The sequence below is a fragment of the Klebsiella sp. BIGb0149 genome (assembly GCF_004362605.1).
Lineage (GTDB): Bacteria > Pseudomonadota > Gammaproteobacteria > Enterobacterales > Enterobacteriaceae > Klebsiella > Klebsiella terrigena.
Window position 1 is genome coordinate 1 of record NZ_SNYG01000014.1, and the last position, 45,248, is coordinate 45,248.

The following is a 45,248-nucleotide window of genomic DNA, read 5'->3' on the forward strand; positions in this document are numbered from 1 at the left end:
GGTATTCATTTTTCGTCCGAGGACGTTAAGAATCCATGTCACTTTGAGTGCCCACACAGATTGTCTGATAAATTGTTAAAGAGCAGTGCAACGCGCTTTAGCGCTCTGTCGCGAGGTCCCGTATATTACGTTTTCCTCATTCAGAGTCAAGCGTTTATTTTGCTTTTCTCTGTCGGCTTTCGCGGCTGATATTCAGCGCTGGAGCCTTCTGACCCGGCGGCCTGTAAGCCGTTGTTCCGTGTCAGTGGAGGCGCATTATAGGCGGTAATTCTGAGGTGACAAGTATAAATTCAAAAAAAACAATTCAATCGGTTACTTTTCACACAAAATCACGTTCAGGCTTTAATTCTTGCCTGGTTTTTAAACAAAAACGAGCCCGTCGGGCCCGTTTTTGTCGTTTTGTGATTTACTGCACTGCCACTATCCGGTCATCTTTCACCACCAGCTGCACTTCTTTACCGGGAATAAGTTCGCCGGAAAGGATTTGCTGCGCCAGCGGGTTTTCGATCTGCTGCTGGATGGCTCGTTTTAACGGCCGCGCGCCGTACACCGGATCGTAACCGTTCGCGCTGAGCAGCTTCAGCGCCTCATCGGACATGCGCACTTCATAGCCACGCTCTTCCAGACGTTTATACAGACGCTGCAGCTGAATCTGTGCAATAGAGGCAATGTGTTTTTCACCCAGCGGGTGGAATACCACAACCTCATCTATACGGTTGATGAATTCCGGACGGAAGCTTTGGCTAACAACGCCCATAATCACATCTTTCATATGACTATAATCCAGCTCACCGAACCGCTCCTGAATCAGATCGGAGCCGAGGTTAGAGGTCATAATGACGACCGTATTACGGAAATCGACCGTTCTCCCCTGTCCGTCCGTCAAGCGCCCATCATCCAGCACCTGCAGCAGAATGTTGAACACGTCAGGATGCGCTTTTTCGACCTCATCCAGCAAAATCACTGAATAAGGACGACGGCGTACGGCTTCCGTCAGATAGCCGCCCTCTTCATAACCGACGTATCCCGGAGGCGCACCCACCAGCCGCGAGACGGAGTGTTTCTCCATAAACTCGGACATATCGATACGCACCATCGCGTCATCGCTATCGAACATGAAGTTCGCCAGCGTTTTACACAGTTCGGTTTTACCGACACCGGTCGGCCCAAGGAACAGGAACGAGCCGATAGGACGGTTAGGGTCGGACAAGCCGGCACGGCTACGGCGAATAGCGTTAGAGACCGCTTCAACCGCCTCGTTCTGACCAATCACCCGACTGTGCAGTTCCTGCTCCATGCGCAGCAGCTTTTCACGCTCGCCTTCCATCATTCGCGCGACCGGAATGCCGGTCCAGCGCGCCAGAACTTCGGCAATTTCCGCATCCGTTACTTTATTACGCAACAGACGCATCGTTTTACCTTCAGACTGCGTGGCCGCTGCCAGCTGTTTTTCCAGCTCCGGGATTTTGCCGTACTGCAGCTCTGACATCCGGGCCAGGTCGCCAACGCGTCGCGCCTGCTCGATGGCAATTTTTGCCTGTTCCAGCTCGGCTTTAATCGTCTGAGTTCCGGAGAGGGACGCTTTTTCCGCCTTCCACTCCTCTTCTAATACGGAATACTGACGCTCTTTATCCGCCAGCTCTTCATTCAGCATATCCAGACGCTTCAGGCTTGCCTCATCGGCTTCTTTCTTCAGCGCCTGCTGCTCCAGCTTGAGCTGAATAATACGTCTGTCGAGTCGGTCGAGTTCTTCCGGCTTCGAGTCAATCTGCATACGAATGCTGGAAGCGGCTTCATCGATCAGGTCAATCGCTTTATCCGGCAGCTGGCGGTCGGCAATGTAGCGATGCGACAGAGTTGCGGCAGCGACGATCGCCGGATCGGTGATCTGCACATGGTGATGCAGCTCATAGCGCTCTTTTAAGCCGCGCAGAATCGCAATGGTGTCTTCCACCGAAGGTTCGGCCACGAAGACTTTCTGGAAACGCCGCTCCAGGGCCGCATCTTTTTCAATATATTGCCGATACTCATCGAGGGTAGTCGCACCGACGCAGTGCAGTTCACCGCGCGCCAGCGCGGGCTTCAGCATATTACCGGCATCCATCGCGCCGTCCGCTTTACCCGCGCCCACCATGGTATGCAGCTCATCGATAAACAGAATGACGTTGCCTTCCTGCTTCGAGAGATCGTTCAGCACGCCTTTCAGACGCTCTTCAAACTCGCCGCGATACTTAGCACCTGCCACCAGCGCGCCCATATCCAGCGCCAGTACCCGCCGGCCTTTTAGCCCTTCCGGTACTTCGCCGTTGACGATACGCTGCGCCAGCCCTTCGACGATAGCCGTTTTACCGACGCCAGGTTCACCGATAAGCACCGGGTTGTTTTTAGTGCGCCGCTGCAGTACCTGAATAGTACGGCGAATCTCTTCATCACGACCGATAACCGGATCCAGCTTGCCCTGTTCAGCACGCTCGGTCAGATCGACGGTAAATTTTTTCAATGCCTGACGTTGGTCTTCAGCACCCTGATCGTTCACGCTTTCACCTCCACGCATTTGTTCAATCGCCTGAGTCACATTGGCGGTTGTTGCACCGGCAGATTTCAACAGATCGGTTAGCGTACCGCGTGATTCAAGCGCCGCCAGAACGAACAGTTCCGACGAAATAAAGTTATCCTTCCGCTTTTGCGCCAGCTTGTCGCAAAGGTTCAGAATACGCACCAGATCCTGGGACGGCTGCACGTCGCCGCCGGTGCCTTCCACCTGCGGTAAACGGCTCAAGGCCTGAGTAATACTGGTGCTTAACTCGCCGGCGTTAATGCCCGCAGAAGTTAATAAAGGACGTACAGATCCCCCTTCCTGATTAAGCAAGGCGCTCATTAGATGAAGAGGTTCGATGAATTGGTTGTCGTGCCCTAGCGCGAGCGACTGGGCATCGGCAAGAGCAAGCTGGAATTTATTGGTAAGACGGTCCAGACGCATAACTCCTCCCATAACAGGTCAAATTTGCTACTGGAGATTAAATGAGGTCATCCCTCAATTATTCAAGGTTAAAGACCTGAACTATGCGAAAAATAAGTCTGCCTTCCGGACCGTCTTGATGCACCAGGTTATATCAGCCAGATAAAACTAGCCATACGACCCGTAGTCTTATCACGGCGATAAGAGAAAAAATCGTCCTTTTCGCTTAGCGTACAGCGATCGCCGCCGAAGATTTTCTCCACGCCGACGTTGGCCAGGCGCTGACGAGCCAGCTGATAGATATCGGCAAAGTATTTCTCACCGACCGGACGAAAAGCGCTGTCGGCCTTCGCGTCTTTGCTCATAAAGGCTTCGCGAACTTCCGCGCCGACTTCAAAAGCCTCGGGACCGATAGCCGGCCCGAGCCACGCCAAAATATTCTCCGGCTTATCGGCGAAGCAGGCGACCGTTTCCTCCAGCACACCGTCGCATAGTCCGCGCCAGCCCGCGTGGGCCGCCGCCACTTCGGTACCCGCACGGTTGCAAAAAAGCACCGGCAGGCAATCAGCGGTCATCACGGCGCAAACGGTGCCCGGCGTATTACAGTATGACGCATCCGCGCGTTTTGACGCATACGGCCCGCCGTCGAGTTTCAGCACCGCCGTACCGTGAACCTGTTCGAGCCACACCGGATACGCCGGGAGCCCGCCTGCGGCAAACATCCGCCGGCGGTTCTCTTCAACATCGGGCAGATTGTCTCCGCAATGGGCGCCCAGATTAAGCGAGCCATACGGAGGCAGGCTGACGCCGCCAACGCGCGTGGAGCTACAGGCCGCCACGCTTTCCGGCATTGGCCACTGCGGTACAATCAGTTTAGTCATAGCCAGTCAATACGATCCTTATGCTCTTCATAATCGGCGCGCATGGCATCGATCAGCTCAACCATATCCTGAGGGATCGGCGCATGCCATTCCATCTCAATACCGCTAACCGGGTGATACAGACGCAGCATGGTGGCGTGCAGAGCCTGACGATCGAACTGGCGCAGTGCGGTAATGAACTCCTCTGACGCCCCTTTCGGCGGACGCGGACGGCCGCCGTATACCTGATCGCCGACCAGCGGATGGGTGATATGCGCCATGTGTACGCGGATCTGGTGAGTACGACCGGTTTCCAGACGCAGGCGCAGGCGCGTATGAATACGGAAATGCTCCATAATGCGGTAATGCGTTACCGCCGGTTTCCCCATCGGGTGCACCGCCATATGCGTACGCTTGGTCGGGTGACGACTAATCGGTTCTTCTACCGTGCCGCCAGAGGTCATGTGACCAATCGCTACCGCTTCGTATTCGCGGGTGATTTCGCGCAGCTGCAGCGACTCCACCAGACGCGTTTGCGCCGGGATGGTTTTCGCCACAACCATCAGGCCGGTGGTGTCTTTATCCAGGCGGTGGACAATGCCCGCACGCGGAACATCGGCAATCGACGGACAGTAGTGCAGCAGCGCATTCAGCACAGTACCGTCAGGATTGCCCGCCCCCGGATGGACGACCAGGCCGCGCGGCTTATTGATCACGAGGATGTCGTCATCCTCGTAGACGATATTGAGCGGAATATCCTGCGGTTCGAAGCGCACATCTTCTTCGATTTCAACATCGATAGAGACGCTTTCTCCCCCTAAAACTTTCTCTTTCGGCTTGTCGCTGACAGCGCCGTTTACCAGCACTCGCTGGTCAAGGATCCATTCTTTTATGCGCGAACGCGAATAATCCGGGAACATTTCGGCCAAAGCCTGATCTAAGCGTTGCCCGAGTTGATTTTCGGACACCGTTGCGGTGAGTTGTACTCGTTGTGCCATATACAGCTTCTTCGTTTAACGTTGGGTTTTACGGCTTTGCCGTATAATATAGTGTGCTATTGTAGCTGGTCTTAATCGGGAGCAGGAACAGAGATTCTCCCGCATAAACATTTTGAGGAAGTCAAAACGTCATGACGCGCATGAAATACCTGGTGGCAGCTGCCACACTGAGCCTGGCTTTGGTGGGTTGCTCCGGCTCAAAGGAAGAGGTGCCTGATAATCCGCCGAATGAAATCTACGCGACTGCCCAGCAAAAACTGCAGGACGGTAACTGGAAACAGGCAATAACGCAACTGGAAGCGTTGGATAATCGCTATCCGTTCGGCCCTTATTCCCAACAGGTACAGCTGGACCTGATTTATGCGTACTACAAAAATGCCGATCTGCCGTTAGCTCAGGCGGCCATCGACCGCTTTGTTCGTCTGAACCCGACCCATCCTAACATTGATTACGTCATTTATATGCGTGGTCTGACAAATATGGCTCTGGATGATAGTGCGCTGCAAGGATTCTTCGGGGTCGATCGCTCCGATCGCGACCCCCAGCACGCACGGGATGCCTTCAATGACTTCTCGAAGCTGGTGCGCGGCTATCCGAACAGCCAGTATTCGACCGACGCCTACAAACGTATGGTGTTCCTGAAGGATCGTCTGGCGAAGTACGAACTGTCGGTGGTTGATTACTATACCGACCGCGGCGCGTGGGTTGCCGTCGTAAACCGCGTTGACGGCATGCTGCGTAGCTATCCGGATGCGCAGGCTACCCGCGACGCATTGCCGAAAATGGAAAACGCCTATCGCCAGATGCAAATGAACGCACAGGCAGACAAGGTGGCCAAAATTATCGCGGCTAACGGCAAAAACACCTGATCGCTTTTGAGGTAAGCAAAACGGCAGCCCTGGGGCTGCCGTTTTTTTATTCATCAGAGCTATACGCTGAAGCGTTTTAGCGTCAAGTCATCCCATCAAATATGACGCTCTTTCCCGCGTTCGACAAGTAAAATCTCCCCCGTTCCTGTCCTGCCTCACAAATTGCATTCGTTGACAAAAAGTGACATTAAAATGTGACTTAGATCACGCATTTTGACATTGGGCGAGGTATGCTGAGTTCACCAAGACGGGAAAGACAAGAGGTAAAATTTATGACAATGAACATTACCAGTAAACAAATGGAAATTACTCCGGCTATTCGCCAGCATGTCGCAGACCGTCTCGCCAAATTGGATAAATGGCAAACCCACTTAATCAACCCGCACATCATTCTCTCCAAGGAGCCGCAAGGTTTTGTCGCTGACGCAACCATCAATACGCCAAACGGTCACCTGGTTGCCAGCGCGCGAAGTGAAGATATGTACGCCGCGATCAACGAATTAATCAACAAGCTGGAACGGCAGCTGAACAAAGTGCAACACAAAGGGGAAGCCCGCCGCGCCGCAACATCGGTGAAAGAGGCAGGCTTTGTGGAAGAAGAAGAGTAATCCTGAACTTTACTGTCCTTAACTTAATATTGTGTAACGCCACGCGCCTTCGGGCGCGTTTTTTATTGACAGGATGAAAACAGTCCGGGTACTGTAATCCCAGCTGATTAAAGGAATTTATCTTGAAACTACTGCCGTTCTTCTTCGCATTCTTTTTTACCTTCCCCTAACCGGGAGGCAATTCGTCGTGTGATAAAGAATGCGAAGACGAACTACAAGGCCTCCCACCAGGGAGGCCTTTTTTATTTATGCCCGCTATTTTTCAGGCTGCACGCGCGCTGTCGGTGGCTCGAACGATTTAGGGTATCTAAACCAATAACAAGAAAGGCAACACATATGACCGAGGAAAATCCATTACTGGCCCTGCGCGATAAGATAAGCGCCCTGGATGAGAAGCTGCTCGCGCTGCTGGCAGAGCGTCGCGGGCTGGCTGTCGAAGTCGGCAAGGCCAAGCTGGCATCGCATCGCCCGGTACGCGATATCGACCGCGAGCGTGACCTGCTGGAGCGCCTGATGGCCCTGGGCAAAGCTCACCATCTGGACGCGCACTACATCACCCGCCTGTTCCAGCTGATCATTGAGGATTCCGTGCTCACCCAGCAAACCCTGCTGCAGCAGCACCTGAATAAGATCAACCCGCATTCAGCGCGCGTCGCTTTTCTGGGGCCAAAAGGGTCATATTCGCACCTTGCCGCGCGGCAATATGCGGCCCGCCATTTCGAACAGTTTATCGAAAGCGGCTGCGCCAGGTTTGCGGATATCTTCGACCAGGTTGAAACAGGCCAGGCTGACTACGCGGTAGTGCCGATCGAAAACACCAGCTCTGGCGGGATCAACGACGTCTACGATCTGCTGCAGCACACCACCCTGTCGATCGTTGGTGAACTGACGATCCCTATCGATCACTGCGTCCTGGTTGCCGCCTCTACCGATCCGCAGCAAATTACTACCGTCTACAGCCATCCTCAGCCGTTCCAGCAGTGTAGCCAGTATCTGAGCCGCTATCCGCACTGGAAAATCGAATACACCGAAAGTACCTCGGCGGCAATGGAGAAAGTCGCGCAGGCCAAATCGCCAACCATCGCGGCGCTGGGCAGCGAAGCCGGCGGTGCGCTGTACGGACTGCAGGTGCTTGAACACTGTGAGGCCAACCAGACGCAAAATATCACCCGCTTCCTGGTACTGGCGCGCAAGGCGGTGAACGTCTCCGATCAGGTTCCGGCAAAAACCACCCTGCTCATAGCGACCGGCCAGCAGGCGGGTGCGCTGGTAGAAGCGCTGCTGGTACTGCGCAACCACAACCTGATCATGACCAAGCTGGAGTCGCGCCCAATCTACGGCAACCCGTGGGAAGAGATGTTTTATCTGGATATCCAGGCCAACCTGGAATCCATCCCCATGCGCAAGGCGCTCAAGGAGCTGGCGGAGATCACCCGCTCAATGAAGGTACTGGGCTGCTATCCAGGCGAAAACGTGGTGCCCGTCGAGCCCATCTAACGCTCGATAAACGCCCGCTTCTTCATCCCTGCCACCGCAACCGGCAGGGTGAAGATCGCGCCGGAGAGCGGATATTTCGCCACTTCATCCGCAGCCATGTTTTCCCGGGTGGTGGTGATAAACAGCGTACGCATATCTGCCCCGCCAAAACAGACCATCGTCGGGCAGCGTACCGGCAGACGGTACTCTTCCAGCTGTTCGCCGGTCGGCGAGAAGCGGGCTATACGCCAGCCGTCAAACATCGCGCTCCAGTAGCACCCTTCGACATCGATAGCCGCACCGTCAGGAATACCTTCCCCCGGCTGAAAGCGCCGGAAAACCTCACGCCTGCCCGGCTCGCCCTGTTCATCCAGCGGAGTACGGTAGATAACGGCATTCGGCGTATCGGAGGTATACATCCAGCGCCGGTCCTCGCTAAAGGCGAGGCCGTTAGCGCCGTGGATATCGCACTGGATGACCCGCGGGGTAAGATCGCTGTCAATACGCACCAGAAGCGCGCCGTTATAATCTCCCGGCGCCCAGAAGGTGCCGGCATAAAAGCGCCCGTCGCGATCGGTCCCGCCGTCGTTAAAACGGGCCAGCTGCGGGTTGCTTGGGTTATCGCAGATTTTGCGGCGCAGCAGGCCGCGCGCATCGGTTAACCAGATAGCGCTGCGCAGCGCCACGATAAAGCCGCCCTTCTCGCGCAGCGCAAAGCAGCCGACCTCTTCAGGAAACTGCAGGACCTGATGTTCACCGCTGTGCATCTCGTAACGGTGAATTTCGCCCGCCATAATATCGGCCCAGTATAGAGCTTGCTCAGCCTCATTCCAGGTCGGGCATTCCGGCAGGTGTCCGGCGTAATCAAACAGCGGTTGTGGTTCAGCCATCGTTTTCATCCCTATAAAAAAAGCCAGCGGGTTGCCCCTCTGGCTTTGATTATATACGGTTTTCAGCTACTGCCGATTATCATTCGCCTGGCGCAGCAGCGTACGGCTTTCGCTCTGGAAGCGCTGGGCATAATCGCCAAACCAGTGCTCAACTTTGCGGAAGCTGTCGATAAATGCCTGCTTATCTCCCTGCTCCAGCAGGCCAATCGCCTCGCCAAAACGCTGGTAGTAGCGCTTAATCAATGCCAGGTTACTCTCCGACGACATAATGATGTCGGCGTAGAGCTGCGGATCCTGGGCGAACAGCCGGCCCACCATCGCCAGTTCAAGGCGGTAAATCGGTGACGACAGCGCCAGCAGCTGCTCCAGACGAACGTTCTCTTCCGCCAGGTGCAGGCCATAGGCAAAGGTCGCAAAGTGGCGCAGAGCCTGAATAAAGGCCATGTTCTGATCGTGCTCAACGGCGCTGATGCGATGCAGACGGGCGCCCCAAACCTGAATTTGCTCAAGGAACCACTGATAGGCTTCCGGCTGGCGGCCGTCGCAGTAGACCACAACCTGCTTGGCGAGGCTGCCGCTGTCCGGACCGAACATCGGATGTAAGCCCAGCACCGGGCCATTATGCGCCGCCAGCATCGCCTGCAGCGGCTCCGCTTTAATTGATGCCAGGTCAACCAAAATGCAGTCCGCCGGCAGCGAAGGCAGCCGGGCAATCGTTTCAGCCGTGGTATGAATAGGGACGCTGACGATCACCATCCCGGCGTCGGCAACAATCTCCGTCGCCCGCGGCCAGTCTTCTTTCTCCAGAATACGTACCCGGTAGCCTGAAAGCGTCAGCATCTTCTCGAACAGGCGCCCCATCTGCCCGCCGCCGCCGACAATCACCACCGGCCGCAGGTTCGGGCAAAGGGTCTTAAAACCTTTGTCGTTTTCGCTGGAATAGGACTCGCGCATCACGCGGCGCAGCACGTCTTCAATCAGATCCGGCGGCACGCCGAGCGCGGCCGCCTCTTCGCGGCGGGAGGCCAGCATCGCCGCCTCCCGCTCCGGGACGTAAATGGGCAGGCCGTATTTGCTCTTGACCTCGCCCACTTCCGCCACCAGCTCCAGACGCCTGGCCAGCAGGCTCAGCAGCGCCTTATCAACTTCATCAATTTGATCGCGCAACGCGGTCAGTTCAGCAACCATACTATCCTCTTACGCCAGACGAGCCGCCAGATGGCCGCGCAGATCCTTATCAAGTTCGCGGAGCAACGCATCGGTGGTTTCCCAGCTGATGCAAGCATCGGTGACGGATACGCCGTATTTCATATCACAACGCGGCTGCTCAGAGGACTGGTTGCCTTCGTGGATATTACTCTCAATCATCAGGCCAATAATGGAACGATTGCCATCCTTGATCTGCGCGACGACGGATTCTGCCACCGCTGGCTGACGGCGGTAGTCTTTATTGGAATTACCATGACTGCAATCTACCATCAGCGACGGCTTCAGTCCCGCCTGAGTCATCTCTTTTTCGCACTGCTCGACGTCCTGCGGGCCGTAGTTTGGCGCTTTACCGCCGCGCAGAATGACGTGACCATCCGGATTGCCCTGGGTTTGCAGCAGGCAGACCTGGCCGGCCTGGTTAATCCCGACAAAGCGGTGCGGCATCGCCGCGGCGCGCATGGCGTTGATCGCCGTCGCCAGGCTGCCGTCGGTACCGTTTTTAAAGCCGACCGGCATTGAGAGACCGGATGCCATTTCGCGGTGCGTCTGGGACTCAGTGGTACGTGCGCCGATCGCCGACCAGCTGAACAGATCGCCGAGGTACTGTGGGCTGTTAGGATCCAGCGCTTCAGTGGCCAGCGGCAGCCCCATATTGACCAGCTCGACCAGCAGCCGGCGCGCAATCTTCAGACCGCCTTCAACGTCAAACGAGCCATCCATGTGCGGATCGTTAATCAGCCCTTTCCAACCGACGGTGGTACGGGGTTTTTCAAAATAGACGCGCATTACCAGGTAGAGGCTATCGCTGACCTCTTCGGCAAGTGCTTTAAAACGATGAGCGTACTCGATTGCCGCTTCCGGATCGTGAATTGAGCAAGGACCGCAGACCACCAGCAGGCGCGGATCGCGGCCGGCAATAATGTCAGAGATAGTCTGACGGGACTGCGCAATCTGCGCTTCTTGTTCAAGGCTCAGCGGGAATTCAGCCTTCAGCTGATCCGGAGTGATCAAAACCTGTTCGTCGGTAATATGTACGTTATTCAGCGCGTCTTTTTGCATGATTGCGATCCTGGGTAGCTCGTTTGCGATAGTGTTTTCCTCACTGAGGAGAACGTAACGATACCACACAAAGTAAAGATTTCAATCCATATTCCGTAAATTTTACTTTACACACGCAAAATAAATGGCCCTTTATCCGCCATAAAACGTAAACTTAAATTAACACCACCCGCAAAGACCGCCCAAAAATTATCCGCTGGGCCACCTTTTCTTTACGAAAAATCCTGGCCAAAATTACCCCATGGCAAAGACCGTGGCTAATGACGATTTTCACCAACAATGCTATTCTTCGGCCGGGCAACAGCGCGCTGCAATTCACGTACCATGACGAACCAGACGGATCCGTTAATGAAACAGTTTCACCGTCTTTTTTTGATGTCTTTGTTATTCATCGTGATCTATCCCGCTTTTGCCGCCGGGTCGTCTGCAAATGTGCGAGCCATTGTTTCAGGGATCGTGACGTACACCCGCTGGCCAGAACTCTCCGCCCCGCCCAGGCTGTGTATTTTCTCTACGTCACGCTACACCCAAAGTCTGACCCAGCAATCGCCTGAAGCTTTGCCCTACCAGCCGGTGGTTGTTCACAGCACAGAGGAAGCGTTGAATACGGTTTGTGATGGTTTTTATTTTGGTAGCGAATCGCCGTCACAGCAGTCCGAATTCACCTCTAAATACCGGCCAAGGCCCCTATTACTTATCGCGGAACAGAATACCGAATGCGCTATTGGCAGTGCTTTTTGCCTGATCATCAATGACGACAGGGTCAAATTCTCCGTTAATCTTGATGTCCTGACGCACAGCGGTGTGCGGGTCAATCCAGATGTACTGATGCTTGCCCGGAAAAACGCACATGAATAAGGATTATCCTCAGGGCCCGCGCCCCACCTTCAAAAGAGCGCTACGCCGTATCAGCATGATAAGCGTAATCATATCGATGACTCTGGTCTGGCTGCTGCTCAGCACCGCCTCCGTATTCACGCTGAAACAATATGCGCAGAAGAATCTCGAACTAACGGCCGCGACGATGAGCCGCAGCCTCGAAGCAGCGCTGGTCTTTGGCGATAGCGCGGCGGCAGAAGATACGCTGGCGACGCTGGGGAAGCAGGGACAGTTTTCCGAAGCGCTGGTGCTTGATAGCCAGAAAAAGCATTTTGCCCTCTGGCATAACCACGATCTGGTAAGCCAGGAAAAACTCAGCGGCCTTATCAGCAGGTGGCTTTTCCCACAGCCCACCGTGCAGCCCATCTGGCATGAAGGGAAAACGATCGGCGAGCTTCGCCTGACGGCGCTGGATCGGCTGATAAGCCACTTCCTCGGCATTTCCATTATCGTCCTGACCGGCAGCATCCTGCTGGCGTCTTTTATCGCCCTGCTGCTGACCCACTCCCTGCACCGCGGCATCGTTACCGCGCTACAGAGCATTACCGAAGTGGTGCACGATATCCGGGAAAACCGCCACTTCTCGCGTCGCGTTCCCGAAGAACACATTGAAGAGTTTCATCTTTTCGCCCAGGACTTTAATAGCCTGCTCGGCGAGATGGAGGACTGGCAGCGGCAGCTGCAGGCCAAAAACGCCCAGCTTCTGCGCAGCTCTCTGCACGATCCGCTGACCGGGCTTGCCAACCGCGCGGCGTTTCGTAACGCCATCGGCAAACTGATGAATGACGACGTTACCCACCGCAGCTCCGCGCTCCTGTTCCTTGATGGCGACAACTTCAAGCTCATCAACGATAACTGGGGGCACGCGACGGGCGATAAGGTCTTAATCGAAGTGGCCAGCCGGCTGATGGCGTTTGCCGGTACCCACCATCAGGCATGGCGGTTAGGCGGCGACGAATTTGCCATTCTGCTGCGCAATGTCCACACCGAAGCTGAAGTCCAGGCACAGTGCGCCTTACTCTCGGCACAGTTTCTCCAGCCGTTTAATCTGCACAACGGCCACACCGCTACCCTGTCGCTCAGCATTGGTTACGCGCTGGCGTGGGAGCATACTTCTGCCGAAAATCTGCAAGAGTTTGCCGATCAAAATATGTATCGGATGAAACATCAGCGTTTGCAGCAGGTACAAAAATAAAAGGAATCATCATGCTCAGGAAATATTTTGCTCCCGCTCTGCTGGCCGCGGTTTTTCTCACCGGCTGCCAGGCTCCGCAAGGAAAATTCTCTCCGCAGCAGGTTGCGGCGATGAAGTCCTACGGCTTTACGGAAAGTAACGGCGACTGGTCCCTGGGCATCTCTGACACCATTCTGTTTGATAAAAATGACTACCGCCTGCGTCCCGAAAGCCAGCAGCAAATTCACAGCATGGCTTCCCGCCTTGCCTCAACCGGGATTACGCATAGTCGTTTAGATGGTCATACGGATAACTATGGCGAAGATGGCTACAACGAGATGCTGTCGCTGAAACGCGCAAACAGCGTCGCTGACGCCTGGGCGGAGGGTGCCAGCATCCCGCGCGGCAATTTAACGACCCGCGGGTTAGGTAAAAAATATCCGATTGCCAGTAACGATACGGCAAAAGGTCGTGCCGAAAACCGCCGGGTGACGGTGGTTATCAGCACGCCTTAACTCCCTTAGTCTACTGAACTGGCGAGCGTCACAGCGCTGGCCGCACGCCAGCGCAGATAGTCCACGACAATACCCAGCAGCAGGCTGGCGCCCATCAGCGGCAGCGCCAGCCCCAGCAGGACGGCCATCACCAGCGTGAGCGTACGGGCGGGCCATGCCAGATTAAGCCAGGCCTGCACCAGCGTACCTGCCGGATTAAACGCCGCCTTCGGCGGACGACGGATCCACCATAAGCGATACCCAACGACTATCATCGCGCACAGCGCCGCGCCAAAGGCGATCAGCAGCAGCTGATTCGCCAGGCCAAAGAGGATCCCCATGTGGAAATCGACGCCCCAGCGGGTGAGTTTCGCCATCAGCGGGAAATCGGCAAAGCGCGTACGATCAACAACCTGCATCCGCTCACCGTCAATCGCTACCGCATCCACCCGGGTCGGCCAGCCCCGGTCGATTTCGTTCACCGTCCAGGCGAACCCCGCCCCTTTGGGAGGGCGAATCTCAATCTTGCTGGCGTCGAGACCTGCGCTACGCGCGAGCGTCAGCACCTGGTCAAACTGCTCGCCCTTTAGCGGCGGCATCGTTTCGGGCATCGCCATATTCCCCATATGATGCTCAGCATGGGCATCATGAGCCATCGGCATCGCGGCGTGCAGCCGGGCGTTGACCTGCGGCGTCAGCCAGCCGAATGCGGCGCGCATCTTATCGACATTATCCCCGGCCCACTGCGACCAGGTTAAGCCGGTCGCGGAGAACAGCAGCATTCCCGCCAGCAGCACCCAGCCGAGGGAAGCATGCAGCCGGCGCGTATTTTGCTGGCGGTTATTGATCCGCCGGCGGGGCCGGGTCATGGCCCATAGCGCAATGCCCCCCAGCGCGGCAACCCACATCCAGGATGCCGCCAGCTCGCTATACAGCCGCCCGATATTTCCTGCCAACAGGGACCTGTGCGCATAATCAATCCACTGGCGCAGGGGCAAAATACCGCTGGTGCCATAGACCGTCATATCGCCTTTAACCTGCAAGGTTACCGGATCGATAAACAGCGCCCGGGATTCTGACTCTCCCAGCTGCGGGTCGGCGAACATCACCCGCGTGGTCTCGCCGGCGACCATGGCCGGGCGCACCGCCTGCAGGCGAAGATTTCCCTGAGTTAGCGCCTCCGCGGCCGCTATTTGGGCGCTCAGCGGCTGCTTCTCCCCGCCGGGTGTCGCGCTCAGCGCGTCGTGATATAGCCAGCTTTCCAGCTGCGGCGTGGCCACGTACAGCGTACCGGTTAGCGCGGCCACGAAGATAAACGGCCCGATAAACAGGCCAATATAAAAATGAAGACGTCGCAGCAGGTTCAGCCATGCCGCGCGCGAGGTGCAGGTAGTCATACTTTTCCTTTCCGAAAGCAAAAAGAGAACGTTGCGCAGTGCGCACATTATTTTTTTATCAACAGGAAACAGCGGACTGCCGCGGCGGCGCGCGGGTGTCGGGATAGAGCCAGGGGAAGAAGTGCCAGTGCTTCTGCACCGGACGTGCCGTAAAGATACGCAGCCGACGCAGGATGAAGGTAATAAGCAGCGCCAGCGCCAGCAGCAGGCCCGGCACGTGAGCTAGCAGCACGCAGTAGCCGCAGGCCTCGGCGTGGTCGGCCGGCAGGGTTTGCGAAGGCGCAGACGTCTGCGCAGCGGAATGGGACATCGCCATGCCGTGCGGCATTTCCATGGCGTGAGGCGTGTCCGCCATCATCATCGCGTGGTGCATCCCGGGCATCGCGCTCATGGGATCTTTTTGCAATGAGATAGAGATCAGCGGTGCGACGACGATCAGCAGGATCGAAAACAGCGCCAGCCATGCGGCCCGCCGTTTATGTGCTGACTGTCGATAAATATTGCCGGCCACCGCCCCTCCATCGTGAGGGCGATATTGTAAATGATTTACATCAAGATAGTTAAAACAAAGATAAAAAAAGGGCCAGCCTATCAGGCCAGCCCTTTTTATCAGGATGTCGCGAAAGCGAATCTTAGTTAAGACGCTCTTTGATACGAGCAGACTTACCGGTACGCTCACGCAGGTAGTACAGTTTAGCTTTACGTACAGCACCACGACGTTTAACAGCAATGCTGTCAACTACCGGAGAGTGAGTCTGGAAGACACGCTCAACGCCTTCGCCGTTGGAAATTTTACGAACAGTGAATGCAGAGTGCAGACCGCGGTTACGAATAGCGATAACCACGCCCTCGAATGCCTGCAGACGTTTTTTGGAACCTTCAACAACCCATACTTTCACTTCCACGGAATCACCCGGGCGGAAGGAAGGTACGTCCTGCTTCATCTGTTCTTGTTCAATTTGCTTAATAATGTTGCTCATAATTTAATCTCTTATCCTGGGTAAACTGATATCGGGGGCTTACGCCATCCCATCATGTTTATGCTGCTGTTGTGCGTGTTCAGTTTTGAACTGCGCCAGCAACTTTGCTTGCTCTTCAGTCAGAGCCAGGTTTTCCAAAAGTTCAGGTCTTCTAAGCCAGGTGCGGCCCAGCGACTGTTTCAAACGCCAGCGACGTATCTCAGCATGGTTTCCCGACAGCAATACTGGCGGTACCTCCATCTCTTCTAACACTTCAGGGCGGGTATAGTGTGGGCAGTCCAGCAGACCATCGGCAAAGGAATCTTCCGTTGCCGAAGCTTCATGACCCAGAACCCCCGGAATGAACCGGGAAACGGAATCAATCAGCGTCATTGCTGGTAACTCACCACCGCTGAGAACGTAATCGCCGATTGACCATTCTTCATCAATTTCGGTCTGAATTACGCGCTCGTCTATCCCTTCGTAGCGACCGCACACCAAAATCAGCTTCTGATTCGTTGCCAGTTCGCTGACGCCCGCTTGATCAAGCTTGCGTCCCTGAGGCGACAGATATATCACCTTAGCGCCTTCACCTGCCGCGGCTTTTGCTGTATGGATGGCGTCCCGCAAGGGTTGCACCATCATTAACATCCCCGGTCCGCCGCCGTAAGGACGATCGTCCACGGTACGGTGCCGGTCATGCGCGAAGTCGCGAGGACTCCAGCTCTGGATGCTCAGCAGGCCATTTTTTACTGCCCGGCCAGTTACCCCGTAATCGGTAATTGCGCGGAACATTTCAGGAAACAGGCTAATTATGCCAATCCACATAGAGCCGTCTTTTACCGTTTATCCGGAGAATTTAAAAACCAGGATCCCAATCTACTTCGATTGTACGAGTAGCGAGATCGACTTTCTTGATAACCTGCCCATCGAGGAACGGAACCAGCCGCTCCTTGATGCCAAACGCATCTTTCAGGTTTGCCTTGATGACGAGAACGTCATTTGACCCGGTTTCCATCATATCGATGACTTTACCCAGGCCATAGCCTTCGGTGGTGACTACCTGGCAGCCCATCAGGTCTTTCCAGTAATAGTCGCCCTCTCCGAGCTTCGGCAGCTGCGAGGAATCCACGATAATTTCGCAATTAGTCAGCAGATTCGCAGCATCGCGATCGTCAATGCCCTTCAGCTTGATGACGATATCCTGATTGTGGTGGCGCCAGCTTTCCAGCTCAACAACCTGCCACTGACCCGCCTTCTGGATTAACCAGGGCTGATAGTCAAAAATGCTTTCGGCGTCTTCGGTGGAGGAAAACACTCTGAGCCAACCACGGATACCGTAGGAAGAACCCATTTTGCCCAATACGATCGGATCAACAGGTGCTTGTGCGGTGTGTTGCTTGCTCATCATGACCACCGTGACAGATTAAGCTGCTTTGTTCGCTGCTTTGATCAGCGTAGCTACGCGATCGGAAACGGTAGCGCCCTGGCCAACCCAGTGAGCGATACGATCCAGATCCAGACGAGTTTCTTCTTCTTTCGCGGAAGCGATCGGGTTGAAGAAACCAACGCGCTCGATGAAGCGACCGTTGCGTGCATTACGGCTGTCGGTGACAACAACCTGGTAGAACGGACGCTTTTTAGCGCCGTGACGAGCTAAACGAATAGTTACCATAACATCCTCTTGTGTGAATAGAACAACCGGGCCCCATCGAGGAACGGGGCCCGGGTGTCATATTAAAAGCCCGAAAATTTTACTGATTTCTGTGCAAAAATCAATTCAAAACTGCAATACGCTAAATAATTCGAGTTGCAGGCAGGCGGCAAGCGAGTAAATCCCCGGGAGCGTACACAAGTACGTGACCGGGGTGAGCGAACGCAGCCAACGCATCAGCGGCTTGAATGATGGCGCGTATTAACGACCGGGGAAGCCCGGCGGCATCATGCCTTTCATGCCGCGCATCATCTTCATCATGCCGCCTTTCGACTTCATCTTCTTCATCATGCGCTGCATATCGTCGAACTGCTTGAGCAGACGGTTAACGTCCTGCACCTGCATCCCGCAGCCCGCGGCGATGCGGCGCTTGCGCGAACCTTTGATGATCTCAGGCTTGGCGCGCTCTTTCAGCGTCATCGAGTTGATGATGGCTTCCATCCGCACCAGCACTTTATCGTCCATCTGCGACTTAACGTTGTCCGGGATCTGCCCCATGCCCGGCAGCTTGCCCATCAGGCTGGCCATGCCGCCCATGTTCTTCATCTGACGCAGCTGCTCGAGGAAGTCGGTCAGGTCAAAGCCGTCGCCCTTCTTCAGCTTGGAGGCCAGCTTTTCGGCCTGCGCGCGGTCAACCTTGCTCTCGATATCTTCGATCAGCGACAGCACGTCGCCCATGCCGAGGATACGGGAGGCAATACGATCCGGGTGGAACGGCTCCAGGGCTTCGGTTTTTTCGCCGACGCCGAGGAATTTAATCGGCTTACCGGTGATATGACGAATCGACAGGGCCGCACCGCCGCGGGCGTCGCCGTCCACTTTAGTCAGCACGACGCCGGTCAGCGGCAGCGCTTCATTAAACGCTTTCGCCGTGTTCGCCGCATCCTGGCCGGTCATCGCATCAACGACAAACAGGGTCTCTACCGGGTTAAGGGCAGCGTGAACCTGCTTGATTTCGTCCATCATCGCTTCGTCAACGTGCAGACGACCGGCGGTATCCACCAGCAGCACGTCGTAGAACTTCAGCTTCGCTTCTTTCAGCGCGGCGTTTACGATGTCGATCGGCTTCTGGCCGACGTCGGACGGGAAGAAATCAACGCTCACCTGCTCGGCCAGCGTTTCCAGCTGTTTAATCGCCGCCGGGCGATAAACGTCCGCGGAGACAACCAGCACTTTCTTCTTGTGCTTCTCACGGAGGAATTTACCCAGCTTCGCGACGCTGGTGGTTTTACCGGCGCCCTGCAGGCCCGCCATCAGCACTACGGCCGGCGGCTGAGCGGCTAAGTCCAGCGCCTGGTTCTCTTCGCCCATCGCCGCAACCAGCTCGTTGCGCACGATCTTGACGAATTCCTGGCCCGGCGTCAGGCTTTTGTTAACTTCATGACCCACCGCGCTCTCTTTTACGCGGCTGATGAAATCACGCACGACGGGCAGCGCGACGTCCGCCTCGAGCAGCGCCATGCGCACTTCGCGCAGGGTTTCTTTAATGTTGTCTTCGGTAAGGCGTCCGCGGCCGCTGATGTTGCGCAGCGAACGCGACAAACGATCGGTTAAATTATCAAACATTGTCTCTCGCCTGAGGTGGAAACTGTCGGTCGCCGCAGCGACACCACAAATACAAATTTGCGGCAGTATAACACGACATGTACCGGGATGTGATGCAACGGTTGGAGCAGACGTCGCGTAACGCTATACTGCTTCTCTTTCTTATTTAGTCAACAGTCGACGCCCATATGCCTGTTTTTGCTCTACTCGCGCTTGTCGCCTATTCCGTCAGCCTGGCGCTGATCGTCCCCGGCCTACTGCAAAAGAACAGCAGCTGGCGGCGGATGGCGATACTTTCAGCAACTATTGCGCTGATTTGTCATGCTTTTGCGCTGGAGTCACGCATTTTCCCCGGCGGCGATAGCGGGCAAAATCTCAGCTTGCTCAACGTCGGCTCGCTGGTCAGCCTGATGATCTGTACGGTGATGACCATCGTCGCGTCGCGCAATCGAGGCTGGCTGCTGCTGCCCATCGTCTACGCTTTTGCGCTAATCAATCTGGCCTTCGCCACCTTCGTACCCAACGAGTACATCACGCACCTGGAAACAACCCCGGGCATGCTGGTACATATTGGCCTGTCGCTCTTCTCTTACGCGACGCTGATCATTGCCGCCCTGTATGCCCTGCAGCTGGCCTGGATTGACTACCAGCTGAAAAACAAAAAGCTGGCTTTTAGTCACGAAATGCCGCCGCTGATGAGCATTGAGCGTAAAATGTTTCATATCACCCAGGTCGGCGTGGTGCTGCTGACGCTGACGCTGTGCACCGGGCTGTTCTACATGCACAACCTGTTTAGTACGGAAAATATTGATAAAGCCGTGCTGTCGATCGTGGCGTGGTTCGTTTATATCGTTCTGCTATGGGGACACTACCATGAAGGCTGGCGCGGTCGCCGGGTCGTCTGGTTTAACGTCACCGGCGCAGGCCTACTGACGCTGGCTTATTTTGGCAGCCGCGTCCTTCAGCAGTTTATTAGCTAAATCCAGACTACGAGCAACCACATCGGGCAGCATTACGACAGGTCATCTGAACGCCGGCAGCGCTGAGCAACCGCCGTGTACTCTGAGTACGCGAAGGCTCCAGGCTCTGGCGGCTCGGGCCGGTAATCGCCCGGTGGGACAGGCTTTAAGGAGTCCCTCCTGGAACACATCTCTACCACCACGCTAATCGTGACGTTGATTATCATGGTGATCATCTCAGCCTATTTCTCCGGTTCTGAGACCGGCATGATGACGCTGAACCGCTACCGCCTGCGTCATATGGCGAAACAGGGCAATCGTCAGGCCAGGCGCGTCGAAAAGCTGCTGCGCAAACCCGATCGCTTAATCAGCCTGGTGCTGATCGGCAACAATCTGGTTAATATTCTCGCCTCCGCGCTGGGGACTATCGTGGGTATGCGCCTGTACGGCGATGCCGGGGTGGCGATCGCCACCGGCGTTCTGACCTTCGTGGTGCTGGTATTTGCCGAGGTCCTACCCAAAACTATCGCCGCGCTGTATCCGGAGAAGGTTGCCTACCCGAGCAGCTTCTTACTGGCGCCGCTGCAGGTGCTGATGATGCCGCTGGTGTGGCTGCTGAACACCATCACCCGCCTTCTGATGCGAATGATGGGCATCAAGACCGATATCATTATCAGCGGGGCGCTGAGCAAAGACGAGCTGCGCACCATCGTGAATGAATCGCGCACGCAGATCTCCCGCCGCAATCAGGACATGCTGCTGTCGGTGCTGGACCTCGAGAAGGTCAGCGTGGACGACATTATGGTTCCGCGTAATGAGATTATCGGCATCGATATTAACGATGACTGGAAGTCTATCGTCCGCCAGCTCACCCACTCGCCGCACGGCCGCATTGTGCTCTACCGCGGTTCGCTGGATGACGCCATCAGCATGCTGCGCGTCAGGGAGGCCTACCGCCTGATGACCGAGAAAAAGGAGTTCACCAAAGAGGTGATGCTCCGCGCCGCGGACGAGATTTACTTCGTGCCGGAAGGCACGCCGCTGAGCACGCAGCTGGTGAAGTTTCAGCGCAATAAGAAGAAGGTGGGGCTGGTAGTCGATGAGTATGGCGATATCCAGGGCCTGGTGACCGTTGAAGATATTCTGGAAGAGATTGTCGGCGACTTTACGACCTCGATGTCACCCACCCTGGCAGAGGAAGTGACCCCGCTCAACGACGGCTCGGTGATTATTGACGGCAGCGCCAACGTTCGCGAAATCAATAAGGCGTTTAACTGGCACCTGCCGGAAGACGAAGCCCGAACGATTAACGGCATTATTCTCGAAGCGCTGGAAGAGATCCCCGTTCCCGGCACCCGCGTGCGCATCGAGCAGTACGACATCGATATTCTCGACGTTCAGGACAATATGATTAAGCAGGTGAAGGTGATGCCGGTGAAGCCTATTCGTGAAAGCGCGGCGGAATAATCGGGCATTAACTCAGTGAAGCGGTGAACCTCGGTTCGCCGTTTTTTTGCCGCCAAACCGGCGCCAGCGCAGGGAAATAAAGCATAAAAAAACGGCCACCCGCGGGCGGCCGTTTTACAGCGAATTACTTCGCCTTCGCCACGGTCACCATCGCTGCGCGAATAGTACGACCGTTCAGGGTGTAGCCTTTTTGCATTACGCCCAGCACGTTGCCCGCCGCCACGTCTTCAGACTCAACCATCGCGATGGCCTGGTGGACGTTAGGATCCAGCGGCACGTTGGTCTCGGCAATCACTTCCACGCCGAATTTATGGACAACGTCCAGCATCGACTTCAGCGTCAGCTCAATACCTTCAACCATAGAAGCCATGTCCGGGTTAGCTTTATCGGCCACTTCCAGCGCGCGGTCCAGGCTATCGATCACCGGCAGCAGTTCGTTAACGAACTTCTCCAGAGCGAATTTATGCGCCTTTTCCACGTCAAGCTCGGTGCGACGACGCAGGTTTTCCATTTCCGCTTTTACGCGCAGGACACCTTCGCGTTCACGAGTCTGGGCTTCAACCAGCTGCGCTTCCAGATTCGCAATTTTTTCATCGCGCGGATCCACCTGGTCAGCAGAAACCTCAGGCTCAACCGCCTCAACGTTGTCGTGCTGTTCCGTGATAATTTCTTCCGGGGCTTGCCCGTCAGGCGTTTTCTGTTCTTTACTACTCATGAATTTCTCCGCGTTTTTTTCGCATTCATCTCGCTAACTTCGCTTATTATGGGGATCAGTTTCCGGGTTTCAAGGGAAGCAGTCAGATTGTCATCATTCATTTAACGCAAGGACATCCAGAACATGAAGAACCATTTCAAGTGTATAGGCATTGTGGGGCACCCTCGTCACCCGACCGCGCTGACCACACATGAAATGCTCTGGCGCTGGCTGTGCAGCAAAGGCTATGAAGTTCTGGTTGAACAACAGATCGCCCATGAGCTACAGCTTAGCAACGTCAAAACGGGAACGCTGGCGGAAATTGGCCAGCAGGCGGATCTGGCGGTCGTCGTTGGCGGTGATGGCAACATGCTCGGCGCCGCGCGCACCCTGGCGCGGTACGATATTCAGGTGATCGGCATCAACCGCGGCAATCTTGGTTTCCTGACCGACCTCGACCCGGATAACGCGCTGCAGCAGCTTGCCGACGTGCTTGAAGGCCACTATATCGCCGAAAAACGCTTTCTGCTGGAGGCCCAGGTCTGCCAGCAGGATTGCCAGAAGCGCATTAGCACGGCGATTAATGAAGTGGTTCTGCATCCGGGCAAGGTCGCGCACATGATCGAGTTCGAGGTCTATATCGACGAGGTTTTTGCCTTCTCCCAGCGCTCCGACGGCCTGATTATCTCCACCCCGACGGGCTCCACCGCCTATTCGCTCTCCGCCGGTGGCCCTATTCTGACGCCTTCACTCGATGCCATCACCCTGGTGCCGATGTTCCCGCATACGCTTTCGGCCCGCCCGCTGGTTATTAACGGCGACAGCACCATTCGCCTGCGCTTCTCCCAGCGCTGCAGCGACCTTGAGATCAGCTGCGACAGCCAGATAGCCCTGCCGATTCAGGACGGCGAAGATGTCTTAATCCACCGCTGCGACTACCACCTGAATCTTATTCACCCGAAAGATTACAGCTATTTCAATACATTGAGCACCAAGCTCGGCTGGTCAAAAAAATTATTCTGATTTTATAAGCTGCCTCTTTACTGGATAAAAAACCAGTCTATACTGTACGAAAACACAGTAATGGTTTTTCATACAGGAAGGCAGCTATGTTGGCGCAACTCACCATCAGTAATTTTGCTATCGTTCGTGAACTGGAGATCGATTTCCACAGCGGCATGACCGCCATCACCGGGGAAACCGGTGCGGGGAAATCGATAGCCATCGATGCGCTTGGCCTGTGCCTTGGCGGCAGAGCGGAAGCAGACATGGTGCGAAGAGGCGCCAGCCGCGCGGACCTGTGCGCTCGCTTCGCGCTAAAAGATACGCCCGCAGCGCAGCGCTGGCTGGAAGAGAACCAGCTGGAAAGCGGACGTGAGTGTTTACTTCGCCGCGTCATCAGCACCGACGGCCGCTCGCGCGGCTTCATTAACGGTACCGCCGTTCCTCTCTCCCAGCTTCGCGAGCTCGGCCAGCTGCTTATCCAGATCCACGGCCAGCACGCGCACCAGCTGCTAACCAAGCCAGAACATCAAAAAACGCTGCTCGATGGTTATACCGGTGAGTATGCGCTTACTCAGCTCATGGCCGGGCATTATCGCCAGTGGCACCAGAGCTGCCGCGAGCTGGCGCAGCATCAGCAGCAGAGCCAGGAACGCGCCGCCCGCGCCGACCTGCTGCAGTATCAGCTAAAAGAGCTGAACGAGTTCTGCCCTCAGCAGGGTGAATTCGAACAAATCGACGAAGAATACAGGCGCCTTGCCAACAGCGGCCAGCTGCTGAGCACCTGCCAGCATGCGCTGACGGTGATGGCGGACGGCGAAGAGGCGAACCTGCAGAGCCAGCTCTACGCCGCTAAGCAGCTGGTGGGCGAGCTGGTCGGCATGGACGACAAGCTCTCAAGCGTGCTGGATATGCTGGAGGAAGCCTCAATTCAGCTTAGCGAGGCAACCGACGAGCTGCGCCATTACAACGACCGCCTGGATCTCGACCCGAACCGCCTGTTCGAACTGGAGCAGCGCATCTCGCGGCAGATTTCCCTCGCGCGCAAGCATCAAATTACGCCGGAAGAGCTGCCTGCGTTCTATCAGGCGCTGTTAGAAGAGCAGCGCCTGCTGGATGACAGCGCGGGCTCTCTGGAGTCGCTCAGCCAGACGGTGGTTGAACATCACCAGCTGGCGCTGGAAACGGCCCGCCAGCTGCACGCCGCGCGTCAGCGCAGCGCCGATGAGCTGACCCGACTGATCACTGAAAGTATGCACTCACTTTCCATGCCTCACGGGGTCTTTGCTATCGATATCGCCTTTGATGAGCGCCATCTGACCGCCGAAGGCGCGGATCGCATCGAGTTTCGCGTGACCACCAACCCCGGCCAGCCGCTGCAGCCTATCGCTAAAGTCGCCTCCGGCGGCGAGCTATCCCGTATTGCGCTGGCGATTCAGGTCATTACCGCACGGAAGATGGAAACGCCGGCGCTGATTTTCGATGAGGTTGATGTCGGCATCAGCGGCCCAACGGCCGCCGTGGTCGGCAAGCTGCTGCGCCAGCTGGGAGAATCGACCCAGGTAATGTGCGTCACCCACCTGCCGCAGGTGGCTGGCTGCGGTCACCATCACTTTATCGTCTGCAAAGAGACCGACGGTGAGATGACCGAAACTCACATGCATCCGCTGGATAAACGCGCGCGTCTGCAGGAGCTGGCTCGCCTGCTGGGCGGGAGCGAAGTCACGCGCAACACGCTGGCGAACGCGAAAGAGTTGCTCGCGGCGTAAACTTTTTGATTTCCGTAGAGTCATAGTGAACAGCAAATTGCCGCAAGACCTGCAGTCGAAGGTTTCCAACTGGGCAAAGGTCTATTATTATCGGCATATTACAGATGAGCCACGTACTGCTCGGGCCCGAAAAGGAATAAAATCACTATGCGCTGTAAAACGCTGACTGCTGCCGCAGCGGTTCTTCTTATGTTGACCGCAGGCTGTTCCACTCTGGAACGAGTGGTTTACCGTCCTGACATCAACCAGGGTAACTATCTGGCACCTAACGATGTAGCAAAAATTCGTGTCGGCATGACGCAACAGCAGGTTGCTTATGCTCTGGGTACCCCAATGATGTCGGATCCGTTTGGCACTAACACCTGGTTCTACGTTTTCCGTCAGCAGCCTGGGCATGAAAAAATTACCCAGCAGACCCTCACTCTGACCTTTAACAACAGCGGTGTGTTAACCAACATTGATAACAAACCGGCTCTGACCAAAGACTAATGCGCGGACCGCGGCGGTAGTCATACCGCTCCGGAAACGCAAAAAGCGCTCATTGAGCGCTTTTTTTATGCCAACCGACACTACTTCTCGTCGTTCTTTTTTTCTGCCCGCTGGCGCCGCAGCTCTTTCGGGTCGGCAATCAGCGGCCGGTAAATCTCCACCCGATCGCCATCATGAACCTCATCGTGCAGCTTAGCCGGGCGGCTATAAATTCCCAGCTTGTTTTTCGCAAGGTCGATATCGTCGCGTAGCGCCAGAAGCCCGCTGGCAATAATCGCCTGTTCGACGGTCGCCCCCGCCTCCAGCTTTACGCTTTGCAAATACTGCTTTTCCGGCAAGGCATAGGCGACTTCAACGACGATTTTAGCCGACACGATAAACCTCTTTCGCCCGGGTGGTAAACGCCTGCACCATGTTGAGCGCCAGCTCTTTAAAGATGCGGCCAAACGCCATTTCAATCAGCTTATTGGTGAACTCAAAATCGAGGTGGAATTCGATTTTGCACGCCTCCGGGCTCAGCGGAATAAACCGCCAGCCGCCAATAAGCGATTTAAACGGGCCATCGACCAGGCTCATCAGGATGCTCTGGTTGCTGGTTAGCGTATTTCGCGTTGTGAAAGTCTTGCTGATGCCTGCCTTGGACACATCAACCGCCGCCATCATCTGCGTCGGTCCGGACTCCAGCACGCGGCTACCGGTGCAGCCTGGCAAAAAATCAGGGTAGGACTTCACATCGTTTACGAGTTGATACATCTGCTCCACGCTGAACGGCACCAGCGCGGTACGGCTAATCTGAGGCATAGCAAGTTCCACATTTAAACACGGCGCAAATAATATCATTTATCTGCTGCTAAAAAAAACGCTGTGCCACAACTCGTGCTAAGATAACGCGTTACACCTCGCAGGATGGATTGAGGTAACTATGTATAAGATAAGCGATGACTTCAGGACACTATGACTAAGAAAAAAGCACACAAACCTGGATCAGCCACCATTGCGCTGAATAAACGCGCCCGTCATGAATACTTTATCGAAGATGAATACGAGGCGGGTCTTGCCCTGCAAGGGTGGGAAGTCAAATCTCTGCGCGCCGGCAAAGCCAACATCGGCGATAGCTACGTGATCCTGAAGGACGGCGAAGCCTATCTGTTTGGTGCCAACTTTACGCCAATGGCCGTGGCTTCGACCCACTACGTCTGTGACCCGACGCGCACCCGTAAGCTGCTGCTGAATCAGCGCGAGCTCGATGCGCTGTACGGTCGTATTAACCGGGAAGGTTATACCGTCGTTGCCCTGTCGCTGTACTGGAAAAACGCCTGGTGCAAAGTCAAAATCGGCGTAGCGAAAGGTAAGAAACAACACGACAAGCGTACCGATTTGAAAGACCGTGAATGGGCGGTCGATAAAGCGCGCATTATGAAACACGCCGGACGCTAATCTCCTCCTCTAAGGGCCAGCTAAGCTGGCCCTTGTGCTATATCGTTGTTGATGCTGCTTTTTCACCCAACCAGGCGCCATAAACCACCGAACGGGGGCTGGTAAGCCTGTTCATAAATCTGTTATACTTGTTCTAACACATTGGGGCTGATTCTGGATTCGACGGGATTCGCGAAACCCAAGGTGCATGCCGAGGGGCGGTTGGCCTCGTAAAAAGCCGCAAAAAAATAGTCGCAAACGACGAAAACTACGCTTTAGCAGCTTAATAACCTGCTCTGAGCCCTCTCTCCCTAGCTTCCGCTCTTAAGACGGGGATCAAAGAGAGGTCAAACCCAAAAGAGATCGCGTGAATACCCTGCCTGGGGTTGAAGCGTTAAAACTAATCAGGCTAGTCTGGTAGTGGCGTGTCTGTCCGCAGGTGCCAGGCGAATGTAAAGACTGACTAAGCATGTAGTGCCGAGGATGTAGGAATTTCGGACGCGGGTTCAACTCCCGCCAGCTCCACCAAAATTCTTGGTTGAAGGTCACCAGAGCCTGATACGAAGTCCTGAAAGCCCGCATGGCGCAAGCCCTGCGGGCTTTTTTGTGTCTATTGGAATCTACTGAGAATTGCCAGGGCCTACTTGCTATGGTGTAAGCATCCCGCTTAACTGAACCATTCACTTTTAGAGATCTTCCGACATATTGATTATGTCCTCTGAGGATATCATCATGCGTAAAGCCCGATTCACCTAACACCAGCTCATTACCGTTCTGAAGTACGTCGAGTCGGTATTTCTGAAGCCAGCTATTACAACTGGAAAGTAAAGTTTGACGGGATAGAATCCTCTGATATCAAAAAGATTAAAGACTGAGAGCTGAAAATTTAGAACAGAAGTTCTTGAAACTGCTCTTGCCCATTCGAAGAATGATGAAATAATTGCAGCCTACAATCGTGCTGAGTATCTGGCAGAACGAGTAGTTCTCATGCAATGCAGGAGTGGACATGTTAAGCGAAGCTATCGCGGCATAATGACGGTTAAAACTACTTGCTCCTTTATTCCCGCCTACGATACCACCCGTTGTATGTATAACCTTTAATTACTGGAGCAAGATACATGAGTTCTAAGGAAAAATCGACCATATTAATGAACTGACCAAGATATCAGATATAGATAAATTAATTTAGACCTTGTTTTTTTGTGGTTTACAAAGCTTCTTCTTATAAATAGCTGGGTCTACAGCTATCCTACAGATCCTAACTTCGTATCCGAAATTTGAAATACTCTTATTGAAATTCTTTAAATTTATTTTAGAAAATAATGGCAAGTCCTCTGGGATTTTTTTGTTTGTAGCTATGGCGAAAACCACTTTATACTTTTTGGCCTCAGGTCTAATGCTATGATCTGCTAATTTTATATGAGCTGGTAATTTTTCATTAAGCTTTCCCCTAAACTCAGAATCGCTTATGAAAAGTTCGGAACCCACAAATGCCTGTGAAAAAAGATGACTCATACTCTGCGAACCACTGTAATATTTTACATGGATAAAATCTGAGCCACCTCTAATTAAATCGCAAAACTCGACCTTACTTCTACCTCCACCATGATAAATAAAATTTTGATCCATATGTGTAAACCTTTTATCAGCAATGCAAATTTTTTCGTTATATTCCTCTTCTCTTTTGTATGAATAGATTGGGAATTTATCAGTTTCTTCATAATGAAGAATCCGTTTCATTTCATCATCAATGGTTGAGACAAATTTTCGGTCAGCCACATACCAAATAGAGTCTCTCAGGATATAGTTTTGATCACTTTCCTTTATCTCGGCATAAATACATCTGTACAGAGACCATTTTTTTATTGACTCAAAATCTGCATTCAACACATGCAAAGTGCTGCCCTTAAGACCATCCACTGATACTTCTATTTTTTTACTATCAAAATATTCACAAATATGATTAACTGACAAACTTTCATAAATCATGCTTCTTTGTCGCTTCTCAAAACAATAGCCTATCTGATTCTCCCAATCTACAATTTCTGGCTCACCCAACCACACATCATTAAAATCTTTCGCTTTTATTAAATCAATCAGAATAGAATCCAGTATTTCAACTTCTATTTCATCAGCTTCCTTTATATTATTAACCCATTCAAACTCTTCTGGTAGAGGCTGAGAGTAAATAGAATTAATTTTATTTAACAAATCTGGAATAGACTTCAAGTCAATATCCGGCATGATTACAAATGCATCTTTACCCGTAATTTTATTGCCTAAAACATCTTCAGTGGACGTCCCTGTAAGAGTTGTAAGAATATCCATCTCGGAATCTATTTTAAGGTTGTAAATATCTACTTCTTTACTGCTCTGACTACGAGTTAATAGATTTGTTTCATTATGGCTACCTTTATCCAAACTACGAATTTTGTTATGCTCGATACAATTAAGTGTCGTTTTAAGCCCAAAACCTTTGACAATACTATTGTCGTTAATTAAGTGATGCCCTGTACCAAAAGGAATAAGGTACCTTGAGTTATTCACCTCAACAACTAAGACGGCTCCAGTGCTACTATTTTTCCCGAAGAAATCATGATCTAAATCTGGCTTTTGGCTTGTAAATAAAGTTGTCCACTCAGGAGGCTTGGGGTCTAAGAACTGTTTTGCATATAAATATACTTTTGCCTCTGCCATGTCGAACTCAATCGAATTTTTAACTCTCTCCAAATTCAAAACTTTATCAATGTCATCATTGAATCTTTTTGCTTTATATATCGAGAGTTTAATCTTCATTTCAATACATCCTAAAATCTTTAGCGGGCTAGAATATTTAATGAGTTCAATAATTGAGTGTCGAGTGTTTCAGTTGTAGGAGTTGGTAGCCCGTTCGCAATACGGTAATTTTTTATAGACTGCCTTGTGGAAGGCCCCATTATACCGTCGATATTACCGTTGTAATATCCCTTGTCCAGCAACGCGAATTGAACCCGCATGATTAAGCGCTTACGCTTCTCAGCATCAGAAGTCAGCCCATTACTTGCACGAGTAGTTCCATTAGTTCCAGCAGAGTTTGTGGTCGTAGAGGTATTAGTGTCATTGGAGCGAAGCGAACGGACAGATGAAGAAGACGATGATGAACTTGTCCCTGAACTGGAAGAACCAGAGGAGCTTGATGAGCTGTATGTTTTAGGATAATAAGGGGTGCTTCCACCATAGTACCCACCACCTGATGAGGATCTGTGAGAGCTATGGCTCCGATGGGAACTATGACTCCGATGCCCTGCAATGTAGAAAGGTACTTCCGTGTTAAGCGGAGCTATCACTAAATCATGTTCATTAAGAGTCATTCCGGATAAATCACTTGCTCCAGTAGATGAATCACTTGCCCATACAGAATTATTGAGTGCCAAAAATCCCGGAAGTAAGGCAGCAAAATTAAATTTTTTCATAAAATTGGTCTCGGTGGTTGATGAAAACGGCCTTTTGATGAACTGAAATAACCAGCACAGGAAGACTTCTGGGTGCATTCATCACATTCTTTGGGATAGTAATTTTTCCAGTCAGAGATCGACTGGGCAGCAAGCTCCCTGGCTCTTTCAGGAAGATGACACAAAGGATAATTGAAAATAATTAGAGGTATGCCTGACCTTTGTGCTGTGTCTATAGCAGAGGTAATTTTCTCACTATAGCTGCCGTGCTCAATGAAGATTGTTGACCAGTTTTTTCGTGCCCATCCGATAGATTCCAACCCCATAAGGGAAATCTGATTGATGTTGGAGAACACACGGCCAACGAACTCTACGATATCATCCAATTCTGTATAGTTAGCCAGTGTCGGAATAACTCTAAGTTCGATATTAATCCCTGAGTTTCCTGCATTGATCAACCCCTTAACCGTTTCATTAAATGCGCCATCACTGCCTACCAGATGATCATGCACAAATGGTCTTGAAGAGTAGAGTGGGATACCAAAGGTAATTTTGATATTTTTGCTTCTCTTTGCCATTTCCTGAGTAAAGTTCATATCAGCAAATTTGCGTCCGTTTGTTAAAACATGCAAAGCAGTATCTGGTGAGTTCTCGATGATAAAATCAATGAAATCTAGGAAATCATCTCCATACAGCAGAGGCTCACCACCGCTGACCCCAACAACTCCATTCAACCCAAATGAAGCTATAGCAAGAGCTGATTGGGTAAGCAGCCAGTCATCATTTGCTCTCTTTGGGGGCTGGGAACAAAAGAGGCACATGTTATTGCAGCGTTCCGTAACTAAGACAGTATTGTGATTAGCTCTGCGGGACAGAATTACGCGAATCATATTACCATTATTGATTATCCCAATATCACCATCTTCAATTGACTCAAATAATTTACTGTTAATAATAGAGTAATCAAAGTATGGCAGAATGGCGTCATCTTTGCTTTCAGAAACTACCAGCAAATTGGGCAAAAAGAATAAAGGGTTAACTGGTTTTTGTTTGCATAACCGGTAAAAACCCATGGGCACGTTCTTTTTAGAAGTAAAATGAAAAATATCGTTCCTGATAACCTCAGACATAAGCCCATCCTTTTAGCATCTCAGCCTTCGGACCACCTTCTGAGATGCAGTTCATCAGATATCTGAACATCCCCTTATGATACTGACAAAACGTTGAACGGCTCCTATCACCAATAGGTTCACCTTGCACACTAATGTTCTGACACGGATCTGAGCCACAAAATGGTTGATATGCGCATGTATCACAACCTGGTAGGGCAAAATTGAACGATGAGCTCAATACCGCGTTATAGTAAGGACTCTTGGCAAATGATAGGGATTTGACTTCCCCCGCGCTAAATTCTGTTTCAGGATTTACCTTCTGCAACATACGGCTTTCATCGCTGCCATATACTCGGCCGTCATAATTGAAAAGAATACTGTTTAGTACAACCCCACCTGGAGACTTTAGATCGGCATAGCCACTAAAACCGGGATTGAAGATTCGTTTCAAGTGAATGGAGGCTGAATGTTCCACAACCCTTATCCCTTCATTATTCTTCCTAAGGATTTCATCTATCAACAAAGCATAGAAACCGAAGTATTCATCCATAGAAAAGGTGAACGATGCTTTTTGTGCAAATCCATAGGGACTAACAGGTCGGATAAACATATCCGTGAGGCCAAGAGACAAATGAGCCTGAACAATAGATTCCGGGTGCCTGATTAAATCTTTAGTAACTGTAGTAACCGTTGCAACACGATCAGATCCTAAACAGCGCTTGATAGCCTCTACCCCTGACACTGTTCTACTGTAGGCAAATCCGTGACCAAGAATTCGATTACTGTTGTGAACAACTTCTTCACCATCGAGCGAAACAGAGAATGTAATGTTCCTGTCTCTCGACCATTCAAGCATATCCTCATTCAAAACAGACAGGCTTGATGCAATTACCATCTCAAAGTCGGTACTTCCCAGCGTTTCAGTACATCTCCTGTATATGGCCTGAATTAAATCGAAGCGCAACAGTGGTTCTCCCCCTTGTATTTCTATCTTGTAAGGTGGGGAAGAGAGCCTTTTGATTGTTGAGATAATGTCAGGAATCAAATCGAGGTTGAGATCAAAACCTGATGCGTTCACCGAGGCCCGACTGACCTGGCAATATTTGCAGGTATGATCGCAGCGTAACGTAGGCACAATCATAAAAATTGGCCTGACTGCTAGCTCATTCATCAATCGTTTAGCAAAAGCCGAGCTAAGCGCATAAGGAGCAATAGTAGGAGTATTATCATCGATTATGAAGAGCTTGCTTTCGAGCATTTTTGCTTGCTCTTCACTGACGTGTTCATCTGCAAGATTAACCAGGTCTTGCTCATCCATAAAATGATGAAAGCCAGCGAGATTGCTGATAAAAATCTGTCCGTTAGATAACCTGTCAAAATTGAAAGGCATCAGTTTCATTGTGAAAGCCTCTCATCAATGCTGAGAAGCACCCTCTGGACAATTGTGTCCCTCAGATTCCCAGTTTTATGCTGTAGCGTCTCTCGCAAGATAAAATCATTTAACAGCCTTTCAAACTCATACTCACATTCTGGGCTATCTGTTTCGAATGAGATCGTCCAGGATGATATGCCCTCTTTGAGTTTCCACTGAGTAAGTGGAGTCATCCAATAGAGGCTATTGCGGATAACCCATTCAGAATATTGCTCTTTTTGAAGCATCTTTTCCCACATTGCCATTACCTTTCAAAAGTAATAATCACAACCAGAAATTGCCCATAAAGCAGATTTTTCTTATAGAAATAAGCATACGACATTACCACCCAGTATGTTACAAGATGTTAGCAATAGATTAGCGATTCAGAAAGTGATGATTCACACCAGTACATGCGGGGTTATGTTTTCCTGAGTTATCGCAGTTTTTTTAAACCGATGAGCTATAGAAAAACGCACATAGCCTTTAAATGTGAACCTCCGTCCCCGCCCACTCGCAGGTCCTTTAAGCAAACGCTTTATCGCCAATAGCTACCCGCGGCAGCGTCACATCCCCCTTCCCGAGCAAACCCAACGCCCCTCGCCAGCCCCCTTCAGCCATCCCCCCCACCCGCTAAAGGCCCACCGTGAAAATGGACTTTACGTGCCCTCCCCGATGGGGATTCCTTCTAAAAAGTCGCCTTATTTGTTATATTGTGCTTATTGATCACTCACCTCTGCGGTGCCAAAAAGAATAATATTCACCGCGACCCAGGAAGATGAAATGCTAGATTACCGCTTCCCGACAGCTTTGCAGATGGTTCTCAGCGTAGCGATGGCGGAGCAGTTGGGTGAACGTTCGACCAGCGCGATCCTCGCCTATGGCCTGGAAGCCAATCCGAGCTTTATCCGTAAACTGATGGTCCCCCTCACCCGCGACGGCATTATCGTCTCGACGCTGGGGCGCAACGGATCCATCCACCTCGGCCGCCCGGCTGATAAAATTACCCTGCGCGATATCTACGTCTCCGTTATTGAAGACAAAAAGCTGTGGGCTTCGCGTCCTGACGTCCCGGCCCGCTGCGTGGTCAGCGCCAACGCCTGCTGGTACTTCAAGTCCATCGCCGACGAAGCCGAGCAGGCATCGCTGAACGTGCTGGCCCGCCATACCGTGGCGAGCGCGCTGGAAAAGGTCAAAAAAGGCGATATCAGCGGCTGCCTGCCGCTGTTCGAAGCAGACGATATCGCCAAAAAAGCGCACTAAATCCGCCGCTCCGGCCCCCTTAAATAGTAAAAAACCGCCTTCACTGAAGGCGGTTTTTTTATGCTCCAAAGGCTGCTCACAGCGTCAGGAGGGCTGAACTTCCTCTGCCGGCTTGCCGCGCGCCACGAACTTGCGCAGCGTGACGTAGAACACCGGCGTCAGGAACAGACCGAACAGCGTCACCCCTAACATCCCGGAGAACACCGTGATCCCGGTGACGCCGCGAACCTCCGCCCCCGCGCCGTGGCCCAGAATCAGCGGAATGGTCCCGGCGATAAAGGCAATCGAGGTCATCACAATCGGGCGCAGACGCAGGCGGCAGGCCTCCAGCGCGGCCTCGACGATCCCTTTCCCCTGCATCTCCAGCTCGCGGGCGAACTCGACGATCAGGATGGCGTTCTTACAGGCCAGCCCCATCAGCACCACCAGCCCCACCTGCACGAACACGTTATTATCCCCGCCGGTTAGCCAGACGCCGAACAGCGCCGAGAGCAGGGTCATCGGGACGATCAGGATCACCGCCAGCGGCAGCGTCCAGCTCTCATACAGCGCCGCCAGCACCAGGAACGCCAGCAGCACCGCGACCGGGAAGACGATCATAGCCGTATTGCCCTGAGTGGCCTGCTGGTAGCTGAGATCCGTCCATTCAATATTCATCCCGTTCGGCAGCACCTGCTTAGACATCCCGGCCAGCGTCGTCATCGCCTGCGCGGACGACAGCACGCGGGGATCCGCATCGCCGATCAGGTCCGCCGCCGGGTAGCCGTTGTAGCGGATCACCGGGTCAGGCCCGTAGGTGGTGGTGATATTCACCATGCTGCCAATCGGCACCATCTCGCCCTGGCTGTTGCGGGTGCGCAGATTACCAATATCCTCCACGCTGTCGCGGAACGGCCCGTCGGCCTGGGCCATCACGCGCCAGGTGCGGCCAAACTGGTTGAAATCGTTCACGTAGGACGATCCCAGATAGGTCTGTAGCGTCCCGAACAGGTCGGTCAGCGACACGCCCTGGGCCTTGGCCTTATCGCGATCTACCTGCACGTCCAGCTGCGGAACGTTGGCCTGATAGGTGGAGATCGGGAAGTGCATTCCCGGCGTCTGCATAATCGCACCCGACATGGTGTTAACCGCGGTTTGCAGCGCGCCGTAGCCCAGCCCGGCCCGGTCCTGAATATAGAGCGAGTAGCCGGAACCCTGGCCCAGCCCCAGAATCGGCGGCGGCAGGATCGAGAAGCCGAATCCCTGCTGCAGCTGCGCGATCTTAGCGTTAATCTCGGCGTTAATTTCCGCCGCGGTGTGCGTACGCTGATCGAACGGCTTCAGGCCGAAGAAGACCGTCCCGGTGTTCGGCGTATTGGTAAACTGCAGCGCGTTGAGCCCCGGGAACGCCACCGCATAATCCACGCCTTCGGTGTTCATGCCGATTTCGCTCATTTTGCGGATCATCGCATCGGTTCGCGCCAGCGAAGCGCCTTCCGGCATCTTCACGCCGCCAATCAGGTACAGCTTATCCTGGGTCGGAATAAATCCGCCGGGCACGGCTTTAAACATCACGCCGGCGGCGCAAAGCAGCAGGAGATAAACCACGAACACCGAGCCGCGGCGGCCAAGGGTTTTCGCCACCAGCCCCTGATAGCCGTTAGAGCTGCGGTTGAAGAAGCGGTTAAACGGTCGGAACAGCCAGCCGAACAGCCGGTCGATAAGCCGGGTCGGCATATCCTTCGGCGCGCCGTGCGGCTTGAGCAGCAGCGCCGCCAGCGCTGGGGAGAGCGTCAGCGAGTTAATCGCCGAGATCACCGTCGAAATCGCGATGGTCACCGCAAACTGCTTGTAGAACTGCCCGGTCACGCCGGAAAGGAAGGCCATCGGCACGAATACCGCGCACAGCACCAGGGCGATCGCGATAATCGGCCCGGAAACCTCGCGCATCGCCTGGTGCGCCGCCTGCAGCGGTGCCAGCCCCTCTTCAATATTACGCTCGACGTTCTCCACCACCACGATGGCGTCATCCACCACGATCCCGATGGCGAGCACCAGCCCGAACAGGCTCAGGGTATTCAGCGAGAAGCCAAGCAGATAGAGAATGCTGAAGGTCCCCACCACCGACACCGGCACGGCAATCAGCGGGATGATCGACGCGCGCCAGGTTTGCAGGAACAGAATCACCACCAGCACCACCAGCACCACCGCTTCCAGCAGGGTTTGCACCACCGCGCGGATGGAGTCGCGCACGAATACCGTTGGGTCGTACGGCGCCGCCCACTTCATATCCTCCGGGAAGCGCGTCGACAGCTCGCTCATCTTCGCGCGCACGGCGTTAGAGAGGTCGATGGCGTTCGCCCCCGGCGACTGGAAGATACCAATCCCGACCGCGTCTTTATTATTCAGCTGCGAGCGCAGCGCGTAGCTGCCGGAGCCCATCTCAACGCGCGCCACGTCGTGCAGGCGCACCACCGAGCCGTCCTGAGCCGTTTTGAGGATGATATTGCCGAACTCCTCCTCGGTATGCAGGCGCCCCTGGGCGTTAATCGAGATCAGGAAATCGCTCTCTTTCGGCAGCGGCTCGGCGCCGAGCTGGCCAGCGGAAACCTGCACGTTTTGCTCCTGCATCGCCGCAACGACGTCAGAGGCGGTCAGGCCGCGCGCCGCCACCTTATTAGGGTCCAGCCAGACGCGCATCGCGTACTCGCCGGAGCCAAAAATCTGAATCTGGCCGACGCCCGGCAGGCGCGCCAGCTCATCTTTGACCTTCAGCGTGGCGTAGTTGCGCATATACAGCGAATCGTACTTGCCATTCGGCGAGAACAGATGCACCACCAGGGTAAGCGTGGGGGACTGCTTCTGGGTGGTGATCCCGAGGCGGCGAACGTCCTCAGGCAGGCGGGCTTCGGCCTGCGATACCCGGTTTTGCACCTGAACCTGCGCCTGGTCGGGATCGGTACCCGGGCGGAAGGTCACGGTGGTCACCAGCACGCCGTCGGAGCCGGCCACGGATTTCATGTACATCATGTTTTCAACGCCGTTGATCGCTTCCTCCAGCGGCGTCGCCACGGTTTCCGCGATAACCTTCGGGTTGGCGCCCGGATACTCCGCGCGCACCTGCACGCTCGGCGGCACGACGTCAGGATATTCGCTGACCGGCAGCAGCGGAATCGCGATCAGCCCGGTGACGAAAATCAAAATCGACAGCACCGCGGCAAAAATCGGCCTGTCGATAAAAAAGCGGGAAAAGTCCATACGACGGATTCTCTGGTAAGGGATCAGTTAAGGGCGGTGCTGGCGGTCATGGCCACGGTTTTCGCGTTAACCGGCATGCCCGGCATAAACACTTTTTGTAAGCCGTCTACGATGACTTTATCGCCGGGGTTGAGCCCCTGCTGCACGATGCGCAGGCCCGCCGCCAGGCGGCCAGGCGTGATATCACGACGCTGCGCTTTACCATCTTTATCAACGATATAAACGTATTTTCGATCCTGATCGGTTAATACCGCCTTGTCGTCAATCAGCATGGCGCTGAACTCGGCGCTGCCCGGCAGGCGCACGCGGGCGAAGAGTCCCGGCGTAAACAGGCGCTGGGCGTTGTCCAGCACCGCGCGCATGCGGATCGTGCCGGTACTCGGCGTGAGCTGATTGTCGAGGAAATCCACTTTGCCCTGGTGGGGATAGCCCTCCTCTCCGACCAGGCCAATTTCTACCGGCAGGGCCAGATGGCTGCTGGACGCCCCCTGCCCGCTGCGGGCAAGGTTTTGATAGTGAAGATAGGTTGATTCATCCACGTCAAAGTAGACGTACACCGTCTTCTGCGACACCAGGGTGGTGAGCACGCTGGCGCTGTCGCCCGCGGTAACGAGGTTGCCGCTGGTGATCAGCGCGCGGCTGGCGCGGCCGTCGATAGGCGCGGTCACTTTGGTAAAATCAAGGTTCAGCTGCGCCGCGTCAACCGCCGCCTGCGCCGCCCGCATATCGGCCTGCGCCTGGACGGCGGCCGAGCGCCGCTGCTCCCACTCTTCGCGGGAGACCACGTTGGTGTTCACCAGCTTGTCGGTACGGCCGGCTTCGCTGCGCGCCAGGCTGGCCTGGGTTTTGCTGCGCGAGAGCTCCGCCTGCGCCTGCTCGAGCGCGGCGCGGTAGGTTCTGTCGTCGATGGTGAACAGCACCTCGCCCTTTTTCACTTCCTGGCCGTCGGTGTAGTTCACTTTATCGATATAGCCGGAGACGCGCGGGCGCAGCTGGACGCTCTCTACCGCTTCGATGCGGCCGTTGAAACTGTCCCACTGGCTGACGGGCTTAACCACGACGTCGGCGGCGCTGACGGCAGGCGCCTGCGGCGCGGCATTTTGCGCAATGCCGTTATCGCATCCGGCAAGCAGCGCCGCGAGCAGCGCCGTCCCCAACAAACGCCGATGAAAGTTAACCCAAGGTTTTTGCAGGCTCATTATTTTTATTCCGCTGGTTGTTGTTGCCGCCGAACAAGACGCCGCGGGGGACGCAGCGCCACTTCCTTTGTTCGGGCTGGCTGAAGGCCATTTGTGTCGCTCATCGCCACAAAATATGTATCAATTACGAGTACACTATCGCGGCGATTGTAGGGAGGCGCTAAATTAAGTGCAAGAATAATTGTTGCACTTTATGTGCTATTCGCCGGAGTGAAGTATGACCATTTGTTAAGGCCCGTTGTTTTTTCTGGCTTTACCGCAACCGCTCGGCGCCGTCAGGGCCGCTTCGCTGCGCCAGCCCGCCCGAAATCCGCCATCGGCGACGGCCGACGGCATGAGATGAAACCCTAAGAGCCCCACCGCGTATGCCCTGCAGCCATTTTGTACCTGCATTCCTGCGGGACAATTTCCCTGATTCCAGTTAACCTTGTGACCCATTGCAAAAACATCGCACTTACCGAGCAATGTCATGATTTTGACCAGGAGGGAACACGATGACTGTCCCGTATTATCAGTACGAAAAGCGTCTGAAATAAGGTATAAAGCCGCATGAAAATCCCAAACAGAATCCAACCTCTGGTCGATGACGGCCTGATAGACGAAGTGCTTCAGCGGCTGAAAAGCGGTAAAGAAGCCGACGTTTACACTGTTTTATGCGGTGATAAGATCCAGTGCGCCAAAGTCTACAAAGAGGCGGCACAGCGCAGCTTTAAGCAGGCCGTGCAGTATCAGGAAGGGCGTAAGGTCCGCAACTCGCGCAATAACCGCGCGATGCAAAAAGGCTCAAAGTTCGGCCGCAAGCAGCAGGAGGAAACCTGGCAAATGGCCGAGGTCGACGCCCTGTTCCGCCTGGCTAACGCCGGGGTTCGCGTACCTCAGCCCTATATCTGCATTGACGGCGTATTATTGATGGAGCTTATCACTGACGCCGAGGGCGCGGTGGCCCCGCGCCTGAGCGATGTCGCCCTGACGGAAGAGGAAGCCGTTGCCGACTTCGCGACCATGATCCGCAATATCGTGCGCATGCTGTGCGCCGGTCTTGTTCACGGTGATTTGTCGGAGTTCAACGTCCTGCTCGATGCGCAAGGACCGGTGATTATCGACCTGCCGCAGGCGGTAGATGCCGCGGCAAACAACCACGCGCAGTCCATGTTCGAACGCGACGTGAATAACATCACCGCCTACTACGGCCAGTTCGCCCCGCAGCTCCTGAAGACGCGCTATGCGAAAGAGATCTGGATGCTGTACGAAGACGGAAAATTAACGCCGGAAACGCCGCTAACCGGCCTCTTTGTTGAAGAGGTCCACGCGGTCGATATGGACTCGCTGATGGATGAAATCATCGCCGCGGAAGATGAGTTCTACGACCGCCAGCGCGCCGCCAAAGAACGCGACGACGAATAGTTGTAGGCCTTTGCGCTGCCGCACGGCAGCCCAGGCTAAGGGGCAGACAGGCGCTTAGCCGCGCATCTCCTCGCAGACGGGCCCGGCAACAGGGTCCGTCTGGCCCTACAACGCCGGCGGCAATCCACCCGCCGCAAAATCCCTGACAACACCGCAGATTAAATACCGCCCCTAGGATACGCCTTCCCTTTCCGCTCTCTGCATACTTTTGAACAGCATAGTAACGCCTGAATGCTGCTTATATCGCCGAACCGCGCCGCCAACGCGCCTGCCTTGCCCATGATTGCGAAACATTATCCTCATTAGAATCAATAGCAATACGCGCATAAGCGTCGTTTAAAGCAAAGTGCGATCGGCGTCAAGGTTATGACATTACGCCTGTTCTATGTTTGTTCATATGTTCAGATACATTTAAAATGTTCGCAGCCAATAAAGCGCTTCCTGCACCTGGCGTAACCGCTTAGCCCACACCTTAACCCCCCGCTCTTTGAGGAGGCAGTGATATGACAGCAACGACCGAATTGTATCCTTCGGCGCACATCGCCGAACTTTTCTTCCCGCTGGCCGGCGATGAAAACGCCGTTTTACAGGTCATCCACAAAATCGCCGACATCGGCTATTACCGGGGATTTGAAACCGGCATTATCCATCGCCCGGAGATAGCGGCGAACATTCGCCATCTCGCCGAACGGCAGCGCCTGAACGTCACCCAGTGGCTGACCTTCGAACTGCTCAAGGATCATCTCAACCTCAGCAGCCTCGACCCGGAGCTGCGGGAGAAATCCATCCGTCGCGCCTGCGAGCTGGTGCACCTGGCGGCCGAATGCGGCACCAGCAAGCTGTCGCTGGTGAGCGGCGGCGATCCCGGCGACGCGCGCCGGGAAGAGGCTAAAAAGGGGTTTGGCGAAGCGCTGGTACGCATTGGCGAAGTCGTTGGCCAGTATGACAACATGCTTTTACAGGTGGAGCCGCTCGACCGCTTTGCGCATAAATGCCAGCTGATTGGCCCAACGGACGAGACCGTGGAGTGGATGAAAGCGCTGCGCCCTGACTGTCCGAAGCTCTATCTCGCCTGGGATAGCGCCCACGTCTCGCTGAATCAGGAAGATCTGGCGGAATCGCTGACGCTCGCCGCGCCGCTGATTTCGCAGCTGCATCTGGCAAACGCCATCCTCGACCCGCAGGCCGAGGGCTACGGTGATTATCATATGAAGTTCGGCGAACCGGGGTTCCTCACCACCGCGTCAGCGGCGCACATCATCCGCACCGCAATGAGCCTTGCGCTGCCGAAGGAGCTCGGCCCTATCTCCCTTGCCGTCGAAATGCGCACCACCGAGCAGGACGACCTGTGGGATAACGAACGCCAGTGCCGCGAGTTTCTGCAGAGCGCCTGGCGCGAGGCGCAGCGCTGATAGCGACGCCTGAATAGCAATACCTGAATAGCAAAGGGGCCATAAAGGCCCCTTTTTATTAACCCCATTGCGCCCGCAGGCATTAGGCTGACGTCACGCCAATCGGACCGGCGTCAGCAGCGGCTTGCCGGCATAAAACGCCGTAATATTATCGATAACCAGCTGCGCCATCGCCGCACGGGTTGCGCGGGTGGCGCTGCCGATATGCGGCGTCACCACCACGTCATCACGGTTCAACAGCGCCTGCGGAACCTGGGGCTCATTGGCGAAAACGTCCAGACCCGCACCGCCGATGGTACCGAGGGTGAGAGCCTCCGCCAGCGCCTCCTCATCCACCACGCTGCCGCGGGCAATGTTGATTAAAATCCCCTGCGGCCCAAGGGCGGCGAGCACGTCGTGATTAATCAGCTTCTGGCTCTCCTTCCCCGCGCTGGCGCATACCATCAGCACATCGCTATTTTTCGCCAGCTCCAGCAAATCGGGATAGTAGGCCACCTCGCTGCTTTCCACGGGATTGCGATCGAAGCAGGCAATGCGCATCGCAAAGCCCTGCGCCCTTTTAGCGACCGCCCGGCCAATGCGGCCGAAGCCCACGATGCCCAGCCGCCCGCCGCTGACTTTGGTTGACTGCGGGTAGGTGCCGGATTGCCAGCCGCCGCGCTCAATAAACTTCTGCGCGCCGGTAATGCGCCTTGATACGTTCAGCATCAGAGCGATCCCAAGGTCGGCAACGTCATCGGTCAAAATATCCGGCGTATTGGTCACCTGGACGCCTTTTTGCGCAGCGGCGCGAATATCCACGCCGTCATAGCCGACGCCAAATACGGCGATTAGTTTTAATTGTGGCAATTGATTAATCAGCGCAGCTTCAACCTTCGACTCCCCGCTGGCTAATATGACCTGGACTTCCCCGGCAATGGCATGCAATTGTTCAGCGGACAATTTACTGTATTCATACAACGTGTGGGCGAGCGCTAACTCATCCGCTAACACCTGCGGTACTTTATCCACTCGTAATATAACTGACATATCAGCATCCTGTATTTAATAGTGATTCGGCCACATAATCCTGCGGCTATTTATTTCTGGTACGAGAGCTGGCCGTTTTTCAGCGGTAATTTATTGAAGTTAATGCACAGCGTTCCAACGGTGTAGAACCCGGCGCAGACGGCGAAATAGACCAGCACGCTTTCAAAGCTCCCGGTGGCCTGTAAAATAACGCCCACCAGAATCGGCACCAGAATCCCGGCGCAGCTGTTAGCCATATTCATCAGCCCGCCAACCAGACCTACGCGGTCTTTCGGCGCCAGAATGGCCGGGAAGCTCCAGTAGAGGCTGCCGAACATCATGAAGAAGGCGGCGACGGAGAGCAGGCCAACGGCGAGGTCCGGATCGGTCACCGTCGACAGCGCGTACAGCACGCTCAGCCCGACGATACCGGAGATAGAGAGCAGACTTTTCAGCGAGACGTTATGGCTGACGCCTTTTTTCACCAGGAAGTCGACGAAGAAGCCGCTAAACAGGCATCCCAGCGTCCCCATGATAAAGATGATAAACGTCGAGTTACCGATAGAGGCCAGCTGCAGACCCTGCGCCTGCGCCAGATAGCTCGGTCCCCAGGTCAGCAGTCCCCAGTACACCATGCCCCATGAGGCGCGGCCAATCATGATCGCCGCCATCGTAAACCAGCTGATCCCCAGCCCCTTAGTCGGCGCGGTATTCTCCTCACCGGTCGCGCTGCTGACGTTGCCGGCGGCAATATACGCCACCTCCTGCGGGTCTACTTTCGGGTGTTCAGACGGGCGGTCGCGCAGAATTCGCCATGCCACAAAGCCTAGCAGCATGGTGAAGAGGCCGACCACCACGAAGGTGACGCGCCATGAGTCCAGCAGCACGATTAAATGGGCTACGATAATCCCGCCGATCGCCACGCCAAGCGGGCTGCCGGAGTCCATGATAACCGCCCCGCGGCCCCTTTCAGATTGCGTCAGCCAGGTTGAGCTCAGCTTCGCGCCGCTGGGTGAAACCGGCGCTTCCATGACCCCTAAACCGATACGGGAAAGGATCAGGCTAATTCCGCCGCTCGCCAGGCCGATAATGGCCTGGAAGAACCCCCAGCCAAACAGCGCGCCGGTGATCACTTTACGCGGGCCGTAGCGGTCGAGCAGCCAGCCTCCCGGCACCTGCAGCAGAGCATAGGACCAGAAGAAGCTGCTAAGAATCAAACCCTGAGTGGTCGGTGAAAGATCGAACTCTTCTTTTATATACGGCATCCCGATCGATAAGGTAATACGATCCATCAGGTTAACGGCTAATAAGAAGAACATCGTGGCAAAGATAACCCAGCGGTAGTTAGTGGGTTTCTTTGTATTTGGTAATGGAGTGAGTGTAGAGTCAGACATAATTAACCTTCGATGTTAAAAGTCGTTAAAAAAATAAAACGAAATTAATCTATGAGCGTTAAGTACCCGGTGAACATTAGTTACTCTTTTTTCTTAAGATGAACAAAAGAGCGATTGATGAACTTATGTTACAGACATAACAACATATACGTCAGAAACCGTGTGCGACCTTAATCACAGAACATGGAAATGTGCTTATAATCATTTTTATAATCCCGGATAAAAATACCGGCCATGACGTTAAGTTCATTCTCATCGATAAATAAGAATAAACTGTGGAGTTAAAAATAAAATAAATTGCGCCAGCGGCTTATACCCCTTACCTGGAATTTCAGCGGCGGCGCATTTTTATTTCTCAGGCGCCGACAGGGTAGCCCAACCATTTTTCCAGCATCTGCCGGGACTGGATCAGCACCTCGAGGCTATACGCCGGATCGATAGGTGAATCCCCTCGCAGCGGATAGCTGTCGCGCTGGCGATGCATGCGCAGCGGAATCTCCAGGCTACAGGGAATCGCCCGCGCCTCCAGCTCTTTCAGCATTGGCACATAGTTCAGCTGGCCGTAGCCCATCGGCGTGAAGTGCACCTCCCCGTCGCGGACCTGCAGATCCTTCAGGTGGCAGTGCTGAGCCCCCGGCAGCATGGCAATCGCCGCCGCAACCGGATCGACGTCCGGGCACAGCGAAACAATATTGCCGGCATCAACGTTGAAGGCCACCGCCGGACTATCGATAGCCTCCAGCAGCGCAAAACCGTCGTCGGCCAGGCGGAAGACGTCATAATTCGGATCGCCGCCGTTTTCCAGACAGATCGTGCAGCCGTGCTCGGTGGCAACCGCCGCCAGCTCGCGCAGGTTATCGATAATACGCGCGCGATCGGCGCTTCTGCCGACGCAGACGTTGATCCATTTTGCGCCAATCATGCTGGCAAAGCGGATACGCTGGCTGAACTGCTCCACGGCATCCGCGGCGCCCATATTCATCGTCGCCCCCAGCGAATGCGTACCCAGCTGGTGTTTTTCCAGCAGCTCGCGAATATGCGCCGCGTTTTCCGCGCCAAAGAGCTCGGGCGGCATATCGCCAACGTAGCCCTGGTTATAGGCCAGCTCAACGTAATGAAACCCGGCTTTTTTAATGGTGCTAAAGGCGACGTCGGTATCAAGGCCGTCGAACATCGCGGTATTTACGCCAATCACAAGTTTACTCATGACGATCCCTTCCTTTATGTTGCAGAGCTGCCAGCGTTGTTGTTGCCAGAATAGCCGATAAGCCAGCCCCGCGTTTATCAAACACCCCGGTGATAGCAGACCCGAACCTACGCCAGCAGCGCTTTCGCCTTAGCGACCACGTTCTCAACGGTGAAGCCAAACTCTTCGAACAGCAGCTCAGCCGGCGCGGACTCGCCGAAGCTGGTCATGCCGACGATGGCGCCGTTCAGCCCCACGTATTTGAACCAGTAGTCGGCGATACCCGCTTCCACCGCCACGCGAGC

Annotated in this window: 43 protein-coding genes, 1 other RNA gene, 2 pseudogenes and 1 other annotated feature; of the genes and pseudogenes, 19 read left to right on the plus strand and 27 right to left on the minus strand. The window is 54.3% G+C overall.

The genetic code is table 11. The features are described 5' to 3' along the window. Positions 1-406: 406 nt before the first annotated feature. The 3 genes from clpB to rluD form a co-directional block, all read right to left on the minus strand. The gene (gene clpB / locus EDF75_RS26575; RefSeq protein ID WP_095105646.1) at positions 407-2,980 is read right to left on the minus strand and encodes an ATP-dependent chaperone ClpB; all 2,574 of its coding nucleotides are present in this window, start codon (positions 2,978-2,980) and stop codon (positions 407-409) included. Positions 2,981-3,108: 128 nt separating this feature from the next. Continuing rightward, a complete protein-coding gene (gene yfiH / locus EDF75_RS26580) occupies positions 3,109-3,840 on the minus strand; it encodes a purine nucleoside phosphorylase YfiH (RefSeq protein WP_133601445.1) in 732 nt (243 codons plus the stop codon). After that, positions 3,837-4,817, minus strand: a complete 981-nt coding sequence (gene rluD / locus EDF75_RS26585) for a 23S rRNA pseudouridine(1911/1915/1917) synthase RluD (protein WP_133601446.1) — start codon at positions 4,815-4,817, stop codon at positions 3,837-3,839. The genes yfiH and rluD overlap by 4 nt, the downstream gene beginning before the upstream one ends. Positions 4,818-4,948: 131 nt before the next feature. Between rluD and bamD the strand changes: the two genes are divergently transcribed. The 4 genes from bamD to pheA all read left to right on the plus strand — a co-directional run bounded on the left by bamD (position 4,949) and on the right by pheA (position 7,791). Continuing rightward, entirely contained in the window at positions 4,949-5,686 is a 738-nt protein-coding gene (gene bamD / locus EDF75_RS26590) for an outer membrane protein assembly factor BamD (protein ID WP_041146779.1), read from the plus strand. A 272-nt stretch (positions 5,687-5,958) separates the two neighbouring features. Further along, entirely contained in the window at positions 5,959-6,294 is a 336-nt protein-coding gene (raiA, locus tag EDF75_RS26595) for a ribosome-associated translation inhibitor RaiA (protein WP_045855684.1), read from the plus strand. A gap of 121 nt (positions 6,295-6,415) precedes the next feature. Then, positions 6,416-6,540, plus strand: a sequence feature (Phe leader region). Beyond that, positions 6,417-6,464 carry a pheA operon leader peptide PheL gene (gene pheL / locus EDF75_RS27200; RefSeq protein WP_121497579.1) on the plus strand — a complete coding sequence of 16 codons (48 nt, stop codon included), beginning with the start codon at positions 6,417-6,419 and terminating at the stop codon, positions 6,462-6,464. It overlaps the preceding feature by 48 nt. Before the next feature lie 90 nt (positions 6,541-6,630). Continuing rightward, positions 6,631-7,791 carry a bifunctional chorismate mutase/prephenate dehydratase gene (gene pheA / locus EDF75_RS26600; protein ID WP_133601447.1) on the plus strand — a complete coding sequence of 387 codons (1,161 nt, stop codon included), beginning with the start codon at positions 6,631-6,633 and terminating at the stop codon, positions 7,789-7,791. Here the strand turns inward: pheA and EDF75_RS26605 are convergent. From EDF75_RS26605 to aroF, 3 genes are all read right to left on the minus strand, one after another. Continuing rightward, complete coding sequence (locus EDF75_RS26605; protein ID WP_133601448.1) at positions 7,788-8,660, minus strand: SMP-30/gluconolactonase/LRE family protein; 873 nt, start codon at positions 8,658-8,660, stop codon at positions 7,788-7,790. The two genes, pheA and EDF75_RS26605, sit on opposite strands and share 4 nt — an antisense overlap. Before the next feature lie 66 nt (positions 8,661-8,726). Further along, positions 8,727-9,848, minus strand: a complete 1,122-nt coding sequence (tyrA, locus tag EDF75_RS26610; RefSeq protein WP_133601449.1) for a bifunctional chorismate mutase/prephenate dehydrogenase — start codon at positions 9,846-9,848, stop codon at positions 8,727-8,729. A gap of 9 nt (positions 9,849-9,857) precedes the next feature. Then, positions 9,858-10,928 carry a 3-deoxy-7-phosphoheptulonate synthase AroF gene (gene aroF, locus EDF75_RS26615; protein ID WP_123708465.1) on the minus strand — a complete coding sequence of 357 codons (1,071 nt, stop codon included), beginning with the start codon at positions 10,926-10,928 and terminating at the stop codon, positions 9,858-9,860. Positions 10,929-11,276: 348 nt separating this feature from the next. On the opposite strand from aroF, the gene yfiR reads away from it, so the two are divergent. The 3 genes from yfiR to EDF75_RS26630 are packed head-to-tail and all read left to right on the plus strand — an operon-like array spanning position 11,277 to position 13,496. Continuing rightward, a complete protein-coding gene (yfiR, locus tag EDF75_RS26620) occupies positions 11,277-11,786 on the plus strand; it encodes a regulatory sequestration protein YfiR (protein WP_133601450.1) in 510 nt (169 codons plus the stop codon). Further along, the gene (gene dgcN / locus EDF75_RS26625; RefSeq protein WP_133601451.1) at positions 11,779-13,002 is read left to right on the plus strand and encodes a diguanylate cyclase DgcN/YfiN; all 1,224 of its coding nucleotides are present in this window, start codon (positions 11,779-11,781) and stop codon (positions 13,000-13,002) included. Before yfiR ends, dgcN begins: the two co-directional genes overlap by 8 nt. 11 nt (positions 13,003-13,013) lie before the next feature. Further along, positions 13,014-13,496, plus strand: coding sequence for an OmpA family protein (locus EDF75_RS26630; RefSeq protein ID WP_132514680.1), 483 nt, complete (start codon positions 13,014-13,016; stop codon positions 13,494-13,496). A gap of 5 nt (positions 13,497-13,501) precedes the next feature. Here EDF75_RS26630 and EDF75_RS26635 read toward each other — a convergent pair whose 3' ends face one another. From EDF75_RS26635 to ffh, 7 genes are all read right to left on the minus strand, one after another. Then, positions 13,502-14,872 (minus strand): PepSY-associated TM helix domain-containing protein, encoded by a 1,371-nt coding sequence (locus EDF75_RS26635; RefSeq protein WP_133601452.1) that lies wholly within the window; start codon positions 14,870-14,872, stop codon positions 13,502-13,504. A gap of 58 nt (positions 14,873-14,930) precedes the next feature. Then, positions 14,931-15,383, minus strand: a complete 453-nt coding sequence (locus EDF75_RS26640) for a DUF2946 domain-containing protein (RefSeq protein ID WP_133601453.1) — start codon at positions 15,381-15,383, stop codon at positions 14,931-14,933. A 121-nt stretch (positions 15,384-15,504) separates the two neighbouring features. Continuing rightward, the gene (rplS, locus tag EDF75_RS26645; RefSeq protein ID WP_041146788.1) at positions 15,505-15,852 is read right to left on the minus strand and encodes a 50S ribosomal protein L19; all 348 of its coding nucleotides are present in this window, start codon (positions 15,850-15,852) and stop codon (positions 15,505-15,507) included. Positions 15,853-15,891: 39 nt separating this feature from the next. After that, complete coding sequence (gene trmD / locus EDF75_RS26650; protein WP_045855697.1) at positions 15,892-16,659, minus strand: tRNA (guanosine(37)-N1)-methyltransferase TrmD; 768 nt, start codon at positions 16,657-16,659, stop codon at positions 15,892-15,894. 31 nt (positions 16,660-16,690) lie between these two features. Then, a complete protein-coding gene (rimM, locus tag EDF75_RS26655) occupies positions 16,691-17,239 on the minus strand; it encodes a ribosome maturation factor RimM (RefSeq protein WP_045855721.1) in 549 nt (182 codons plus the stop codon). An 18-nt stretch (positions 17,240-17,257) separates the two neighbouring features. Then, entirely contained in the window at positions 17,258-17,506 is a 249-nt protein-coding gene (gene rpsP / locus EDF75_RS26660; protein ID WP_041146791.1) for a 30S ribosomal protein S16, read from the minus strand. A 240-nt stretch (positions 17,507-17,746) separates the two neighbouring features. After that, entirely contained in the window at positions 17,747-19,111 is a 1,365-nt protein-coding gene (gene ffh / locus EDF75_RS26665) for a signal recognition particle protein (protein WP_041146792.1), read from the minus strand. 167 nt (positions 19,112-19,278) lie between these two features. Here ffh and EDF75_RS26670 point away from each other — a divergent pair, with 167 nt between their 5' ends. After that, positions 19,279-20,070, plus strand: coding sequence for a cytochrome C assembly family protein (locus EDF75_RS26670; RefSeq protein WP_133601454.1), 792 nt, complete (start codon positions 19,279-19,281; stop codon positions 20,068-20,070). Positions 20,071-20,229: 159 nt separating this feature from the next. Beyond that, positions 20,230-21,516 (plus strand): HlyC/CorC family transporter, encoded by a 1,287-nt coding sequence (locus EDF75_RS26675; protein ID WP_133601455.1) that lies wholly within the window; start codon positions 20,230-20,232, stop codon positions 21,514-21,516. Positions 21,517-21,640: 124 nt separating this feature from the next. Here the strand turns inward: EDF75_RS26675 and grpE are convergent, their stop codons facing one another. Further along, positions 21,641-22,231: a nucleotide exchange factor GrpE gene (grpE, locus tag EDF75_RS26680; protein ID WP_076948147.1), complete on the minus strand. Its 591-nt coding sequence runs from the start codon at positions 22,229-22,231 to the stop codon at positions 21,641-21,643. Positions 22,232-22,354: 123 nt separating this feature from the next. Between grpE and nadK the strand changes: the two genes are divergently transcribed. The 3 genes from nadK to bamE all read left to right on the plus strand — a co-directional run bounded on the left by nadK (position 22,355) and on the right by bamE (position 25,470). After that, positions 22,355-23,233, plus strand: a complete 879-nt coding sequence (gene nadK / locus EDF75_RS26690) for an NAD(+) kinase (RefSeq protein ID WP_041146796.1) — start codon at positions 22,355-22,357, stop codon at positions 23,231-23,233. Between the two features lie 86 nt (positions 23,234-23,319). Beyond that, positions 23,320-24,981, plus strand: a complete 1,662-nt coding sequence (gene recN, locus EDF75_RS26695) for a DNA repair protein RecN (protein ID WP_133601456.1) — start codon at positions 23,320-23,322, stop codon at positions 24,979-24,981. 147 nt (positions 24,982-25,128) lie between these two features. Then, positions 25,129-25,470 carry an outer membrane protein assembly factor BamE gene (gene bamE, locus EDF75_RS26700; protein WP_133601457.1) on the plus strand — a complete coding sequence of 114 codons (342 nt, stop codon included), beginning with the start codon at positions 25,129-25,131 and terminating at the stop codon, positions 25,468-25,470. 80 nt (positions 25,471-25,550) lie between these two features. Here bamE and EDF75_RS26705 read toward each other — a convergent pair whose 3' ends face one another. Both EDF75_RS26705 and EDF75_RS26710 read right to left on the minus strand, forming a co-directional pair. Next, positions 25,551-25,844 carry an RnfH family protein gene (locus tag EDF75_RS26705; RefSeq protein WP_133601458.1) on the minus strand — a complete coding sequence of 98 codons (294 nt, stop codon included), beginning with the start codon at positions 25,842-25,844 and terminating at the stop codon, positions 25,551-25,553. Continuing rightward, on the minus strand, positions 25,834-26,271 hold the full coding sequence (locus EDF75_RS26710) for a type II toxin-antitoxin system RatA family toxin (protein ID WP_041146800.1): 438 nt from the start codon (positions 26,269-26,271) through the stop codon (positions 25,834-25,836). The genes EDF75_RS26705 and EDF75_RS26710 overlap by 11 nt, the downstream gene beginning before the upstream one ends. 153 nt (positions 26,272-26,424) lie before the next feature. On the opposite strand from EDF75_RS26710, the gene smpB reads away from it, so the two are divergent. The 4 genes and pseudogenes from smpB to EDF75_RS27450 form a co-directional block, all read left to right on the plus strand. Further along, positions 26,425-26,907, plus strand: a complete 483-nt coding sequence (gene smpB / locus EDF75_RS26715) for an SsrA-binding protein SmpB (RefSeq protein ID WP_045855711.1) — start codon at positions 26,425-26,427, stop codon at positions 26,905-26,907. Positions 26,908-27,050: 143 nt separating this feature from the next. Then, positions 27,051-27,414, plus strand: a transfer-messenger RNA (tmRNA) gene (ssrA, locus tag EDF75_RS26720). Positions 27,415-27,651: 237 nt separating this feature from the next. Continuing rightward, a pseudogene (locus EDF75_RS27520) lies at positions 27,652-27,758 on the plus strand (transposase); the annotation flags it as partial. 10 nt (positions 27,759-27,768) lie between these two features. Beyond that, a pseudogene (locus EDF75_RS27450) lies at positions 27,769-27,897 on the plus strand (integrase); the annotation flags it as partial. A gap of 174 nt (positions 27,898-28,071) precedes the next feature. Here the strand turns inward: EDF75_RS27450 and EDF75_RS26735 are convergent. From EDF75_RS26735 to hxsD, 5 genes are read right to left on the minus strand one after another with little or no spacing between them, the layout of a single operon-like run. Continuing rightward, positions 28,072-29,682, minus strand: coding sequence for a TIGR04141 family sporadically distributed protein (locus EDF75_RS26735; protein WP_133601459.1), 1,611 nt, complete (start codon positions 29,680-29,682; stop codon positions 28,072-28,074). Positions 29,683-29,702: 20 nt separating this feature from the next. Further along, the gene (hxsA, locus tag EDF75_RS26740; protein ID WP_133601460.1) at positions 29,703-30,338 is read right to left on the minus strand and encodes a His-Xaa-Ser repeat protein HxsA; all 636 of its coding nucleotides are present in this window, start codon (positions 30,336-30,338) and stop codon (positions 29,703-29,705) included. Beyond that, complete coding sequence (gene hxsC, locus EDF75_RS26745) at positions 30,335-31,447, minus strand: His-Xaa-Ser system radical SAM maturase HxsC (protein ID WP_133601461.1); 1,113 nt, start codon at positions 31,445-31,447, stop codon at positions 30,335-30,337. Before hxsC ends, hxsA begins: the two co-directional genes overlap by 4 nt. After that, the gene (hxsB, locus tag EDF75_RS26750; protein WP_133601462.1) at positions 31,440-32,828 is read right to left on the minus strand and encodes a His-Xaa-Ser system radical SAM maturase HxsB; all 1,389 of its coding nucleotides are present in this window, start codon (positions 32,826-32,828) and stop codon (positions 31,440-31,442) included. The genes hxsC and hxsB overlap by 8 nt, the downstream gene beginning before the upstream one ends. Then, entirely contained in the window at positions 32,825-33,106 is a 282-nt protein-coding gene (gene hxsD, locus EDF75_RS26755) for a His-Xaa-Ser system protein HxsD (RefSeq protein WP_463671444.1), read from the minus strand. The genes hxsB and hxsD overlap by 4 nt, the downstream gene beginning before the upstream one ends. 517 nt (positions 33,107-33,623) lie before the next feature. Here hxsD and EDF75_RS26760 point away from each other — a divergent pair. Further along, a complete protein-coding gene (locus EDF75_RS26760; RefSeq protein ID WP_133601464.1) occupies positions 33,624-34,103 on the plus strand; it encodes an RrF2 family transcriptional regulator in 480 nt (159 codons plus the stop codon). Positions 34,104-34,187: 84 nt separating this feature from the next. Here the strand turns inward: EDF75_RS26760 and oqxB are convergent, their stop codons facing one another. Beyond that, complete coding sequence (oqxB, locus tag EDF75_RS26765) at positions 34,188-37,340, minus strand: multidrug efflux RND transporter permease subunit OqxB (RefSeq protein ID WP_133601465.1); 3,153 nt, start codon at positions 37,338-37,340, stop codon at positions 34,188-34,190. A gap of 23 nt (positions 37,341-37,363) precedes the next feature. Continuing rightward, complete coding sequence (locus EDF75_RS26770; RefSeq protein WP_132514696.1) at positions 37,364-38,539, minus strand: efflux RND transporter periplasmic adaptor subunit; 1,176 nt, start codon at positions 38,537-38,539, stop codon at positions 37,364-37,366. Positions 38,540-39,088: 549 nt separating this feature from the next. On the opposite strand from EDF75_RS26770, the gene EDF75_RS26775 reads away from it, so the two are divergent. Next, positions 39,089-39,943 (plus strand): PA4780 family RIO1-like protein kinase, encoded by an 855-nt coding sequence (locus EDF75_RS26775; RefSeq protein WP_045857838.1) that lies wholly within the window; start codon positions 39,089-39,091, stop codon positions 39,941-39,943. A gap of 503 nt (positions 39,944-40,446) precedes the next feature. Next, entirely contained in the window at positions 40,447-41,355 is a 909-nt protein-coding gene (locus EDF75_RS26780; RefSeq protein ID WP_133601466.1) for a sugar phosphate isomerase/epimerase family protein, read from the plus strand. A gap of 93 nt (positions 41,356-41,448) precedes the next feature. On the opposite strand, the gene EDF75_RS26785 is transcribed toward EDF75_RS26780, so the two are convergent. From EDF75_RS26785 to EDF75_RS27455, 4 genes are all read right to left on the minus strand, one after another. Continuing rightward, positions 41,449-42,384: a 2-hydroxyacid dehydrogenase gene (locus EDF75_RS26785; protein WP_133601467.1), complete on the minus strand. Its 936-nt coding sequence runs from the start codon at positions 42,382-42,384 to the stop codon at positions 41,449-41,451. A gap of 50 nt (positions 42,385-42,434) precedes the next feature. Then, positions 42,435-43,757, minus strand: a complete 1,323-nt coding sequence (locus tag EDF75_RS26790) for an MFS transporter (RefSeq protein WP_045857833.1) — start codon at positions 43,755-43,757, stop codon at positions 42,435-42,437. 355 nt (positions 43,758-44,112) lie between these two features. After that, entirely contained in the window at positions 44,113-44,964 is an 852-nt protein-coding gene (locus tag EDF75_RS26795; protein ID WP_133601468.1) for a sugar phosphate isomerase/epimerase family protein, read from the minus strand. Positions 44,965-45,071: 107 nt separating this feature from the next. Continuing rightward, positions 45,072-45,248 (minus strand): transketolase-like TK C-terminal-containing protein (locus tag EDF75_RS27455; protein WP_243733558.1); only part of this gene is annotated, 177 nt, incomplete at its 5' end.

Bases quoted from the DNA above. Each gene is read 5' to 3' on its own strand.
- clpB (WP_095105646.1), bottom strand. From the start codon at position 2,980: ATGCGTCTGGACCGTCTTACCAATAAATTCCAGCTTGCTCTTGCCGAT.
- yfiH (WP_133601445.1), bottom strand. From the start codon at position 3,840: ATGACTAAACTGATTGTACCGCAGTGGCCAATGCCGGAAAGCGTGGCG.
- rluD (WP_133601446.1), bottom strand. From the start codon at position 4,817: ATGGCACAACGAGTACAACTCACCGCAACGGTGTCCGAAAATCAACTC.
- bamD (WP_041146779.1), top strand. From the start codon at position 4,949: ATGACGCGCATGAAATACCTGGTGGCAGCTGCCACACTGAGCCTGGCT.
- raiA (WP_045855684.1), top strand. From the start codon at position 5,959: ATGACAATGAACATTACCAGTAAACAAATGGAAATTACTCCGGCTATT.
- pheA (WP_133601447.1), top strand. From the start codon at position 6,631: ATGACCGAGGAAAATCCATTACTGGCCCTGCGCGATAAGATAAGCGCC.
- EDF75_RS26605 (WP_133601448.1), bottom strand. From the start codon at position 8,660: ATGGCTGAACCACAACCGCTGTTTGATTACGCCGGACACCTGCCGGAA.
- tyrA (WP_133601449.1), bottom strand. From the start codon at position 9,848: ATGGTTGCTGAACTGACCGCGTTGCGCGATCAAATTGATGAAGTTGAT.
- aroF (WP_123708465.1), bottom strand. From the start codon at position 10,928: ATGCAAAAAGACGCGCTGAATAACGTACATATTACCGACGAACAGGTT.
- yfiR (WP_133601450.1), top strand. From the start codon at position 11,277: ATGAAACAGTTTCACCGTCTTTTTTTGATGTCTTTGTTATTCATCGTG.
- dgcN (WP_133601451.1), top strand. From the start codon at position 11,779: ATGAATAAGGATTATCCTCAGGGCCCGCGCCCCACCTTCAAAAGAGCG.
- EDF75_RS26630 (WP_132514680.1), top strand. From the start codon at position 13,014: ATGCTCAGGAAATATTTTGCTCCCGCTCTGCTGGCCGCGGTTTTTCTC.
- EDF75_RS26635 (WP_133601452.1), bottom strand. From the start codon at position 14,872: ATGACTACCTGCACCTCGCGCGCGGCATGGCTGAACCTGCTGCGACGT.
- rplS (WP_041146788.1), bottom strand. From the start codon at position 15,852: ATGAGCAACATTATTAAGCAAATTGAACAAGAACAGATGAAGCAGGAC.
- trmD (WP_045855697.1), bottom strand. From the start codon at position 16,659: ATGTGGATTGGCATAATTAGCCTGTTTCCTGAAATGTTCCGCGCAATT.
- rimM (WP_045855721.1), bottom strand. From the start codon at position 17,239: ATGAGCAAGCAACACACCGCACAAGCACCTGTTGATCCGATCGTATTG.
- rpsP (WP_041146791.1), bottom strand. From the start codon at position 17,506: ATGGTAACTATTCGTTTAGCTCGTCACGGCGCTAAAAAGCGTCCGTTC.
- ffh (WP_041146792.1), bottom strand. From the start codon at position 19,111: ATGTTTGATAATTTAACCGATCGTTTGTCGCGTTCGCTGCGCAACATC.
- EDF75_RS26670 (WP_133601454.1), top strand. From the start codon at position 19,279: ATGCCTGTTTTTGCTCTACTCGCGCTTGTCGCCTATTCCGTCAGCCTG.
- grpE (WP_076948147.1), bottom strand. From the start codon at position 22,231: ATGAGTAGTAAAGAACAGAAAACGCCTGACGGGCAAGCCCCGGAAGAA.
- nadK (WP_041146796.1), top strand. From the start codon at position 22,355: ATGAAGAACCATTTCAAGTGTATAGGCATTGTGGGGCACCCTCGTCAC.
- recN (WP_133601456.1), top strand. From the start codon at position 23,320: ATGTTGGCGCAACTCACCATCAGTAATTTTGCTATCGTTCGTGAACTG.
- bamE (WP_133601457.1), top strand. From the start codon at position 25,129: ATGCGCTGTAAAACGCTGACTGCTGCCGCAGCGGTTCTTCTTATGTTG.
- EDF75_RS26710 (WP_041146800.1), bottom strand. From the start codon at position 26,271: ATGCCTCAGATTAGCCGTACCGCGCTGGTGCCGTTCAGCGTGGAGCAG.
- smpB (WP_045855711.1), top strand. From the start codon at position 26,425: ATGACTAAGAAAAAAGCACACAAACCTGGATCAGCCACCATTGCGCTG.
- EDF75_RS26735 (WP_133601459.1), bottom strand. From the start codon at position 29,682: ATGAAGATTAAACTCTCGATATATAAAGCAAAAAGATTCAATGATGAC.
- hxsA (WP_133601460.1), bottom strand. From the start codon at position 30,338: ATGAAAAAATTTAATTTTGCTGCCTTACTTCCGGGATTTTTGGCACTC.
- hxsC (WP_133601461.1), bottom strand. From the start codon at position 31,447: ATGTCTGAGGTTATCAGGAACGATATTTTTCATTTTACTTCTAAAAAG.
- hxsB (WP_133601462.1), bottom strand. From the start codon at position 32,828: ATGAAACTGATGCCTTTCAATTTTGACAGGTTATCTAACGGACAGATT.
- hxsD (WP_463671444.1), bottom strand. From the start codon at position 33,106: ATGGCAATGTGGGAAAAGATGCTTCAAAAAGAGCAATATTCTGAATGG.
- EDF75_RS26760 (WP_133601464.1), top strand. From the start codon at position 33,624: ATGCTAGATTACCGCTTCCCGACAGCTTTGCAGATGGTTCTCAGCGTA.
- oqxB (WP_133601465.1), bottom strand. From the start codon at position 37,340: ATGGACTTTTCCCGCTTTTTTATCGACAGGCCGATTTTTGCCGCGGTG.
- EDF75_RS26770 (WP_132514696.1), bottom strand. From the start codon at position 38,539: ATGAGCCTGCAAAAACCTTGGGTTAACTTTCATCGGCGTTTGTTGGGG.
- EDF75_RS26775 (WP_045857838.1), top strand. From the start codon at position 39,089: ATGAAAATCCCAAACAGAATCCAACCTCTGGTCGATGACGGCCTGATA.
- EDF75_RS26780 (WP_133601466.1), top strand. From the start codon at position 40,447: ATGACAGCAACGACCGAATTGTATCCTTCGGCGCACATCGCCGAACTT.
- EDF75_RS26785 (WP_133601467.1), bottom strand. From the start codon at position 42,384: ATGTCAGTTATATTACGAGTGGATAAAGTACCGCAGGTGTTAGCGGAT.
- EDF75_RS26790 (WP_045857833.1), bottom strand. From the start codon at position 43,757: ATGTCTGACTCTACACTCACTCCATTACCAAATACAAAGAAACCCACT.
- EDF75_RS26795 (WP_133601468.1), bottom strand. From the start codon at position 44,964: ATGAGTAAACTTGTGATTGGCGTAAATACCGCGATGTTCGACGGCCTT.